Genomic DNA, 54544 nt, shown 5'->3' with positions numbered 1-54544 from the left:
TGACACGCTGAACTCGGCACCCTTGATGTAACCGCCGTTGGTGTTTTCCCAAACGGAGACCACACCCTTGTCCTGATAGACGGGATCGGTAGTCAGCGGCGGTACGCCGGAGAAGTCCGCAATGGTGGGCTCCTCGAATTGCCAGTTTTTCAGATCCTTGTAGAACAAGGCGGCGCTGAAGTAGCCCTGGGAGCTGAAGTAGTTCTCGTAGGTGAGATCATACTGGTTGGCGATAAAGGGCTTGAGCTCGGGGTTGCCGCCGTGGCCACTCCAGGGAGAAGCACCAACGGTAGCGCCGGGGACGTTCAGGGAAGAGTTGAAGCTGTAACCGTAGCTGGCGTTCATGCGATCCATGCGGGAACGGGTCAGGGTGCGGGCGGCACCGAGGCGCACGAACTGCTGGTCGGCCACTTCGAAGCTCAGGTTCAGGCTGGGCAGCCAGTTGTTGTAGCTGATGCCGCGGTCGGCTTTGACGATCTCGGTAGCGCCGTTCTGTACGGTGACCTGGTTACCCAGGGAGCCTTGCTTGGTGTGAACGTACTGGACGCCGACGTTGCCGCGAACACCCATGCCCCACAGCATGCTGTCGATATTGGCCATCACGAAGCCGGTGGTGACCTTCTCGCTCACTTCCCAGGAGTTGATGGCACGGTCCGGCTCGGTCGCCCCCTGATCGTGCTCGGAGTAGTAGCCGTCGTTGTACATGGCCAGGGAGTCATAGCTCAGCATATGACCCATGCCGATGAAACCCAGGTCGGTGGGTGACAGCAGATACTGCTGGGGCACCGGCAACAGGTTGGGATAGGCGTTGAGGGTCAGGTAGGTACCCTTGTCGTTGCGGGTCTTGGTGCGGTCGCTGTAGTTGACACCAAACTTGACGCTGGAGATGTAGTCGTTGTCGAAGAAACGCTGGGCATCCAGCTTCAGGGCCTTCAGCTCGTCGTCGATTTTCGGCCTGTTGATGAAACCGTCCTGGCCGTCGTTGGGTACGGCGATACCATTACCCCAGCTCAGGGGGCCACCCATCATGATGAGGTTAGGATCGCTATAGTCCAGGTTGTGGGTGAACATGGCGCCTTCGGAGCCACCGTTGAGGCTGTAGCTGATGTCGTCGGAAGCGCCGACGCCGGTACCACGGCCGGTGCCTGAGTAGGACTCGAGGCTGAAGATGTCACGCTTGACCTTGGAGTAGCTGGCATCGCCACCGACCACCCAGTTGTCGCCGATGTTGTATTCCAGGTTCAGGCCGAAGGCATCCAGATCCGCCTTGCGGAATTCACGGTCGTTACGGACCACGACCTGCTGGCCGACAGTGGTACCTTCGGTGACCAGGCCGTTATCGACGGTGTCGGCGGTGACGGTGCCCTGGCCCCAGGCGAAGGGGATCTCGATACCGCGCAGGATCTTGTCATCCTTGAAGTGGATGTGCAGGGCATCCAGGGTGACATGCAGTTGGTCGTTGGGGGCCAACTCCAGCACCCCCATGACGGTGTCGCGCTTCAGCTGGCTGGAGCGGACGAAAGGTTTGGCACCGCCCAGGATATAGTCGCCGTTGGCATCGGTGGGGAAGCCCCAGGTCTGCCAGCGTTTTTCGTTGTTGGGGGAGTCCATGTGGGACACGGCCAGGGCCAGGCCCACTTTGTCGTCGGCGAACTGGTCGATATAGGAGACGGTGGAGCGCCAGCCCTTGTCTTTACCGTCCGGGTTGAGCTGGCCGATCTGGTTCTTCTCACCGGTCAGGCTGGCGGTGAAGCTGCGCTTGCCTTGCTTGAGGGGGCGCACAGTCTGCAGGTCGATGGTGCCGGCGATACCTTGACTGGTGAGGCTGGCGTCGGGGGTTTTGTAGACCACGACGGCGTTCATGATCTCGGACGGATAAAGGTCCATCTCGACACCGCGGCCATCACCGATGGAGACCTGCTCGCGGCCGTTGAAGGTGGTGGTGGAGAAGTCTTCACCCAGGCCACGGATGGATATGGAGCTGGCGCGGCCGTCGAGGCGCTGGGCCGCGACGCCAGGCAGGCGGGCGATGGATTCGGCGATACTGGAATCGGGCAGCTTGCCGATGTCTTCGGCAGAGATGGCCTCAACGATGGAGGTGTTGGTCTGCTTGATGGCCTGGGAGCGCTGCAGACTGGCCTTGAAGCCGGTGACTTCGATTACTTCGACATCTTTGTCTTTCTTCTTGTCCTTGGCCTTGGTGTCGGCTTTCGCTACAGCTTGTTGATCCGCATCAGCAGCCCAAGACTTCACAGGCAGGGCGGTTACGGTCATACCCGCTGTCGCCAGAGCCAGTGCCAGTAAATTCGGCTTGAATGTCGCCATCGTTTCCCCCTGCCCTATCGGGCTTATTGTCTGTGTCGTTGAGCGGCCGTTCTTATCAACATTACCTTGACGTCAACGGGCGGCCGCTGCCCGAAATGAATGCTACGCAATAGGCAGATCGCAGGACAACGCATTGCATACGTATTCAAAGGGCTTTGGTAATAATCCTTTAACCGGATCGCCTTCGGACAGGCTGCCGAATAGAGGGCTTGGCAGCGAAGTGACCACCCGACAAACGGATGATAGTTAAGGAAATGTAACTTTTGCGGATAGTAAAAAGGGCACTGCGGAGGGAATAAGTTGCCGCCAACGTCAACTTGGCGGCAACCAGGGTCTGACTTACTTCAGGCCAAGGACATCCTGCATGTCGTAGAGGCCAGGGGCGCGGCCTTGCAGCCAGTGGGCGGCGCGCAGGGCACCGATGGCGAAGGTGTCGCGGTTGTGGGCCTTGTGGGTCAGCTCGATGCGCTCGCCCTCGCCGGCGAAGAGCACCGTATGCTCGCCGATGATGTCGCCGGCTCGCACAGTCGCGAAACCTATGGTCTGGCGGTCGCGCTCGCCGGTGATGCCCTCGCGGCCGTAGACGGCGCATTCCTTGAGGTTACGGCCAAGGGCCTTGGCCGCCGCTTCCCCCAGGGCCAGGGCGGTGCCCGAAGGGGCATCCTTCTTGTGGCGGTGGTGGGCTTCCAGCACCTCGATGTCGACGCTGTCCCCCAGCACCTGGCTGGCAAGATGCACCAGACCCAGCAGCAGGTTGACCCCCACGCTCATGTTGGGGGCGAACACCACCGGCACCTGCCTGGCGGCTTCAACCAGGGCCGCCTTGTGGCGCTCTTCCAGGCCTGTGGTGCCCACCACCAGGGCCAGGCCCTTGGCGGCACAATCGGCGGCCACCAAGGCGGTATTGTCCGGCGAGGTGAAGTCGACCACCACCTGGGTGCCGGGGTTGAGCTGGTCGCTCAGGGCCACTCCCAGCGGCTCGACGCCGGCCTGGATACCGGCGTCCTGGCCCAGCAGGGCATGGCCGGGGCGGACCTGGGCCGACACCAGTTTGGCGGCGTCGTCTTCGGCGATGGCGCGGATCAGCGCCTTACCCATGCGGCCGTTGGCCCCCAATATGGCGATAGCTGTCATGATTTGTCCTCAAGCGGCTCGGAGGCCAACACTTTAACGGCTTTTCCTTCCCGGTCCAGTGCCGCTTGCAGTTCGCGGCTCACATGCTCGGGGGACAACGTGCGCCTGGCCAGCCAGGCGTACATCACGGGGGTGACCAGCAAGGTAAAGCCGGTGGCAACGACGATGCCGCAAAGCACCACTATGCCGATGACGTAGCGGGTCTCGGCGCCGGCGCCGGAGGCCAGCACCAGGGGTACTGAGCCGGCGGCCGTGGTGATCCCCGTCATCAGTATGGGCCTCAGGCGCTGAACGGAGGCGTTGACCAGGGCCTGGGTGAATTCCTGGCCCTCGTCCCGGAGCTGGTTGGCGAACTCGACGATGAGGATGCCGTTCTTGGCCGCCAGGCCAATGAGCATGATGATGCCGATTTGGCTGTAGATGTTGATGGTCTGGCCGGTGAAGTAGAGCCCCAGCAAGGCGCCGAGCATGGCCAGCGGCACCGCCAGCATGATCACCAGGGGGTGCACCCAGCTCTCGAACTGGGCCGCCAGCACCAGGAACACCACCCCCAATGCCAGGGCGAAGATGAAGTAGACGGAGCTGCCGGAGTTCTTGTAGTCCAGGGACGGGCCCTTGTAACTGATGGAGGCCTCGGCCGGCAGCAGCCGGGCGGCGAGGTCGTCCATGTATTTGAGGGCATCCCCCAGGCTGTAGCCGTCCGCCAGGTTGGCCTCTATGGTGATGGCCCTCATCCGGTTGTAGCGGTTGAGGCTGGCGGCGTCCGCCACCTCCTTGACGTTGACCACCGAACTCAGGGGCACCAGCTGGCCGTTCTTGTCGGAGCGCACATAGATGCCGCCTATGGCCTGGGGCGAGCGCTGCTCGTCCCGCTCCCCTTCGAGGATGACGTCATACTCCTCGCCGTTCTTCACATAGGTGGTGACCACCTTGGAGCCCAGCATGGTTTCCAACGTCTTGCCGATGGTGTTCATGCTGATGCCAAGGTCGGCGGCGCGCGCCTGGTCCACCGTCACCTTGAGCTGGGGTTTGGTTTCCTTGTAGTCGTCGTCGATGCCGCGCAGGCCCGGGTTCTTGGCCGCCTCCTTCTCTATGATGTCCCGCCATTCCCGCAGGCTGTCGTAGTCGGGGCCGCCGATGACGAACTGCACCGGCTTGGCGGTGCCGCGGCCGAAGGCGCTGCGCATCACGGTGAAGGCCCGCACCCCGGCCAGATCGCTAAGGCGCGCGCGCACATCGTCCATGACCTCGCTGATAGGCCGGCGCTGTGACCAGTCCTTCAGGGAGATGATCACCATGCCGCTGTTGTAGGCCCGCACCCCGCCCCAGCCGCGGGGGGCCAGGGTGATCATCTTGCCGAACTCGCCGTCCGGGCCCGTCATGGGCAGCAGCCGCTTCTCTATCTCGTTCATGTACTTTTCCATGTACGAGTAGGAGGCGCCCTCGGGGCCGCCCACCATCACATAGAAGGAGCCGCGGTCCTCGGGGGGCGTGAATTCGCCGGGCACCTTTTCCACCAGGTAGGAAATGGCAGCGACGCTGGCCAGCACCAGGGCCAGCACCCAGAGCGGGTGGCGGATAAGCCGGGTCAGCAGCACCTGGTAGCCGGCAGCGATGCGCCCCAGCAGCCGCTCCATGAAGCCCGCCAGGCCGGAATGGCCGTCATGGGCCCTCAGCAGCTTGGAGCACATCATGGGCGACAGGGTCAGGGCCACCACGGCCGAGAAGGCTACGGCCGCGGCCATGGCCACAGAGAACTCGGTAAAGAGCTTGCCCAAGTCCCCTTCCAGGAAGGTGATGGGCAGGAACACCGAGATCAGCACCATGGTGGTGGCGATAACGGCAAAGGCCACCTGGCGCGCCCCCAGGAAGGCCGCCACCAACGGCGACTCCCCTTCCTCTATACGCCTGTGGATGTTCTCCAGCATGACGATGGCGTCGTCCACCACCATGCCGATGGCGAGGATCATGGCCAGCAAGGTCAGCAGGTTGATGGTATAGCCGAGGGCGTAGAGGACGATGATGGCCCCCATCAGGGACACCGGCAGGGCCACCGCCGGTATCACCATGGCCCGCACCGACCCCAGGAAGAGGTAGATGACGATGACCACCAGCAACATGGCGATGAAGAGGGTGCTGTAGACCTCGTCCACCGATTTTTCGATGAATATGGAGGAGTCGTAGCCGGCCCCCAGGGTCATGCCGGCCGGCAGGCTGTGGTTGAGCTGCTTGACCAGTTCATGGGCGGCCCGCGCCACCTCCAGGGTGTTGGCCGTGGAGGTCTTGGCGATGCCGAGGCCCACCATGTTCTGGCCGTTGCCGCGGAACATCTTGCGGGTCTCGTCGGTGCTCTCCTCCACCCGCGCCACGTCCGACAGCTTGACCAGGTAGCCGTCCTTGCCGCGGCCCACCACCAGGTTGGCGAAGTCTTCCTGCTTCTCGTACTGGCGCTGCAGGCGCACCGTGAACTGGCGGTCAAGGGCCTCGAGGTCCCCGGCCGGCAGCTCCACGTTCTGGGAACGCAGGGCGTTTTCCACGTCGGTGACGGTGAGGTTGCGGGCCGCCAGGGCCTGGCGGTCCAGCCAGATGCGCATGGCCGTGCGCTGCTCGCCGCCGATGCGCACCCGGGCCACGCCGTTCAGCACCGAGAACTTGTCCACCAGGTAGCGGTCGGCGTAGTCGGAGAGCTCGCGCACCGTCATGCGGTCGGACTGGAGGATGAGCCACATCACCGTCTCGTCGTCGGAGCCGGCCTTGGACACCTCCGGTGGATCCGCCTCTTCCGGCAGGTTGTTGAGGGCCCCGGAGATCTTGTCGCGCACGTCGTTGGTGGCCGCGTCTATGTTGCGGGCTATGTCGAATTCGATGGTGATGGAAGAGCTGCCGTCCTGGCTGCTGGAGTTGATGTTGCGAATGCCTTCGATGCCGGACACCCTGTCTTCCAAAATCTGGGTGATACGGGACTCCACCACCGCCGCCGAGGCGCCCCGGTAGGTGGTGTGGATGTTGACCAGGGGCGGATCTATGCTGGGATATTCGCGCAGCGGCAGCTTGCCGAAGGCCACCAGGCCGAAGATGACGATCAGCAGCGACAACACCGACGCCACCACCGGGCGCCGGACCGAGAGATCGGTCAGGATCATGCCTTGGCCCCCGGGTAGTCTTCCTGCTTCTCCTCGACGGTGGCGCCGTCACGGACTTTCAACAGGCCGCGGATCACCACATGCTCACCTTCCTTGAGGCCGGCCACCACTTCCACCAGGCCGGGCAGGCGCAGCCCCGTCTGCACGGCGCGCTGGCTGACCTTGTGGTCCTTGTCCACCACGAACACGAAATGCTGATCTTTGAGCTGGAACAAGGCCGCCGCCGGCACCGCCAGGGCGCGGCGCGCCTCCTTGACCAGCCGCACCCGCAGCAGCATGCCGGGGCGCAGGGAGCCGTCCTGGTTGTCAAGCTCCGCCCGCACTGTGGCGCTGCGGGACACGGGGTCGATACGGGTGTCGATGCTGGCCACCTTGCCCTGGAAACGCCGGTCCGGCACCGCTTCGGAGCTGGCGTGGATGTCCTTGCCGGGGCTCAGGATCGGCAGGAAGCGCTCCGGCACCGTGAAGTCCAGCTTGATGGGGCTGACGTCGTCCAGGGTGGTGATGGCGGTGCCGGGGCTGACCAGGGCGCCGGTGCTGACCTGGCGAAAGCCGAGGCGGCCGTCGAAGGGGGCGCGGATGAAGCGGTCATTGAGCTGGGCCTGGCTCTTGGCCACGTTGGCCTTGGCCAAGTCCACGGCGCTCTGCAGCCGGTCCAGCTCGGAGGCGGCTATGGTCTTCTTCTTCACCAGGTCGGTGATGCGGCGGTATTCCCGCTGCTGCTCCTTGAGATCCACCTCGGCGGCGTCCAGGGCCGCCTGCTCTTCCTGGTGCTGCAAGGTCACCAGTAGATCGCCGGCCTTGACCTGCTGGTTGTCGTGGAAGAGCACCTCTTCAATCTTGTCGCTGACGCTGGCCGTGATGGTCACCGACTCGAAGGCCTGGGTGGTGCCCAGGGCCTCTATCTCGTCGGACAGCAGCTGCATGGCCACGGGGCGGGTCACCACCCTGACCAGGGCCGCTTTGCCGTGGGTCGGCGCCGCCTGCTGCTTGTGTTGCCACCAGAAGGCGGCGGCGATCAGCGCCAGCACCACCACTAAGGCCAGTTTCTTCATTTTCTTGCTTTCCTGAACTCGCTATTGGAGCAATAGTCGCATTATTCGCTGACAAGCTTGGCCGCGGATCGGATATGCCGATCCCCGGCCGCGATAAAGGGAGGTTTGGCGACTTCAACATCCAGACGTCCAGACGTTGACAGCTCCAGAGTGCTGGCGTAAATTTGCGCGCCTTTAACCGGCACCTGCCTCCGAGGAGAAGACTGTGTCCCACAAGCAAGGTTCCCCCCTGCCCCTGCTGCCGCTGCTGGCCTTCCTGGCGCTGTTCCTGGGCGTGGGCTCCTACCTGAGCCTGACCGGCGTCGACTACGCCTTTTACCAGCTGCCGGCCCCGGTGGCGGTGCTGCCGGCCCTGATCCTGGCCGTGCTGATCTCAAAGGACAGCCTCAACAGCACCATGGAGCAGTTCCTCAGGGGCTGCGGCCATTCCAACATCATGGCCATGTGCCTCATCTATCTGCTGGCCGGGGCCTTCGGGGCCGTGGCCAAGGCCACAGGCGGCGTCGACGCCACGGTGCAGCTGGGCCTGTCCCTGGTGCCGAGCGCCCTGCTGCTGCCCGGGCTCTTCGTCATCGCCGCCTTCATCGCCACCGCCATGGGCACCTCCATGGGCACCATAGCGGCCCTGGCCCCGGTGGCCCTGGGCCTGGCCCAGCAGGGGGACCTGCCCCTGGGGCTGACGGCAGGAGCGCTTCTTTCCGGCGCCATCTTCGGTGACAACCTCTCCATCATCTCCGACACCACCATCGCCGCCACCCGCACCCAGGGCTGCGACATGAAAGACAAGTTCCGCGCCAACTTCCGCCTGGCCCTGCCCGCCGCCCTGCTGACCTTGCTCTGGCTGGGCCTGGCCGGCACCAGCCAGGCCCCTGTCGAGGCCAAGGACTACCAGCTGCTGCCGATAATGCCCTACCTGGTGATACTGGTGCTGGCGGTGCTGGGCCTCAACGTCTTCGTGGTGCTGCTGCTGGGCATAGTGCTGGCCGGTCTGGTGGGCCTTTCCGGCGACTACGGCTGGAGCCAGTACGCCAAGGACATCTACGGCGGCTTCACCGGCATGCAGGAGATCTTCATGCTCTCCCTGTTGATGGGGGGCCTGGCCTACCTGATGGAAAAGCAGGGGGGCCTCGCCTGGCTGGCCGCCAAGCTGGACCGTAGCGGCAGCCGCCAGAGCGGCGAGCTGGCCATCGCCGGCCTGGTGTTTTCCACCAACTTCTGCACCGCCAACAACACCGTCTCCATCATCGTCAACGGCCAGCTGGCCAAGGATCTGGCTCAGAAGAGCCAGATCAGCCCGGTGCGCTCGGCGAGCCTCTTGGACATCTTCGCCTGCGTCAACCAGGGGCTCATTCCCTGGGGCGCCCAGGCGCTGCTGCTGGGTTCCTCCTTTGGCCTGTCCCCTGTGGAGGTGGTCAGCCACTCCGGCTATGTGCTGCTGCTGGCGGCCATCACCCTTTCCACCGTGCTGGTGCCGGTGTCGCGGCGGGTGCTGGTGAGGCATTGAGGTTGCCTCACCGCGCTTCTCTTTATTGCCTTGGCCAAGGCCCCTCTTGCAGGGGCCTTTTTTGTGGCTGGGCTTTGGCGCCACGGGACTGATTTTGAATCGGTTGTGTGCTTTACGAACAGCCAGACCCTGTCTAATGTTGAGCCTAAGCGCCAAGGAAGGTCCGCTTTGCGCATTACAGGGAGGCAGCAACCTTGGGGCGGTAGCGTGTCTTGAAGGTGCCTGACGGCACCGGCTGTTTGTTTGCGGGGGGCGCCCCGCTGGCGCGGTACTTTTGCGGCAAAAGTACCCAAAACCCGGCCCCACGCTTCGCTTCTCCTTCGCCTCTGGTCGCTTACCGCTGACCGCTGCATACGCGGGTCCAACCACGTATTCCGCTCGCTCGGCGTCCTGCCTCGCGCCAGCTCAGGCTCCCGGCGGCTCAGCGCTGCGCTTAACGGGGCGAAAGCGCCATCACCATTGGCTTAAGCTTCTAGCCTAAGGTCCCGCAGATCCGCTCGTGCTTCTGCGCAACGCCAGGAAGAAGCAAAAGCCCAGTACAGCTAACCGAGCTGGCAGGTGGGACCCCGGAGCCCCTTTTAAGTGAAGCGCCTTGCCGCCGGGAGTGAAAGGCCAGCCGAGACAGGACGGCAGGGGGCCGCCCAGGTGCAGGCGAATACGTGCCGGGAGCGCGTATGAGCCGGTGGCCTCCGAGCGACCAGAGGTAAGGACATCGCGTAACGCCAGGGGCGGTGCCTTTGGATACTTTGTGCGAAAACAAAGTATCCCGCCCGCCGGGGCGGGACCCGGCAAGCAATAAGCCATGCCGCAGGCATATGATCCGCCCTTTTGGCTAAGCCAAAACTGCTTGCCACGGCTGGCCGTTGGACAGCGGCCAGCTCCCTTCAATTTTTTGGATGGGCGTACAGCATATCTCGCGGAGCCAAACATCCAGGAGCTTTTGTGACAACCGGCAGCTCTCGCTTTGTCCGGTGTGACCCGTTATAAGAGACTGATGTAGTGAGTATTATCACTCGTCCGAGGTGATGATAACGAGCCAGTGTCTTGCGTGATAAAGAGACGGCTCGCTTTCACGCAGCGACATAAGATGTCAGGATGACATTATCAAGGGGATCAGAGGGTTATCGGCATAGAATCAACTGATCTGATGAGTAAAAGCGAGCCGGGTCGCTAATAAAACTGTTAAGCGTCAAGAGAAAATTATGGATAATCTGGAAGTTCTACGAAGCCTGTGTCGTAAAGACAGCCTCTCTGTCGAAAGTGTCAAAGCAATCGTGAAAAAGAATACGAATATCGATATTGAGGTGATTGGTAAAACTATCGGTAGCAAGCAGGGCTTTGATTTTACTTTGCGTAATGAACGGTTTTTTGTAACTGAACGTAAAATAGCTTATTACAACAAGAAGTATGGAACAACATTAAAACTTCAGGAAAGAATGCTCAATGTATCAATACCGATATTTTTTTATATTGGTGAGGGAACTTTGGATAAAGAAATCCATACAATTAATAATTCAGAAAATCCGCTTGAAAGTTCAAACGAATGGCTATCTAAAAACTTTTCACCTGAAATCGCAGCAACATACTTAAACAAATACTTTTCTAAGAGTAGCTGTTTGGCCGAGTATAAAGACATAATATTTGAGGCTGTCGAGGCTTATTACCTTTCTATGCCGCATATTGCAATCATGTCACTACTTCCAGTTTTTGAGGCAGGCCTAAGAAATTTGCAGCACAAAATAAATGGTTCCGGCTTATCTAATGTTAGTTCGGAGAATTTTGAGAAAGGAATAAATAGCATATTGTTTAACTGGGGAGAGAAAGTCCTTTCAGAATATAATCATTATCCCGGAAAAGGCTATGATGGGCAGGTATTGTCGGATTTTTTAATACATGTGAATCCACAGTGTGACGTCATATCATCTTTTAAGTTGTTTTTTAGTAAGGTTTTATACAAGCCAAGTGACGAAGAAGGCAATGGCTTTAATAGGCACATGATAATTCATCTTTTAAGAAACGACTTCAATTCACCACCTAACTTCGTCAGGTTATTTCTAGCCATAACGCATATTACATTTATCGATGGATTGTATAGTGACGGGTTGTCTATATTCTGGCCAGGCCCGGATTCTGATGATCATGCACTAGGCAGGTACTTTCGTACTCTTGAATTAAAAGTTGGTATCCCACGCAAAAACCTTTTGGCTAATTTAGGATATGGGAGTGCTCATGTTGTCGCTTAACAAACGCGTCAAATGCGACGCTCGTACCTCGCGCGCTTTACGCGGGCGTTATACGTGAGACGAGATGAAAGATTATTTGCCATATCTGACTGTAGTTGGAAGCGTCATTGCGTTTCTGTTTGCGATATTCAAATACCTGCGCGACCAAAGACTTTCAGAACAAAACAAACGTTTCGAGCAATTCCATAAAGTATTTGAATGGGTGGCAGGCCGCACCGCAGATGGGAAACCTCTCGTTGATACTCAGCAAGCGATGGCTGTGTACCAACTATCAGAATTCCCGGAGTATGCTTATATGTCACTACCAATCATTCAATATTATTTAGACAAGACCAATGGTGAGCCTGATGATACCTTGTTCCGGGCCTCTCTATTAACAGCCAAGAAAAGACTGAAAGGCACCGTATAACAATGCAATTTCACTCGGACCTGGACCTCACCCGCTTTAACGGACTCGCTACGCTCGCCGTTGCGGGCAGCATCATGTGTCTAATTTGACTCAAGGGATGCCAATTTGAGAGAAGAACTTAGAAACAAGATCATTGAAGTTTGTGATCAGAAAATCGATAAAAAGGGATTGGATGTGGGGCTATCCTTTTATGCCTTCTTTAAGAACAAGAACGATCAACCTGAAGTGCTTATGGAAGCCGCCCGCTGGTGGATTGAAACTCATGAACTAGACCACTTTGAAAAAGCCAGCAAAATTAAAGATATGCTTCAATCCGGTGTTTAGCTTTCCCAACCATGCACCTAACAAGTGACTGTGGCATTTCGTCAATAGCTCAGGCTTTTTTCGACCACTTCTCGCCGTTCTTGACCATGGTGTTGAAGATGACGATAAGTTTGCGCATGCAAGCAGTGAGGTTCAAGGAGGGTTCAATTAAAAAAGTGACCCGCCTGCCGGGGCGGGACCCGGCGAAAAATAGAAATTTTATCAGCGCATTCATGGGAGAGATCCCATTGAAAGTAAGGCGTTATCGGGAAAATAGGGCGAAAAACAAGGATAGGAGCAAGCAGATGAAGATCGGGATCATAGGCGCAGGGAATATCGGTTCTACTTTGGCACGGAAACTCGTCAAGGCGGGACATATGGTGCGGATTGCCAACTCCAGGGGGCCTGAGACTTTGGTGGAGCTGGCCCAGGAGACGGGGGCCAGGGCGGTGTCGGCGCGGGAGGCGGTGCAGGGGGTGGATGTGGTCATCCTCTCCATCCCCTTTGCCAAGTTGCCGGAGCTGAAAGAGCTTATCGCCGGCTTGCCGGATGAGGTGGTGGTGGCCGATACCTCGAACTACTTTCCGATCCGCGACGGGCAGATCCCCGCCATCGACGGCGGCCAGGTCGAGAGCCTCTGGGTGGCCGAGCAACTCGGGCATACCGTGATCAAGGCCTGGAACAACGTCCTCGCCTCAGTCCTGGCCGGCAAGGGGCAAGCCGAAGGGGCCGAGGGGCGGCTCGCGCTCTCGGTGGCGGGGGACGACCAAGCGGCCAAGCACATTGTCATGTCCCTGGTCGAGGACACCGGTTTCGACGCCATCGACGGCGGCCCTCTCGCCGAGTCCTGGCGCCAGCAACCCATCACCAGGGCCTACTGCTCAGAACTCCAAGCCGACCAGCTGCACACAGCACTGGCGGTAGCCAACCGCGCCCGCGCCCCCCAGCTGCGCGAGGAGATGGTCAAGGAATTCGTGGCGCTGGGCGACAAGATCACGACCGAAGATATAGTCCGCCTCCACCTGGCCGCCAGCGCCAAGGGATAAGGCAGGCAATGATTTTGGAGCAGCCCCATCTCTTATACCGTCATAAGGTGAAACCAGAAGCCTTGCTGGAACGAAGCGGCTTTCGTGCCCGTTAAGTGCAGCGCTGAGCCGCCGGGGTGAGCGCGTTAAGAAATCAGTCCAATGGACTGATTTTAGCTGGCGAACGAGAGCAGCTTGCCCGCGAACTGACGCGGAGGTGCAGCTGAGAAAGGGATGGCAGGGGGCCGCCTAGGCGCAGGCGAGTACGTGCCGGGAGCGCGTATGAGCCGGTGGCCTCCGAGCGACCAGAGGTAAGGACATCGCGTAACGTCAGGGGCGGTGCCTTTGGATACTTTGTGCGAAAACAAAGTATCCCGCCCGCCGGGGCGGGACCCGGCAAGCGGGAATTCAGATAATAAGTGACCCGCGTGCCGGGGCAACAAATCGGTCCGGAGCCGATGGCCCGTTAAGGAGAGGACCTGGACGGTCCGAGTATTCCCGGCACACAAAGCCACTTGGAAGTGTTAAGGCGCGCTGCTATAAGGCTGTTTGACATGGCCCTGCCAAGCAGGCCGCTTCTCAGGATGGCTTGACGGGCAAGGCTACTTTGGCTCCGCCACCAGGCAACGAAAAACAACGAAACATAGGATGTGATGGATGCCCAAGCGCAGACCCTTTCTGGCCATGGCGATGGCCCTGGTCGCCCTTCTTTCTGGATGTGCGGGGACACAGAGCAGAACCCAGAGCAGTGTCGTGGATTACCTCTACCCCAAGGGAAACATGACTGTCGAGCAAACCACCTCGATACCGACACTGACCATCCCCCTCAAGGTCGGCATCGCCTTTGTGCCCGATCAAACCCTGGGAGGCCGCCTATGGAGCGGAGCACTGACCGAAGCCGAGAAATCCAACCTGCTTGAGAAGGTGGCCGCCAACTTCCGAAAGTATGACTTTGTCAGCGACATCCAGGTGATCCCTTCCGCCTACCTGACCGAAGGCGGCAGCTTTGCCAACCTCGATCAGATAAGGACCATGTACGGGATAGACGTTATCGCCCTGGTGTCCCATGACCAGGTCCAGTTCACGGATGAGGGCCTCTTGTCCTTGACCTATTGGACACTGGTCGGGGCCTACGTGGTTTCCGGCGAGAAGAATGACACCAGCACCATGCTGGATACGGCGGTCTACGACATTCCGAGCCGCAAGATGCTGTTCCGCGCTCCCGGCACCAGCAACATCAAGGGCAGCTCCACGCCGGTCAACCTGAGCGAAGAACTGCGTAACGACAGGGTCAAAGGCTTCAATGACGCCGCCGTCATGATGACGGCCAACCTCGACCAGCAGCTGGCGCAGTTCAAGGCGCGGATCAAGGCCGATCCCGGCAAGGTCAAGGTCGTCAAACGCGCAGGCTATGCCGGCGGCGCCTTTGGCGGCATGGGGGTTCTATTGATGTTGCTCTTCCTGGCGGCATCGCGCTCCCGCACCCGCTACGGGGCCTAAGCGGCGCCAGGCCTCTCAAACGACATCGGATAACCAAGCGAGATCCCAACATGCCAAACCCAAGCATCACTCAGATAAAAGACCTCTTTATCAGCCGCCTGGACGTGCTGGAGCACATACTGGCGGTGGCCGAGGCACACTTCCCCAATGCCGACGCCCTGCTCAGCGAGCGGCTGGCGCCGGACATGTTCCCCCTGGCGGGGCAGATCGCCATCGCCTGCAACCAGCCGCGGGGCTTTTCCCAATGGTGTGCGGGCCAGCCCATCGACAACCTGTCGATAGAGATAGGGTCGCTCGCCGAGGCACTGGGCCATATCCGGGACACCAAGGCGCGGGTGGCGGCCATAGACGTAGCAGACGCCAAGCTCGACGAGATCAAGCGCATCGGCCTGGGCCCAGGCCGCCACTGCGAGCTGCCGGGCCGGCAATACCTCAACGACTATCTGGTGCCCAACCTCTATTTCCACATCAGCATGGCCTACGCCATCCTCCGCCACCTGGGGGCGCCTTTGGGCAAGACGGATTTCATGGGCTACCTTGCTCCCTATATCAGGGAAGAAAACTAAAGGCAGGGACGGCGCCGCCGGCAGCTCCCCCTTCAAGACCAAGAACCACCACCACAAGGAACCCAAGCAATGGAATCGGAAAAAGTACATGGTCATGGCACCTTCGTACCGGGCTCGGTGCGCATAGTGGATTTCAGCAGGGCCAACGGCAACCTGCTGGTCAGGGGCAGCTCGGCCTTCGGCGCCAAGGGCTTCACCCTTGACCAGCTGATCAGCGCCATCAAGGCCGACAAGAACTACGCCGCCACCGGCATCGAACTCGGCGAGGATCCCATGGTCGTCGATTTCTGCCTGATAGGCTTCGGCCCCGACAACCACAAGGACAAGCACATAGTGGAAGCCGAGGTCGCCTGGTTTGCCGCCACCACGCCGCCGCCGGCGGTCAATGGCGACACAGGCCCCTATCCCAGTTGCATTGCCTCGGCCTCCGCCGCCCAGCTGATGTTCTACTGGCCCATCCTCTCCATCGGCGGCACCCCGCCGACCCAGGCCGGCGGCAGCTGGAGCGGCGCCGCGGCCGTGGCCCAGTCGGTGACCAACGCGGCGGACTTCCACTACGCCGGCCTGGTGCCCGCCATCAGGGCCGCCTTGTGCAACCAGCCGGCGGCCGTGCCAAAGCTCCCCAGCAGCGTCACCGCCATCCAAAACGCCATCATCTATGTGCACTGCGATTCGGGGGTGAACAGGACGGGGGCGGCCGTGATCGGCTACCTGATGTGCTACGGCTCCAACATCGAGGCTTTGCAAATCAAGGCCCCGGCGCCAGGCAGCTGCAACAGCCTGCAGGCCGCCCAGACAGCTGCCAGGGTCAACCCGCCTGCCAACGACAACCCGCCAGGCGGCGTCGACCAGGCCGTGCCCGAGGCCTACTGCAACCTGCTTTGCACCGGCAGCGCCACCGCCGATCTGGCCAGCCATTGCGTGCCCCTGGCCGGCACGGTGGGCTAAGCACGACCAGGCCGGCCCAGCGCCGGCCTGGTTGTGCCGGGGCCCGGCGTTTCGTTGGCTGGTGAGAGCGGCCGGGCGCAAGGCCACCTGAACCGCCACACCGCCTGCCATCGCAGGTTCCCGCTGCCATCACAATGAAGGAGGTACCATGGCCAACCCACTGCTCTATTGGACGGTCAGCACCCTGCTGCTGCTCTGGGGCCTGGCCTATGCCGGCCTGGTGTTTTTCAGCTTCGTCCTGGCCAAGCCCGCACATTGGGCGGCCCTGGTGGCCAAGGGGCGGATCCAGGCCGAATACGCCGACTACATCGCCGCCATCCCCGGCTGGGTAGTGCTGCTGACGGCAGCGGCCGCCGCCTCCCGGCTCCTGGGGGCCTTGGCCCTTTTCTGGCAAAGCGCCTGGGCCTTCACGCTGTACGGCCTCTCCTTGTTCCTGGTGGTCATCATCATGTTCAGGGCCTTCGCCTTGGCCAAGGTGGCCAGGGTGATCCGCCCCTCCCAGGTGGCTTTGGAGCTAGCCTTCCTCCTCATCAGCGTCTTTGCCGCCTGGTTCAGCGCCATGCAGATACTCAACGGAGTGCTGAGGTGATACAGCCGCCAGGGAACGGGAAAAGCGCCTTGGGCCGCCCTTGGCATAAGCAAGGCAACGTCATGAAAACCTTGCCAAAATGTGAAAACTGCCTTTAGCTTTACAGCCATTGAAAACGCCAACAAGGAAGACCCGATGAAATTCCCAATCCTGCTGCTGGCCCTGCTTGCCGGCCCTGCCCTTGCCGACGACCAAAGCCAATGCACCGAAAACGCCGGCAGCTACCTGACCGGCACCGTCATCAAGGCCCCCTACTTCACCAAGGGCCATCGCCTGCACGGGGTGGAGCTGTCCCACACCCATCTCAAGATCAAGGCAGACCAGGACGGCCAGCCCTATGACGTGGCCATCGACAACGTCTTCGCCGACGGTTACGTGAAGAACGAACAGCAGGTACCGGCGCCCTTGAACGGTATCCAGGCCGGCGACCGCCTTGAGCTCTGCGGCCAGCTCTACTCCGAAGGGGGCGGCATCCACTGGGTGCACACCAACTGCGGCGCCACCCCGACCCCGGCCAAGCCCAACGGCTGGGTCAAGAAGTTCATGGCCGGCGGAACCACCAGCGACAACTTCGAGGATCTCACGACCTATTGCCATTTGTGGCCAAACTGAGCTGGAGCCGGGCCAGGCCCGGCTAGACTGATGACCTGAACCCACATTCAAGGACAACGACATGAAATGGTTTTCCCGTCTCGCCGCCCTGGCGATGGTGATCCTGGCCCTGCCCTCCTGGGCCAAGGTCGTGGAGCAGCAGCTGACCTTGCCGGACGGCCTCGGCAGCGCCGTCCTCTACAGCAACGACCAGCTGAAAAAGCCCGGTCCAGGGGTGGTGGTGATCCACGAATGGTGGGGGCTCAACGCCTACGCCAAGGGCCGCGCCAAGGCGCTTGCCAAGCTCGGCTACACCAGCATAGCGGTGGACATGTACGGCACCGGCAAGGTAGCCGACCACCCCAAGGACGCCCAGGCCTTCATGGAAGCGGCCATGCGTGAGCCGGACAAGATGAACGCCCGCTTCGACGCGGCCATGGCCATCCTCAAGGCCCAGCCCAATGTGGACGGCGCCCGGATCTACGCCATCGGCTACTGCTTCGGCGGCGGCGTGGTGCTGAACCAGGCCAGGATGGGCAAGGCGCTGGCCGGTGTAGCCAGCTTCCACGGCAGCCTGGGCTCCAGCATCCAGGCCGAGAAAGGCAAGCTCAAGGCCAAGCTGCTGGTGGCCACCGGCGGCGCCGATCCCTTCAACCCGCCGCAGGTGGTGAGCGCCTTCGTCAAGGAGATGATGGACGCCGGCGCCGACCTCGATCTGCGCGTCTACCCCGGCGCCATGCACAGCTTCACCAACCCCGGCTCCACGGCCCTCGGCAAGCAGTTCGACATGCCGCTTGCCTATGACGAGGCGGCGGACAAGGACAGCTGGGCGGCGCTGCTGAGGATGCTCAAGGGCCGGTGATGGCCACCGATAAGAAAGGCGCCTTCCGGCGCCTTTTTCATAGCTTGCAGCTGGGGTGGCTGGGGGCGGCGCGGTAGAGGGGCAGCACGCTGGGCAACGCTTTTTCCAGGCGCTGGATACGGGTGCCGGCGCTGGGGTGGGTAGAGAGCAGCTCCGGCGGGGCGCCCGAGTTGCTCTTTTCCATGTTGTGCCAGAGGGTGACCGCCTGGCTGGGGTCGAAACCGGCCTGGGCCATCAGCTTGAGGCCTATGGCGTCCGCCTCCGACTCCTGCTTGCGCGAATAGGGCAGCAGCACCCCGACCGTGGCCCCCAGGCCGATGGCGGCCATGTAGAGGTCGCGGTTCTTGGTGTCGCTGACCCCCAGAGCCACCTCGGCCAGCACCAGGGCGCCCGTGGTGAGCTGGTTCTGGGTCAGGCGCTCGTTGGAATGGTGGGCCAGCACGTGGCCCACTTCGTGGCCCAACACGGCCGCCAGCTGGTCCGGGCTGTCGGCCACCTTCAGAAGGCCGGTGTAGACGCCGATCTTCTTGCCCGGCAGGGCGAAGGCGTTCACTTCCTTGGAGTCGAACACCACCACTTCCCAGTTCCCCTGCTGCTCGCCTGGCAGCACATGGGTGATGGCCCCGGCCACGCACTGCACGTAGCGGTTGGTCTTGGGATCGGTATCGATCTTTTCCTTCTTTTTGAGTTCGTCGAAGGACTGTATCCCCATCTGGTCCACCTGGCCTTCGTTGTTGAGCAGCAGTTGGCTGCGGCCGGTGGGGCTCTGAGTGCAGGCGGCCAACAAGGCGGCGGCCACCAGGGTAAGGGTCTTCTTCATCCTTTGCTCCTTCAAGGCTTTGCCTTATTGTTTCCCGAGCGGCAGGCCGGTGCAACAAGCCGCTTTGCCTTTCGAAGGAGACAGCATGACCTTTCAGTTAAGAGCCCTGCGGGCCGAAGACAACGCCGCCCTGGCATCCGTGATCCGCGCCGTCTCGGCCGAATACGGCCTCACCGCCGACAAGGGCTACGGGGTGTCCGATCCGCACCTGGACGACCTCTTCAGCTATTACCATGATCTCGGCGGCCACTACTGGGTGCTGGAAGTGGACGGCGAACTGGTGGGCGGCGGCGGCCTGGCCCCCCTGAATGGGGCCGAGGCAGGGCCGGGGCGCATCTGCGAGCTGCAGAAGATGTATTTCCTGCCCCAGGCCCGGGGCCTGGGGGCCGGCAGGGCCTTGGCGGAAAAAGCCTTGGCGAGGGCCCGCCAGGACGGCTACAAGCTCTGCTACCTGGAAACAACGGACAACCTCAAAGAAGCCCTGGTCCTCTATGAAAGGCTGGGCTTCAAACGGCTGACCGCCCCCCTGGGGGACACGGGCCACGGCGACTGCGAGATCTGCATGGCCCTGACCCTGTAAAACCCCATAAAAAAAGCGCTCCCGGGAGCGCTTTTTTCATCAAGATGCCGGTTAGCGGTTGAGCTTGGCGTCCAGGCTGAAGCGGCCGCCGCCCAGCAGCATCATGGCCAGGAAACCACCGGCGATGGCGACGTTCTTGTAGAACATCAGGAACTGGGTCTGATCGCTAAGGTTGCTGTGGAAGATGAAGGCGGAGACCAGGGTGAAGAGGGCCAGCAGCAGGGCCAGCAGGCGGGTCTGGTAGCCCAGCACCAGGGCGATGGAACCACCCACTTCCAGCAGTATCACCAGCGGCAGCAGGGCGCCGGGCACGCCCATGGACGCCATCCAACCGGCGGTGGCGGCGTAGGCGCCGATCTTGCCGATGCCGGCCAGCACGAAGAGCAGGCTCAGCAGTACCCGGCCGGCCAGGTTGAGGGTGGCGCCGGTGGCGGAATCGGCTTGGATTTTCAGGATCTCGGTTTTCATGGTATTGGCTCCAACTGTGATGTCGATGGCCCATTATGATTTCTCTAAATGGAAAGAAAATCGCAATAAATCCGTGAAAACATCCTAACAAATAGAAAGGTCAACAGCGGGAGTTGCCAACGCCCGCCCATAAAAAAAGCGCCCTGAAGGCGCTTTTTGGAAAGCCCAGGCTCAGCTGGACAGGTCGTCGAAGAAGCGCTTGACCCCGTCGAAGAAACCTTCGGCCTTGGGCTTGTGGCGCTTGGCGGAATCGCCGGTCAGGCTCTTCTCGAACTGCTCCAAGAGCTCGCGCTGCTCGGCCGTCAGGTTGACCGGGGTTTCCACCACCGTCTTGACCATCAGGTCGCCCTGCATGCCGGAGCGCACCGATTTGACGCCCTTGCCCTTCAAACGGAACATGCGCCCCGTCTGGGTACCTTCGGCCACCTTGAGCTTGACCCGGCCGTCCAGGGTCGGCACTTCTATCTCGCCGCCGAGGGCGGCGACGGTGAAGCTGATCGGCACCTCGCAGTAGAGGTTGTTGCCGTCGCGCACGAAGATGGGGTGTTCCTTGACGTGCACCTGCACGTAGAGGTCCCCCGCCGGGGCACCGAACTGCCCCGCTTCCCCTTCGCCACTCAAACGAATGCGATCGCCGGTGTCGACCCCGGCCGGGATCTTCACGGAGAGGGTCTTGGTCTTCTGTACCCGGCCCTGGCCGTGGCAGGCGTCGCAAGGATCGGCGATCACCTTGCCGGAGCCGCTACAGGTAGGACAGGTCTGCTGCACGGCGAAAAAGCCCTGGCGCATCTGCACCTGGCCCATGCCTTGGCAGGTATGGCAGGTCTTGGCACTGGTGCCGGGTTTGGCGCCGCTGCCGTCGCACTTTTCGCAACTGGCGAAGGTGGGCACCTTGATCTCCTTGGAGACCCCTTTGACCGCCTCTTCCAGGCTCAGCTCCATGTTGTAACGGAGATCGGCACCGCGCGCCTGGCGGGCACCGCCGCCACGGCGGCCGCCGCCGAAGATGTCACCGAAGACGTCACCGAAGATGTCGGCGAAGTCGGCACCGTTGCCGCCACCGAAGCCGCCGGCCCCCATGTTGGGGTCGACGCCGGCATGGCCGTAGCGGTCATAGGCTGCGCGCTTGTCGCCGTCGGTCAGGACCTCGTAGGCTTCCTTGACCTCCTTGAACTTGGCTTCCGACTCCTTGTCGCCGGGGTTGCGGTCCGGGTGATATTTCATGGCGAGCTTCTTGTAAGCCCGCTTGATCTCTTTCTCGTCGGCGCCGCGGTCTACCCCCAGCACCTCGTAGTAATCACGCTTCGACATAAAATCCTGGTCCGCGTTAAACGACTGACGGGCGCCGAGGCGCCCGTACCATAAAGGCCTGGGCCTTACTTGTCGTCTTTGACTTCCTCAAACTCGGCGTCGACCACGTCGTCACCGCCCTGGCTGCCGCCGGCCTGGCCGCCTTGCTGCTCCTGCTGCATCTTCTGCTGCAGTATCTCCATCAGCTTGCCGGAGGCTTCGATCAGGGCCTGTTGCTTGGCTTCGATCTCGGCTTTGTCGTTGCCTTTCATGGCCGTCTCGAGCTCGGACAGGGCGGACTCGATCTTGGCCTTGTCGTCGCCACCGATTTGGTCACCGGCTTCTTCCAGCTGCTTGCGGGTACCGTGGACCAGGGCGTCGGCCTGGTTGCGGGCCGCGACCAGTTCTTCGAACTTCTTGTCTTCCTCGGCGTGGGCCTCGGCTTCTTGGACCATGCGGCTGACTTCGTCCTCGGACAGGCCGGAAGACGCCTTGATGGTGATCTTCTGTTCCTTGCCGCTGTTCTTGTCCTTGGCGGACACGTGCAGTATGCCGTCGGCGTCGATGTCGAAGGTGACTTCGATCTGCGGCATGCCGCGCATGGCCGGGGCTATGCCGTCCAGGTTGAACTGGCCAAGGGACTTGTTGTCGTTGGCGCGCTTACGCTCACCCTGCAGCACATGGATGGTCACCGCGGACTGGTTGTCTTCGGCGGTTGAGAACACCTGGCTGTGCTTGGTGGGGATGGTGGTGTTCTTCTCGATGAGCTTGGTCATGACGCCGCCCATGGTCTCGATACCCAGAGACAGGGGGGTCACGTCCAGCAGCAGCACGTCTTTGACGTCACCGCTCAGTACGCCGCCCTGTACGGCGGCGCCCACGGCCACGGCTTCGTCAGGGTTGACGTCCTTGCGGGGCTCTTTGCCGAAGAACTCGGTCACGGCCTGCTGCACCTTGGGCATGCGGGTCTGGCCACCGACCAGGATCACCTCGTCGATGTCGCTGACGGAAAGGTCGGCGTCGGCCAGTGCCACCTTCAGGGGCTCCAGGGTACGGTTGATGAAGTCTTCCACCAGGGATTCCAGCTTGGTGCGGGTCACCTTGATGTTCATGTGCTTGGGACCACTGGCGTCGGCGGTGATGTAGGGCAGGTTGACGTCGGTCTGCTGGGCAGAGGACAGCTCGATCTTGGCCTTTTCAGCGGCTTCTTTGAGGCGCTGCAGGGCCAGTTGGTCCTTGGTCAGGTCGACGCCCTGCTCTTTCTTGAACTCTTCCACTAGGTAGTTGATCAGGCGGTTGTCGAAGTCTTCGCCGCCCAGGTGGGTGTCACCGTTGGTGGCCAGTACTTCGAAGGTGTGCTCGCCTTCCAGCTCGTCGATCTCGATGATGGAGATATCGAAGGTACCACCGCCCAGGTCGTACACGGCGATGCGCTGGTTGCCCTTTTTCTTGTCCAGGCCATAGGCCAGGGCAGCAGCGGTGGGCTCGTTGATGATGCGCTTGACTTCCAGACCGGCGATCTTACCGGCGTCCTTGGTGGCCTGACGCTGGGAGTCGTTGAAGTAGGCCGGAACTGTGATGACGGCCTCGGTGACCGGCTCGCCCAGGTAGTCCTCGGCGGCCTTCTTCATCTTTTTCAGCACTTCGGCGGAGATCTGCGGCGGCGCCATCTTCTTGTCTTTGACTTCCACCCAGGCGTCGCCGTTATCGGCCTTGACGATGCCGAAAGGCATGATCTTGACGTCACGCTGCACTTCGTCGTCGGTGAAACGGCGGCCGATCAAACGCTTGATGGCGAACAGGGTATTTTTGGGGTTGGTCACGGCCTGGCGCTTGGCGGACTGGCCTACCAGGGTCTCGCCATCGTCGGTGTAGGCGATGACGGAGGGGGTGGTACGGGCGCCCTCGGCGTTTTCAATGACGCGTGCCTTGTCGCCATCCATGATGGCCACACAGGAGTTGGTGGTGCCCAGGTCGATACCGATAATCTTGCCCATATCAGTCTCCACTTAACTGCTTGAAATGAGATGGTTGGTAACGTGGGGGCTTCGTCTGTTTTTTCAAGCCCGCTACCAACGAATTGCCTTTGATGCTTATGTGGGGAGGCCCCGAAACCTTTTCAAGGGTCAATAAGAAAAAAACCCGGCTTTTGCCGGGTTTTTCCGAAACAAGGCCTCAACCGGCGGTGCTGACGATCACCATGGCGGGGCGCAGCAGGCGGCCGTTGAGGCTGAAGCCCTTCTGCACCACTGTCAGCACCGTATTGGCCGGGTGTTCGGCGGAGGGCTGCATGGCCATGGCCTGGTGCAGCTCGGGGTTGAAGGGCTGGCCGGTCGGGTCCACCACTTCCAGGCCATGCCTGTTGGTGGCGGAGTGGAAAGACTTGAGGGTCAGCTCTATGCCTTCGAGCATGGGCTTGAGGGCTTCGTTGGCGGCGTCACCCAGTTCCAGGGCGCGCTCCAGGGAATCGGCCACCGGCAGCAGGTCGCCGGCAAACTTCTCCAGGGCGAACTTGTGGGCCTTTTCCACGTCCAGGGCGGCGCGGCGGCGGATGTTGTCCGCCTCGGCCTTGGCACGCAGCACCAGTTCGCGCTGTTCGGCCAGCTCGGCTTCCAGGCGCTCGACCTCGCTCTGCAGGTCCACCTCGGGCAGGTGCTCTTCCTGGGCAGTTTGGGCTTCTTGTTGCTGGTTCTGGTCCAGCGGCTTGTCCGTCTCTTGGGTCATTGCCTGTCTCCTCGATACAACGTGCGGCTTATTATGGGGGCAGATCAGCACGTTTCAAGAGAGCCGGCCTCGGTTATACTGGCGGCAAGGGCCATCTGGACAAACTGATGACGCAACCATTTAAAACCATTGCACTTATTGGCAAGCCCAACCACGACGGCGCCAACCAGACGATCATGGCGCTGCACGGCTGGCTGGCCGAGAAAGGCTACCGGCTGCTGGTGGAAGACCGCACCGCCGACGGCCTTGAGCTGCCCAAGGACAGCTTGCGGGATCTGGCCAGCCTCGGCGAGGAAGCGGAGCTGGCCATCGTCGTCGGCGGCGACGGCGCCATGCTGGGCGCGGCCCGGGTGCTGGCCCGTTTTGATGTGGCCGTCATCGGCGTCAACCGCGGCAACCTCGGCTTCTTGACCGATCTCTCCCCCGACGGCTTCGAAGAGCCGCTGGGCAAGGTGCTGGCCGGCCAGTTCCAGACCGAGTTCCGCTTCCTGCTGGAAGCCCAGATCTACCGCCACAAGCGGCTGGTAGCCTCCAACACCGCCGTCAACGAAATGGTGCTGCACCCGGACAAGATAGCCCACATGATCGACTTCTCGGTCAGCATCGACGAACAGTTCGTGCACAGCCAGCGCTCCGATGGCCTTATCGTCTCCACCCCCACAGGATCCACCGCCTATTCGTTGTCCGGCGGCGGCCCCATACTGCATCCGAAGATGGATGCCATAGTGCTGCTGCCCATGTTTCCCCATACCCTGTCCAGCAGGCCCATAGTGGTGGAAGGCAACAGCCTCATCACCCTCAAGGTCACTTCCAACACCGAGGATCTGCAGATCACCTGCGACAGCCAGGTGGCCCTGAGCCTCAAGCCCGGGGACGAGGTGCGCATCCAGAAGAGCGCCTACCCGCTGCGGCTGGTCCATCCCCCCTGCTACGACTACTACCAGGTGCTGCGCTCCAAGCTGGGTTGGAGCACAAAACTCTACTGAGCCTCTTTACTGTATAGAAATCCAGCTTATACTGGATGCAATTACAGTAAGGAGTTCAGCATGCTGGCCCAAGTCACCATCAGCAACTTTGCGATAGTCCGTTTCCTTGAGCTGGAATTTGCCGGCGGCCTGACCGCCATCACCGGCGAAACCGGGGCCGGCAAGTCCATCGCCATCGACGCCCTGGGCCTGTGCCTCGGTGACCGAGGTGACGCCGCCATGGTCCGCCCCGGCGCCGACAAGTGCGAAGTGGCCGCCCGCTTCGACATCAGCGCCCTGCCCCGGGCCCAGGCCTGGCTCAAGGACAACGAACTGGATGACGAAGGCCAGTGCATACTGCGTCGCACCATCAGCAGCGAAGGCCGCTCCCGCGGCTACGTCAACGGCCAGCCGGTGCCCCTGTCCCAGCTCAAGGCCCTGGGGGAGCTGCTGGTCAATGTCCACGGCCAGCACGCCCACCATGCCCTGCTCAAAGCCGACAACCAGCTCGGCCTGCTGGACCAGTACGCCGGCCACAAGGCGCTGTTGGACGAGCTGCGCCAACAATGGCGGCAGCAGAAGACGCTGCGCCAGGAACTGGAAGAACTCAGTGCCAGCGAAGCCCAGCGCGAGGCCAGGCGCCAGCTCCTGGAATACCAGGTGCAGGAGCTGGACCAGTTCGCCCTGGAAGAGGGGGAATACCAGCGCATCGAGGCCGAACACCACCGCCAGGCCAACGCCGCCAACCTCATCAGCGAATCCGGCCACTGCCTGGCCATGCTAAGCGAGAATGACGAGCTGAACCTGAGTGACATGCTGCGCCAGGTACTGGACCGCCTGGGTCGCCTGCAAGGGGACGATCCGGCCCTGGAGCCCATCCTCTCTACCTTGCATGACGCCAGCGCCCTGGTCGGCGACGCCAGCGTTGAGCTGGCCCGTTACCAGCAACGCCTGGAAGTGGATCCGGAAAGCTTCGCCGCCCTGGAAGAGCGCCTCAGCCAGGCCATCAACCTGGCCCGCAAGCACAAGGTGGCCCCCCTGGAACTGCCGGCCCTGCACCAGGGCCTGGCCGAGGAATTAAAAGCCCTGACCGATTCTGACGATCGCCTGCTAGCCCTGGAAGCGGAATTGGCCAAGGCCAAGGAGGCTTACCTGGCCTCGGCCAGGCGCCTCAGCCAGAGCCGCGAACGCCACGGCAAGGCCCTGGCCAGGGAAGTGCAGAAGGTCATTCGCGAACTGGCCCTGCCCCACGCCCAGTTCAGCCTGGACGTAGCCTTCGATGAAAGCGCCCAGGCCGCCCCCGGCGGCCTCGACAAGGTGCAGATGCTGGTGTCCACCAACCCCGGCCAGCCCCAGGCCCCCATCCACAAGGTGGCCTCGGGTGGCGAGCTGTCGCGCATCGGCCTGGCGCTGCAGGTACTGACCTCGGACAGGAGCCACACCCCCACCCTCATCTTCGACGAGGTGGACGTGGGCATCTCAGGCCCCACCGCCGCCGTGGTGGGCAAGCTGCTGCGCAGCCTCGGCGAGGGCAGCCAGGTGTTCTGCGTGACCCACCTGCCCCAGGTAGCGGGCCAGGGTCACCAGCAGCTGCGGGTCAGCAAGAAAACCAGCAAAGACAACACCGAGACCTTGATGGAGCCGCTGAGCCTGGAACAAAGGGTGGACGAGCTGGCCAGGCTCTTGGGCGGGGACGTGGTAACGGAAGCGAGCCGCGCCAACGCCAGGGAACTTTTGGCCGGTTGAAGGCTCTGTTGCTGCATGTTGCCGGGCAAGGCTATCATGCGCCTGAGATTACAGAGATGGATAACGGAATGAAGAATGTGTTGCTGGCCCTGACCCTGGGCCTGGGTTTGAGCGGTTGCGGCCTGGTCTACAAGATTGACGTGCCCCAGGGTAACTACCTGGAGCAGGATCAGATTAACAAGCTGCAGCCCGGCATGAGCCACGAACAGGTCAGCTATGTGCTGGGCACTCCCCTGCTCAAGGACAGCTTCAAGGACGGCACCTGGTACTACAAGTATTCCTACCGGCCCGGCAGGGGCAAAGTGGTGGAAAAGCAGGTAGTGGTGCACTTCGACAAGGCCGGCAAGCTGGCCGGCATAGAGGCGCCGGACTTCAAGGTACCGGACACCCTCAAGGCAAAGGCCAACTGAGTCAGTCTTTGGCCCGCAGGGGGTTGGGCCTGCCCCCTGTGGTCTGATCGGCCCTGCCCTCCTCCTTGGCCTTCTCGGCCCGGCGCCGGCGGATATCCTTGGGATCGGCGGTCAGGGCCCTGTAGATCTCCACCCTGTCCCCTTCCCTGACCTTGTCGGCCAGCTTGCAGCTGCGCGACCAGATCCCGACGTCGTTGCTGTCCAGGCTGATGTCCTTGAAACGTTCCAGCATGCCGCTGCGCTCTATGGCGTCGCGGACGGTGGCGCCTTCCACCACTTTCAAGGCGATGAGGGCCTGGCGATCCGGCAGGGCGTAGGCCACTTCCACGCTGAGCAGTCGTTCAGTCACGATAGACCTCCAGGGCACGCTGGCTGAAGGCGTTGACCAAGGCATAGGTCAACTGCCGCACGCTGAGCAGGCGTTCAGTCACGATAGACCTCCAGGGCACGCTGGCTGAAGGCGTTGACCAAGGCATAGGTCAACTGCCGCACGCTGAGCAAACGTTCAGTCACGGTAAACCTCCCGGGCACGCTGGCAAAAGGCGTTGACCATGGCGTGGGTCAATTGCTGGAAGATACCGCCGAAGGCGATGGCCACCAGGGTGGAGGAAAATTCAAAGTCCAGGTGCAGCTGGACCTGGCAGCCGCCGCTCTCCGTCTCCAGGAAATGCCAGTGGCCGTGCAGGTAACGGAAGGGGCCGTTGACCAGCTCCATGCGGATCTTGTCCGGGGCGAAGAGGGTGTTGCGGGTGGTGAAGGACTTGCGGACAGGCCCTTTGGCCACGTCCAGGGTCGCCGTCATGCTGCCCTCGCCCTTGCTCAGGACCCGGGCCGCCACACAGCCAGGCAGGAAGGCCGGGTAGCTGGGCACGTCATTGACCAGATCAAACATGGCTTGGGGTGCAAAAGGCACTTCTGCTTGTCGCTCGATACGCGGCATGGCGTTTTCCACTGTCACTTTGGCGCGCATCATAGCACTTGTTAAGGGCCTGGGCATCCAGGCAAAATGCCATGCAATATCCCCTTCTATCCGTATAATGCGCCCATGACCAAGAAAAAAGCGCTCAAGGGCGGTGACACCGATATCGCCCAGAACAAAAAAGCCCGCCACGACTATTTCATCGAAGAAACCTTCGAAGCCGGCCTGGCTCTGCAAGGCTGGGAAGTCAAAAGCCTGAGGGCGGGCAAGGCCAACATCAGCGAAGCCTATATCGTCCTCAAGGACAGCGAGGCCTACCTGTTCGGCGCCACCATACAGCCCCTGAACACCGCCTCCACCCACGTGGTGGCCGACCCGACCCGTACCCGCAAGCTGCTCCTCAACCAGCGGGAGCTGGACGTGCTCTACGGCCAGGTGCACCAGAAGGGCAAGACGGTGGTGCCGCTCAAGATGTATTGGAGCCGCGCCTGGGCCAAGTTGGCCATCGGCATAGCCCGAGGCAAGAAGGAACACGACAAGCGGGACGACCTCAAGGACCGCGACTGGCAACGGGAAAAGGCCAGGGTCATGAAAAGGGGCTAAGCTCCAGGACGGCGCCAGGGGCGCCGTTTTTTATGGCGCTGCGCCCTTTAATGTGGACAAGAAAACAACCAAGGGAAATAAAAAGCTATGAACCTCAAGAAAGCCCTGCTGGGCCTGGCCCTGTTCTCCTGCTCGAGCCTGGCCCTGGCCAAGACCTTCGTCTTCACCGCCATTCCCGACCAGGACGAGCGCGCCCTCAACGAGCGTTTCGGCAAGGTCGCCCACTACCTGCAGGAGCAGCTGGGCGTGGACGTGCGCTACATCCCCGTCAAGAGCTACCCCGCCGCCGTCAGCGCCTTCCGTAACAACCAGGTGCAGCTGGCCTGGTTCGGCGGCCTGACCGGCGTCCAGGCCCGCCAACTGGTACCGGGCAGCCAGGCCCTGGCCCAGGGCAAGGAAGACACCGCCTTCACCAGCTACATCATCGCCAACACCAGCACCGGCCTGATGCCCAGCAAAGACTTCCCCGACGCCATCAAGGGCCTGTCCTTCACCTTCGGCTCCAAAGGCTCCACCTCGGGCCGCCTGATGCCGGAATACTATATCCGCGACCACTTCCACCAGGCTCCCGAGCAGGTGTTCAGCCGCGTCGGCTTCTCCGGTGACCACAGCCGCACCATCGCCCTGGTACAGTCCGGCGCCTACCAGGTGGGTGCCGTCAACTACAGCGTCTGGGAAGAAGAAAAGGCCAAGGGCCAGGTCGACACCAGCAAGGTGCGGGTCCTCTGGACCACCCCCAGCTACCCCGACTACCAGTGGACAGCCCGCGGCGATCTCGACAAGCAGTTCGGCGCCGGCTTTACCGCCAAGGTGAAAAAGGCCCTGCTGGGCATGACCGATCCCAAGCTGCTGGCCGCCTTCCCGCGATCCGGCTTCGTACCGGCCGCCAACAGCGACTATGCCCCCGTCGAAGCCGTGGCCAAGGCCATCGGCATCATGGACGACGGCAAGTGACAAAGCTGTTCTCCCTCGACGGCGGCCAACTGGGCTACGGCAACCAGGCCGTGTTCCAGAACCTCTCCCTGGCCATCCAGGCCGGGGAGAAGGTCGCCCTGTTGGGAGAATCGGGTACCGGCAAGAGCACCTTGCTGCGTACCCTGAGGGCCCAGCGCCCCTCAGAGGTGGCCTGGTGCCCACAGCAGCCCGGGCTGGTGCCCATGCTGTCGGCCTGGCACAACATCTACATGGGCCGCCTGGAGCGCCACTCCTTCTGGTACAACCTGGCCAACCTGGTGCGGCCCCAGGCAGCCCCCAGGGCCGAAATAACGGCCCTGGCCGAGGAGCTGGGCCTGGAGCCGGGGCTGCTGGAACGCTCCGCCGCCAGCCTCTCCGGCGGCCAGCAGGGCCGGGTCAGCCTGGGCCGGGCCCTCTACCAGCAAAAGCCCGTCTTCATGGGCGACGAGCCGGTGTCGGCCCTGGATGAAGTCCAGAGCGATGCCATGCTGGCGCTCATCTGCCGCCGCCACCAGACGGTGGTGCTGGCCCTGCACGACACCGACATGGCCCTGCGCCATTGCGACCGCATCATAGGGCTGCGCCAGGGCCAACTGGTTCTGGACGCTCCCAGCAAAGACCTGGATACACAGCGGCTCCAGGCCCTCTACCAGTCATGAACCCGGCATTGCGACTGCCGTCCGGCATGACGGGGACCAGCCTGTTGCTGCTGGCCCTGGCCTTGCTGTGCCTGCCTTTTGCCGACCTTCAGGTAAGCACCGTCGATCCCTGGCTGGAGCTGGGCCGCCTTGGCCTTGGCCTGGTCAGCCCCCAGCTGCCCCATCTCCAGACCCTGCTCGAGGCCCTGGCCAATACCCTGGCCTTTGCCTTCCAGGGGGTGGCCCTCGGCTCCCTTCTTGGCCTGGGGCTCGCCACCGGCTATGGCCGGGCCTGGGTACGGCGCCTGGCCGCCGTGCTGCGCGCCATCCACGAGTTGTTCTGGGCATTACTGTTCATCCAGGTGCTGGGCCTCTCCCCCCTGGCCGGGGTGCTGGCCATAGCCCTGCCCTACATGGGTACCTTCGCCAAGGTGTTCGGGGAGATGTTCGAAGAGCAGGATCCAGGCCCCCATCAGGCCCTGCCCCCCGGCACCCCGGCCCTGGGGCGCTTTTGCTTCGTGACCCTGCCCCAATGCTTCGGATCCATGGCCATCTATTGCCGCTACCGCCTGGAGTGCGCCATCCGCAGCGCCACAGTGCTGGGCTTCATCGGCCTGCCGACCCTCGGCTACCACCTGGAGAGCCTGCTGCGCCAAGGCTATTACGCCGAGGCGGCCCCCTACTGCTACGCCCTGCTGGCGCTCATCGTCAGCCTCAAGTGGTGGCTGCGCCGGCCCCTGGTGCCCCTTTACCTGCTGGCCGCCGTGCTCTGGCTGCCGCCGGTGGCCAGCGTCGACTGGGCCCTGGCCAAGCAGTTCCTGACTCATGACCTGGTGCCGGCGCCGCTGCGCGGTGACGGCGCCCTTTGGCCCTGGCTGGCGAGCCTGGGCCGAGAGGAATTGCTGCCCGGTTTGGTCAACACCCTGGTGCTGGCGCTGCTGGCCCTGGCGGTGACGGGCCTCCTGACCCTGGGCTGGTTCCCCGGCATCAGCCGCCTCTTCGGCAACCGCCTGACCCGGGGCCTGTCCCACCTGGCGCTGGTGCTGATGCGCTCCACGCCGGAGTACCTGCTGGCCTTTATCGGGGTACTGCTGTGGGGGCCCAGCATGCTGCCGGCCATCATGGCCCTGGCCCTGCACAACGGCGGCATCATCGCCCACCTGGTGGGCCACCATGCCGACCTGCTGGAGCTGCGCGAGGACGCCCCCAAGGGCCTCAACCGCTACTTCTTCGAGGTGCTGCCCAGGCTCTACCGCACCTTCCTGGCCTACAGCCTCTACCGCTTCGAGACCCTGGTGCGGGAGACCGCCATCCTCGGCATGCTGGGCATTCCCACCCTGGGGTTCTTCATCGACTCGGCCTTCTCAGAGTTCCGCTTCGACCGGGCCCTGGTGCTGTTGGCAGCCACGGCCCTGCTCAACATCGCCATAGACGCGGCCGCCAGGCGGCTGCGCCAACGGCTGCACCTAGGGGGCCGGGCCGCCCTGCTATGAGCCGTCTGCCCGGCGGCCGAGGATGGCGTTGCCGGTGGCGGTGCCTATGGCGACGTCCCGGTGCACGTTCTCGAGCGGCTGCACATGGGGGTCACGGCCCTTGCTGAAGCTCTGCTCCTCCACTAGGGCCCTGTAGGCCTTGTTGAGGCTGAGCGCCCGCTCCTTGCTGGGCACCAGGAACAGGGAGATGTCGCGGCTCATCTTGTCCAGCATCTCCTGATCCGGGCGGCCGGTGGCCGTCAGGAAGCGGCGGCGCAGCTCAAGGTTGCCGCGGAACTCGTCCCCCCAGCCGTCGTTGGCCGCCAGGTAGGTGCGGTACTCAAGGCGGCCGTCGGCCATCCTGGGCTCGGGCACATCCTTGAAGGCGTCCGCCACCTGGCTCCAGTGGTACCAACCGTCCTGGGGGCTGCCGGCCCCAAACTTGCGGGGAAAGGCGAAGGTGCCGTCGGTAGTGGCGCTGATGCCTGTGTGGCAGCCCATGCAGGCCAGGTTTTCCTCGAAACTCTGGGGCCTTAGCGCGCCCTTGGCGTCTTCGATAAAGCCCTGGTAGACCCAGCCCAGGGCGCCGTTGATGCCCTGTTCGGCATTGCCCCTGAAGGTGCGCAGCCGGTCCGGGAAGTCGTGGGTGGCCTTGACCTCGCTGATGGCGGCGTTGGAGAGCTGGGCGTAGTTGTTCCAGCTCAGCTTGCGGCTGTAGCGCAGTTCCTTAAGGCGGGCCGAGAGCCGCAGGCGGCCCTCTTGGTCAAAGTCCAGATAGCGCACCGTGTGCACAAACTCGGTGCCCACGGGGTAGAGGCCGGCCGCCATCTTGACCTTGCCCTGGTCCTGCAGCTTGCCGGCCAGGCCCAGGTAATGCATCTGCCGGCCCTGGTTGGGGGCCCAGTCATAGGTGACCCGGGTGGCGGTGCCCAGCTCACCGTCCTTGTCGAGATCCAGCCCCAGGACCTTCTCGTCCACCGGCGCTATGGGGATGTCCTGCTCCTTTATCATCGCCTCCAGCACCGCCAGGTTGAGGCGGTAGAGGGCCAGATCCTCGTTGCCGTTCACATCCTCCCGGAAGGCCTTGGGCAGGCGGATCAACACGTCGTCGGTGGCGCCGTTGGTGGGAGCGAAAGCGCCCAGGAAGGGGTAATAGCCGAAGGCCCGCCAGCCGGTGGCCTTACCGTCCGGGCGCCGGTCGAAGCCCTGGTCGTCGAAGTGGAAGGCCACGTCCGGCAGGTAGCCGTCCCAGCGGCCGTTGCCGTTGAAGTCCCACTCGGCCGGCAGCGCCTTGAGCTTGTCGGCCAGCAGGTTGCCGCCCTTGCCGTCGTGGTAGTTGTCGGTGCGGACATAGGCGAGGATGGCGGCGTCGCTCTGGGCCGCCACCGCCTTGGAAAAGTCGCGAAAGAGGTTGTCCCAGTGGTTGTGCTGGGTGTAGTCGCGCAGCGCATAGCTGGCCTGCAGGTCGCGGTCTTCGATGAAGTTGGGCCTTTTGGGGCCTATATGGCAGGCGAAGCAGGGGTTGGCGCTCTTGTGGGGGGCCAGATCTGTCTTGGTGTAGCACTGGGGCGGCAGGTAGGCCGCCTCGTTGTCCAGGCGCTTGTCGGTCACCAACACCTCGGCCCCGGCGCCGAAGGCCAGGGCCCCCAGCAGCCAAAATACGTGTTTGGTCATGGGCTTCCCATAATCAAAAAGGGAGGAAGGCTGGCGCCTTCCTCCCGGGGCTGTTCAGGCGGCGCTTACTGTGCGCTGCCCACCTTGAAGCGGAAGGGACCCAGGTAGCCCACCTCGGACTGCTTGGCGGCCTCGTCGGCCTGCTGGTCCACCAGCGGGTGCTGGGACACGGCCACCAGGTAGCCGAAGCCGCCCACGTCCTTGTGCCAGAAGGCGGAGGTGGTCTCGGCGTCCAGGGGCACCGTCAGCAGGCGGGTCAGGGACTTGGTCTTGAGATCATAGGACCAGATCATGTTGTTCTGGTGGTAGCCGGTGTCCTCGCCGATGACCAGGGAATTGGACTCGGGCAGGTAGGTGAGGTTGTCGGGGCTGGCCAGGCCGTCCAGGTCGCAGCTGTTGCCCTCGAAGGCGGTGCCGCTGTAGTCCATGGAGCGGCCCATCAGCATGCCGGACATGTCCTTGGCCACAAAGTCGGAGCCGATGTCGGCGTTCTTGCCGACATTGAGCTCGTAGACGCCGCCACAGCGCACGGCGTTGAGCTTCATGTCGTTGTAGCCGCCCTTGTCGTAGGCGCTGGAGGCCTTGCCGTTCTTGGCGAAGTCTTCCATGCCGCGGGTGATCTCGGACATGGCCACATACAGCTTGCCGTCGTGGGCGTTGAAGGTGATGCCCTCTTCCTTGCGGAACTCGGTGGTCGCCCCCTGGAGGGCGGCCCAGCGGCGGGTCTCGAGGCGCGAGGCGATGAGTTCGTCGGCCGCGTCCACCTTGCCGTCCTCGTTGATGTCCTTGAGCGCCAGGCATTCCTGGCCGGCGGAGGCGTTGATGGACTGGAAGCCGGGGCCGCAGTCGAAGCTGCCGTCGCCCAGATCGGTGCCGGCCTTGGTGTCGAAGATGTCGGAGAACTTGAGATCCTTGGCGACCCATTCGCGGACGCTGGCGTCGTCGCTGTGGCCAAGGCTTATCCATTCCAGATCGGCCACGCCGCCGTTCTCGGCAGAGCGCTGGTGCCACTTGGCACCGTAGAGGGTACCGGCGGAGAGATCGCCGGCCTTGTCGGCCACGAACATGAAGAAGCCGACGTTGGCGCCGTCGTCGGAGAGGTAGACGGTGCGCTCGTCTGGCATCACGTAGGACAGCTCGTGGGACATGCGGCCCATGGCGTAGTGCTTGGTGTAGTTGGCCTTGCCGTCGCTGCCGATGGTCACTTCCGGGGTCCAGCCGTAGTAGTAGGGGTTGGCCTTGGTGGCGTCGCCCCAGTACTTGGCCGTTTCGTCGAAGTAGCTGTCGCCGGTCAGGCCGGTGTTGGCGTCGCGGTGCTCTTCCACGTAGCGGGCGTCGGGCTCGTATTCCTCGGAGGAGAGGTGGGATTCCCAGGGAGTGGTCATGCCGGCGCAGTGGACCCAGCCGCCGAACTGGTCCTTCTGGCTGATGAACTGCAGGGTGCCTTCAACCGGGGTCAGGGCGCCGGTTTCGCTCTGCTTGAGCTCGGTGGCGTACATGGCGCCGACGGCGCACTCGAACTGGGACACCATGTAGATCTTGCCGTTCTTCTGCAGGATGGAGGTGTTGTCCAGGCCGCTGCCTTCGCCGGCGTTGGTGCCGTTACAGAGGTAGTTGGAACCGTCCTCGAAGTGGATGGGGGCGTCGTTCTTGTCCTTGACCAGGCCGAACACTTCCTTGGTCACCGGATCCTGGTGGCCTGTGGCCATCAGCGGCTGGTAGCCGACCTGCTGGTCGACGCCGTTGATGTTGGCCTGGGCTATGGCACGCACCACCAGCTTGTCGGCCTCGCTGGTGGGCACTTCCACACCGCTGAAGCTGACGTTGGTGTAGGCCGGCGGCGGCGCAGGAGCGGGATCGGTGTTGTCGGCGCTGCTGCTGTTGTTGGAGTCGTTGCAAGCGGTCATTCCCAAAAGCACCGCCAGGGCGACAGGTGCAAACTTCCAGTTGTTAGGGGTCATCTTGGTTCCTCTAGGACCTTGGTTGCTTAAGGCGCCCTTAAGCTAGAGGGAGTAGGTGACTGCAGCGTGACTGGCAGGTGACAGGGAAATAACAGCGGTTTAGAGGAAGAGGGCCCGCAGCATGGCAAAGGCCAGCACCAGTATGCTGATCACCACGGGATAGAGGATATAGGTATCGTCGGTGCGGCGGCTGCGGCGGATCACCAGCTGGCTGAGCAGCAGGTTGTAGCAGACCAGCAGCAGCGGTACCGCCAGCGCCGCCACGGTGCCGAGGCGGCTGGCCATCAGGGCATAGCCGGTGACCAGCAGCAGGTTGGCCAGGATCAGGTAAAGCACCAGCTTCTGCACGCCGTTGACCCGCCTTGGTGCCGTCTTTGCCATCTGTTCGCCCTTGTTTCGCTCTACCTCCTATAGGCGACCAGGGACGGCAGGAAGCTTTAATGGCAAACCAAAATTTTAACGAATGATCTATGCCTATCGGGTTACGGGGGCATTGGCCTCGGCGGCGTCGCTGGCCTGGGTCACGGCGTTGCCGGGCTGGCTGCGGTCGAAGATGGCCAGCAGGGCGGCCTGGGCCTGCTTGGTGAGCAGCAGTATCTCGATGCGGCGGTTGGCGCTGGCTTCGGGGTGGTCCTTGTCGGACAGGGTACGGTCCGACATGGCACTGACCTGCAGCACCCTGTCCTTGGGCATGCCGCCCGCCTCCAGCACCCGCCGGGCCAGCAGGGCCCGGCCACCGGACAGCTCCCAGTTGCTGTACTGCTGGCCCTGGTAGGGCACGGCGTCGGTGTGGCCGGACAGCACCAGGCCGTTCTTGACGTGTTGGAACACCGGCGCCAGGGCCATCAGCAGGTCCTCAAAAAAAGGATTCATCTTGACGCTGCCGCGGGCGAACATCTGGCGCTCGTTGTCGTCCTGGATGCTGATCCGTAGCCCCTGGGGCACCACTTCCACGTCCAGGTTGTCGCTGGCGGTGAGCTGCCTGGCCATGGCCTTGACCACCTTGGCCAGCAGCGCCAGGGACTGGGGGGACTCAAACTGGCCGTCCAGCACCGAATCCAGCTTGGGCCCCAGGCCCTTGCCGGGCTCGCGGTCGCCCTTGGGCACCTGGCTGTTCAGCGCGATGCCCGCCTTGCGATCGCCGCTGGTCAGCAGTTGGGCGGCGATGCGCTCCACCACCGCCGGCTCCCCTTCGAGATCGATGGGATAAGGGCTGTTGGCCAGATCGAAGGGGTTGTGGGACTTGTCGAACACCGAGTAATTGCGCAGGCTCTCCGCCACCACCTTGCGATCCTTCTCCTGGGTCACGGCCAGCAGCCAGAGCACCAGGAACAGCGACATCAGCGCCAAGGTGAAGTCGGCGAAGGCCACCTTCCAGGCGCCGCCACTAACCACGTCATGGCTGGCGCGCCGGCTCTGGCGCTTGATGATGACAGGATCGTTCGAGCGCATCAGGCCGCCTCTTTATCCAGCCACTTCTCGACTGTGGCAAAGCTCGGTTTGATGTCCATCTCCAGCACCCGCCGGCCGGCGTCTACGGCCAAGAGCGGCGACTTGCCGGCCACATGGGCGGTGAGTATGGCCTTGACGCATTCCATGCCGGAGATCTTGCGGCCCACCAGCTCCGCCATGGCCGAACCGGCCGGCTCGAACAGGCAGTAACAGCCGAAGATGCCGATAAAGGTGCCCACCAGGGCCGCCGCCACATGCACGCCTATGTCGGCCAGGGGGCCGTCCAGGTGCTGCATGGTGATGATGATGCCGCCCACCGCCGCCAGTATGCCGAAGCCGGGCATGGCCTCGCCGGCCCTGTGCAGGGCCTTGGAGGGTTTGAGCAGATCGTCTTCCACCGCCAAGATCTCCTGTTCCAGCAGGGCCTCGAATTCGTGGGCCGAGGCCTTGCCCATGGCCAGCATGCGCAGGTTGTCGGCGATAAAGTTGACCAGTATGGGTTCCTTCAGCACCAATGGATAGGCGGCGAACAGCGAGCTCTGGTAGGGGGCTTCCACGTGCTCGTCCAGGATCTTGAGGCCCTTCTGGCGCACCTCGTCCAGCAGGCGGTGCAGCAGCATCAGCAGTTCACGGGCCCGGTCGGCGTCTCCCCTGCGGCTGGCCAAGATGCCGCGTAGCTGGCGCCAGCACTGCTTGAGCACCACAGTGGAGTTGCCGATGACCATGGAGCCGATGGCGGCGCCGAGGATGACCACCATCTCCGCCGGCTGCCAGAGGGCGATGAGCTTGCCCTTGGCCAGGATGAAGCCGCCGAAGACGCAGAGTGAAACCAGGAAGATACCGAGCAGTTTTTGCATGGATTCAATGCCTCTCGATCAGCTTGTTGAGGTTGGCCAGGCACTCCTTGTGGAGCTGGCAGACCCGGGATTCGGTGAGTCCAAGCACCTGGGCGATTTCCTTCATGTTCATGTCGTGCTGGTAGTAGAGGACCAGCAGCAGTTGTTCGCGCTGCTTGAGGCTGCCCAGCATCTTGGCCAGGGTGCGTTTGAGTTCGAACTCACCCATGCCGCCGCCGCCCGGCTCCAGGCCCTTGGTCAGCCAGTCCTCCAGGCACTGCATCTCCTCGGCCTGGTTGGCATAGACCAGCTCCCGCACCTCGGGAAGGCTGATGCCCATCTCCTCGGCCAGTTCCTGGTCGCTGGGGGCCCGGCCCAGGCGGTTGTAGAGCTTGCGGTGGTGGTGATTGAGGTCGTGGGCGGCCTGGCGCACCTGGCGGGGGCGCCAGTCCTGGCGGCGCAGCTCGTCGAGGATGGCGCCGCGGATGCGTTTGAAGGCAAAGCTCTCAAAGGCCTGGTCCGGTTCGCCGTAGCGGCGGATGGCCTCCAGCAGCCCCATCAGCCCCACCTGTTCGAAGTCTTCCTGGTTGAAGGCGGCGCTGACCTGGCTGCGCAGGTGGGCACAGGCCCTTTTCACCAGGTGGGCGTAGCGGCGCAGCAGCTGCGCTTCGTCGTTGGCGTTGCACTGGTAGGCCCCGTCCAGGCTGTCGCTGCAATATGCTTCCATGGCCCCTCCTACTGGATCACCACTTTGGTGAGCAGCACTTCGTCCACCGCCAACTGGTAGCCGTAGCTGTCCACCGTCTGCTTGAGCCTGTCCTTGAGGGCCAGCTGCAGCTTGCTCAGATCCTTGATCTCCTCCCTGACCTCCTGGTACTTGCGGGTGGAGAAGTACTGCAGCAGGGCGTTGCGGATCACCGGCTGCAGCTCCTTGCTCTGCTCCGGCATGCGCGGGTCATGGCTGACCAGGGCCAGCTCCAGCATCATGTAGTGCTGCACCTCGTCACCGGCCAGGCTGATCACGAACTTGTCCAGGGGCTGGAACAGGGGCTTCTCGCTCATCACCAGCGGGGGTGGGGGCGGATCGGCGAACCAGGCCTTGGGGTTGATGAGGCCGCTGACCCAGCCGTAGCCGAAGGCACTGCCGGCCACCAGCAGCACCGCCAGGACCAGCAGCCAGGACCAGCGCTTGCGGCGCGGGCTCTTTTCCTTGGTTTTCTCAGACAAGGGGCTCTCCTCTTATGCCAGGGCGCTGACCCAGCCCTCGGCCGGGCGCGACAGCGCTGCTTGTTGTTCCGCCTCTGGGGCGGGGGCCGCGGCCGCTATGGCCTCGACTTGGATAGGGGTTTGCGGGCGACTGTCGCCACTGCCCTGCTGGCCCACCGACACCTCCACCTGGGAACCAAAGCCCTGCACCAGGTCCAGGCGCAGCCGGTCCAGCTGCTGGGTCAGGGCATCGCGGACCTGGGGGTGGCTGGCCTGGAGCTGGACGCTGAGGCGGTCGCCGTCCAGGCGCACCGTCATCTCCACCCGGCCAAGATCAGGGGGATCCAGGCGGACCCGGGCTTCCTTGATCTGCTGGTGCAGCTGCAATTGCAGGCGGTCGCCAAGGGCCGCCATCAGGTCTTGCTGCCATTGGCCCTGGGCCGTCGCCACCTTGACCGGCGCCCATTCGGGCAACGGCTGGAGGCTGGCCTGGGCCGGGGCATTGGCAAGGGCCGTGGCGGCTGGCTCGACCTTGGCCGCCGCGCTCGGCAGCACCGTTTTCAGCGCCAGCGGCAGATCCAGCTCCTTGAGCTGGACTTGGGCCTGGCCCTTGAGTGGGGCCGCATCGCCTTGCCCCGCCGTGGCCTTGGCCAGGGCGCTAAGGGCCTGGGATGGCTCCTGGGGGTCGGACGTCCTGACCTTGGCTTCAGGCTGGGGGGCCTGGGGCGCCAGGACCGGCAGGGGCTGAACCTCGGTTTTGGCGTCTGCCTGGTCATGCCCTTGCTGCTCTGGCGCCTTGGCTTTGCTGTCCTGGCCGGCCAGGGCCTTGGCATGACGCAACCGCCAGCCCTGGTCCAGGGAAGGGACTGCCGCCTGGGCCGCCAGAGGCTCGGCGGGATCCTTGGCGCGGCTCGCCAAAGACGGCCTGGGCTGCGGCGCCTGGGACTGAACCTGGGCTTGCACCTGGGCCTGCGGTTCAGTCGCCTTCGCGGCCTGGGAGGCATCTGCGGCCGGCGGCTGAGCCGAGCCTGGCTGGGCCTGCACCTCGGCTTGGGGCTGGGGCTGCTGGCCGAAATGGGGATGCTCCTTGCCGAGCTGGGCCAGGCGCTGGGCAAAGCCCTGTACCGGCTGGGACTGCTGGGCGCCCTGCCCCTTGGCGGGCTGGGCTTCGGCCTTGGCGGCCTGGGGCTGCCTGGGCGCCAAGGCGGCGCCGCTCAGCCGGGTGACGGGCGGCTGCGCCTTCATCCCATCTCCTCCATCTGGTGGTAGGCCCGCATTCCTTCTTGGTTGTCCCTGTGCTTGGCCAGCTGCTGCTCCAGGCGCGCCTGGTGCTGGAGGGCCTGGGCCAGCACCTGGCCATGGACCAGTTGCAGGGCCACCAGGGCCTGGGCCAACTCTGCCGGTGCCGGCTTAAGAGCGGCCAACAGCGCCGCCACCTGGCGGTCCTGCTCGGCCACCTGGGCCCAGCGGCCGGCTGCGGCGCTGGCCTTGAGCTCACGAGCCAGGTTGTCTAACTGCACTTTCAGCTGTGTGGTCACTGTGTCAGGGCCCGGTTTGGCGTTTCGTCTGAAAGCCTTTTTGCAAATGACAAGCCAGCTTTAAATCCGTTTAAAATCAACAAATTGAAGCAAAGCCATCGCCTAAGCGGAAGCCCCTTTTCCGCCCTGCGGAAGCCCGAGGGAAGCCAGGGGGAAGCGGAAAAAACAAGGCCGCCCTAAGGCGGCCTGAGAGTATGAGCGCCAAAAGCCTTGGGCCCTTGGCGGTGCAGCCGGTCAGGCGGCCGCCAGGGCCTGCCAGCCGTCCTTGAGGTCGGTCATCACCTGGCGGACTATGGCCAGGCCGCTGGTGTCGTTGTTCAGGCTCACCTCGAACAGCTGGCGGCCGCAGTAGTCGTAGAGGCGATGCAGATCATCGGCGACGGCGCCGCCCTTCTCCCTGTCCAGGGCGGTGTCCAGGCCAGAGAGGATGTCCAGGCACTTGGTGACGGCGCGGCCCTTGCGCTCGAACTGCTTGGCCTGGATATGGCCTTCCACCCGGGAAAGCTCGTCGAGGAAGCCCTCGATGAGCATCAGCACCAGGTGGTGCGGATCGGCGGCGGCGGCGCGGGCTTCCAGCTGGGTGTGCTGGTAGGCGTCGAGACCGGATTCCTCAAACATGGCAACTCCTTAGATTTTTCAGAACAGGCTGGAGGTCTGCTGCATCTGCGAGACCAGGGTCTGCATCTGGGTGAACTGGCTGACGTAACGGTTGTAGAGGCCTTCCATGCGCTGGTCGAACTGGTCCATGCGGTCGCTCAGGCGGTCCAGGTTGGCCTGGGCGCTCTTGGCGCTGGCCTTGAGCACAGAAGTGTCGTCCTTGACGTAACGGTCCAGCACAGTGTTGAGCTGGGCCATCATGCCATTGGTGCCGCCCAGCACCTGGTTGAGGCCGTCGGGGTTGGCCGCCAGGTAGTCGTCGAGCTTGCTGTCGTCCAGGCTGAACTTGCCGTACTGGTCGGTCTTCAGGCCCATCTGGCCCAGGTTGAGGCCGTTGAAGAGACCGCGCATCTGGCTCTGGAGCATGCGGGCCGTGCCGTCACCGGCCAGCACCGGGATCTGGTCGCCGTCGGCGGTGCTGTATTTCTTGAGCTGGTCGATGAGGGCGTTGTAGCCGTCGACAAAGTCCTGCAGCTGCTTCTTGGTGGCGTCGGTGTCGCGGCCGACGGTGATGGTGGTGGTGTCGGTGGCGTTGGCGTGGACCTGGGTCAGGTTGATGGTCAGGCCGTCGATGACGTTGTTCAGGGTGTTGGAAGCCGAGTTGATGGTCAGGGACTGGTTGGCCCCCATCTGCACTATGGCGTCCTGGGCTGTGCTCAACTGGGTCTTGGCGGCGATGGCGCTGTCGAGGCTGGCCATGGCCGGGTCGCCGTTGGTGCTGATCGACAAGGTATTGGCGGCCCCTGTCTGCTCGGCAGTGAGCAGGAACTTGACGGCGCCGCCGGTGCGCACCAGGGTCGCCTTGACGCCGCTGTTGTCGGCGGCGTTGTTGATGGCGTCACGCAGGTCGCTGATGGTGGCGCCGGCCGGCAGCGTGCTCATGTCGATGCTGAAGCTGTTGCTGCCGACGCCCAGGGTCAGGATGCCGCTGGTGGGAGCCGGATCGGTGTCGGAGGCGAAATCCAGGGCGTACTGGTCGGCGGCCGCCAGCTGCTGCACATGGAACTGGTACTGGCCGGGGGTGGCGCTGGTGCTGGCGGTGACGCTGACATGGCTGTCGTCGGACGCCGTGACCCCGAAGGCCTCGAAGCTGTCGCTGGTCTTGAGCTTGGCCAGGACGTCCTGGAAGCTGCTGATCTGGCTGGAAATGGCGTTGAAGGCCTTGAGCCGGCTCTGGTAATAGGTCTGCTGCGTGGAAAAGTACTGATCCATGGGCGCCCTGTCCGCAGCTACGTACTGGGAGGCCAGGCTTCTTACGTCAAAGCTGTTGTCGATGGTTGCCATCTTCGCATCCTATTCCAGAACCAAAAAAGCCCCCGCCAGGCGGGGGCCCAAAACTGCTTAGCGCAGCAGGGAGGTGACCAGGCCAGACATCTGGTTGGCGTTGCTGAGCACGGACATGCCGGTCTGCATCAGCAGCTGTTGCTTGGTCATGTTGGAGGTTTCTTTGGCGAAGTCGGCATCCATGATGCGGCCCTTGGCGGCTTCGGTGTTCTGGCTGATGGTGGCCAGGTTGTTGATGGTGTGGTCCAGGCGGTTGATGTTGGCACCGAACTTGGCACGGGCGGCACCGACGCTGCTGATCAGGGTGTCCAGGTTGCCCATGGCGGTGGTGGCGTTGGCCTGGGTGTCGATGGTGCCGGCGGCGCCGTAAGCGGTGGTGACGGCGCCGATCTCGGCGGAGGCGTCAAAGGCCAGGGTGTCGGAAGTGCTGGCACCGATCTGGAAGGTTACGGCGCTGGCCAGCTTGCCGCCTTCGAGCAGCTTGGAGCCGCCGTAGGTGGTGTTCTGCATGATACGGGTCACTTCGGCCTTGAGCTCGCCGTACTCGGAGTTCAGGGCAGTGTTGTCGGCAGTGGTGTTGGTGCCGTTGGCAGCCTGGGTGGCCAGGTCCTTCATGCGGAAGGCGATGCTGGACAGTTCGTCCAGGGAGCCGTCAGCGGTCTGCAGCATGGAGATGGCGTCTTGGGAGTTGCGCTGGGCAACGGCCATGCCACGGGTCTGGGCGGTCAGACGGTTGGCGATCTGCAGGCCGGCGGCGTCGTCGGCTGAGCTGTTGATGCGCAGGCCGGTGCCCAGGCGCTGCATGGCGGTGGAGAGCATGTTGTTGTTCTTGCTCAGGGTGTTCTGGGTGACCAGGGACGCAAAGTTAGTATGGATGGAAAGGGACATGGTCTTTCTCCTGAAATTTAACGCCGCCTTTGCGGCCATTGTTGTTCACCAACAAATAGGCGGCGGGGTTCTTGGGAAAATGAAGGGAGAAAAACAAAAAAGTTTTAAAAGCGGCGAAAATGCAAGGAACAGGCGGCCTTCAGCGGGAAAGCAGCGACACTACCGTCTGGCGGGAGACATTGGCCTGGGTCAGCAGGGCCCCCAGTTGCAGGCTGAAATCGCTGTCGCGCAGGCTGGCCTTGAGGGACTGGCCCAGCTCCTCGGGGGACTGGCCAAAGGCCTGGACCTCGGCCCGCAATGCCGCCAGCCGACCCATCAGCTGCTGGCGCTCGGCCTGCAAGGCCCGCCTGTGCTGCTCCAAGGCCGCCAGCAGGGCCCGCAGGCGGCTGCGCTCTGCGTCCAGGCCGCCGGCATCCAGGCCCTGGGCCAGCTGCTCCAGGCTGTCGGGCTGGGGATCGAGGCGGATGGGCACAGGGTTGCCGGCCGGCACCCTGACCCCCTGGCCCTGGAAAGACCAGGGGTTTTGCAGCAGGGCCGGCCGGCCCGTGAGCTGCAAGCGGCCCTGGCTGTCGAGGCTGGCCGTGATGCCCTGGCGGGCCAACTGCGGCGCCAGTTCGGCCAGGGCCCGGCCCTGGCTGGCCTGGGCGGCCAGTCGCAACGACAGGGAGGCGCCGTTGGGTAGCTGGATCTGGATGTTCTCGGCCTGGGGCCTGGGGCCCAGCAGATCGACCCTGGTCAGCAGCGCCGTTGTATCACCAGCCCTGGCCCTGGGGGCCAGGGTGCTGTCCAGGCGCCCTTCCCTGGCGATGTCGTCCCGCAGGGAGCGCACCTGGGCGGCCAGCTGCTGCCCCTTGGCCTGGGCACTGCCCTGGCCGGCCGCCGGCTGCTCCAGCTGGCGGGCCAGGGCCAGCAGTTGGCGGTAGTTCTGCACCAGGCTCTGCTCTGTGGCCTGGAGCCGGGACAGCTTGCCCTGGGCCTCGCTCATCAGCGCCCATTGACCGTGGCGCTGCACCTTGAGGCCTATGGCCTGGCTGGGGGCAGCGCCCTGGCTCTGGGCCGCGCCCTGAGCCTTGGACAAGGCCACCTGGGCCTGGCCGCGGCTGATGGGCGGGCTCGGCTGGCGCTGGGTTTCGCTGGTGCCCAGTGGGCTCAGGGGGTTCATCAGAGGTAATCGAACAGGCTCAGCTGGCTGAGCTGGCTATAGGTCTTCTGGGTGGCGGTCAGGGTCAACTGGATCTGGTTGACCTTGTCGGCCGCCGCGGCGTAATCGAGATCCTGGATCTGCCCTATCACCTTGTCGTTGGCGAGACCCAGGTCCTGCTGGGCCGTATCCAGGCTGTGCAGGCTGGACAGGCGGCCGCCGATGTCGGTCAGGCTGCGGTTGATGCCAGTGATGGCACCGTCGATGCGGCCCAACATGGCGGCCCCGCTGGCAGAGACAGATGCCCCCGGGGTCTGGAGCTGCTGGATGAAGCCGTCCAGGTCGGCGAAGAAGTTGTTGCCGCCGGCGAAGTAGATGTTTTGCACCGTCTCGTTGGCGTCCATGCTGACGCCCTTGGCCACCTGTACCTGGCGGCCCAGGCTGTCGCCCTGGTAGACCAGGGTGCCGCTGCCGTTGTCCACCAGGGGCGGCTTGTCCACCTGGCTGCCGCCGAAGAGGTAGTGGCCCTCTTCGTCCTGGGCGTTGGCGAAATCCAGCAAGGTGTCCCTCAGGCTTTGCAGCTCACCGGCATAGGCCAGGCGGTCGGCGTCGGTGGCGGCGCCGTTGGTGCCGGACAGGGTCAGGTCCTGGACCCTCAGCATCACCTGGTAGCTCGAATCCAGGTAGCTCTCCGCCTTTTCCAGGCGGCTGCTGACGTTGCCGATATTGGTGCGGTACTGGTCCAGGCTGCCCTGCTCGCTCTTGAGCCCCAGCAGGGTGACTGTGCCCAGCGGATCGTCCGACGGCTTGGTGATCCGGTAACCGGAGCTCATCTGCTCCATGACCTTGGCGTACTCGGTGCCCTGGCGATCCAGGCCCTTGAGCACGTATTGGCCGAGTTGTGCGCTGCTGACCCGCATCAGAACATCCCCATCAAGGTGTGGAAGAGATCATCGGCGGCGGTGATGACCTTGGCGTTGGCCTGGTAGGCCTGCATGTACTGCATCAGGCTGGCCGCTTCTTCGTCGCGGTTGACGCCGCTGACGTTGTCGCGCTGGGCCTGGGCGTCCTGCTGCAGGCTGGCGCTGGCGCTGGCGGTGGCTTGGGCCTGGCCGCTCTTGACCGCCAGGTCCCCCACCAGTTGGCTGTAGCCGTCGTAGAAGCCGGGCTTCATGTCCACCAGGGCCAGCAGGTTGCTGTTGTCACCGCTGCCGCCGACAGGATTGCCGCTGCCGTCGTTGCCGACGAAGGCGAGCTGTTCCGGGGTTATGCCGCTCAGGGCCAGGGTGCCGGCGGGGTTGGCCGGATCATAGGTGAACAGGGCCTGGCCGGGGTTGCCGCTGAGGTCGAAACCCTGTTGCAACTGGCCGTTCATCTGGTCGGCGATGGCCTGGGCCTGGCTGTTGAGGCTGGTGCGCAGCCCGGCCAGTTGGCCCGTCTTGTAATCGCGGTTGGCCCCCAGGGAGCCGCCCACCTTCAGCAGTTGGAAGCTCTGCTTGCCCAGCTCCAGGCTGATGTCGTCGCCGCTGCGGCTCAGGGTAGCGGCATGGGCCCCCAATACCAGGGGCTGGCCGCTGGCCAGACTCAGGCTCAAGGTGCCGTCTGCCTGGCGCTGGGTCTTGAGGCTGACCTGCTTGGCCAGCCCCGAGACCAGCTGGTCCCGCTGGTCTTCCAAGGCCGCCGTGTTACCGCCCTTGGCCTGGACATCCACTATGGCCTGGTTGAGCTTGGCGACGCCGGCCGCCTGGGTGTTGATGTTGGCCAGCATGGCGTCGGCCTGCTCGTCCAGCTGCTTTTCCTGGAGATCCAGGTTGCTGGAGAGCTGGTTGAAACGCCCGGCCAGGGCCTGGGCCGTGGCAATGACTTGCTGGCGCGGCGCTATGGACTGGGGGCTGGCAGTGGCCGCCGACAAGGCCGAAAAGAGGCCGTCCAGGCCGCCGTTGATGCTGAGTTCGTCGCTGCCGAACAGGGCCTCGGCCTGGCCGATAAGGGTCTGGAACTGGTCGTCGTAGCCGTTCTGGGTGTTGGCCCGCCACAGGGCGGCGGTGAGGTAACCGTCGCTGACTCGCCTCAGGCTCTGCACCTCGACGCCGTTGCCGGCCTCCAGGGTGCCGAAGCCGCCGCCGCTGCGGGCCACCAGCAAGGCCTGCTGGCGGCTGTAGCCGGGGGTGTTGAGGTTGGCGATGTTCTGGCTGGCCGCGTTCATGGCGTACTGGGACGCCTGCAGGCCGGACAGGGCGTTGTTCAACAGACTCATGCTTTACCCGTTCTGTTAAGGGGCTGGCGAAGCGCCGCCGTTCCTACAGGGTGAGAAGCGACAGCTTCGGGCTTTTCCTTTAGCTCCTCTGCCGCCAGGCCACCCCATTGGCGGCTGATGGCATCGGCCAGCCCCAGGTTGGCGCGGCTGGAGACATCCTTGCTCAACTGGCCGTCGGCCATGGCCTGGTAGAACTGCTGCTGGCGGCTGTTGAAGAGGTTGTCCTCGTCGGCCAGGGCCTGGGAGGCCTGGCGCATGTTCTTGAGCACCATCTGCAGGAACATGGCTTCGAACTCGCCGGCGGCGGCCTTGAGCCCCTCTGGGCCCTTGAGGCTCCTGAGCCGGCTGCTGTCCTGGTAGAAACCGCCCTGGGCGGCCTGGATAGCGTCCATTTCCGTTCTCCTTAAATGACCACCAGGTCCCCTTCCAAGGCGCCTGCTTCGTCGAGGGCCTGGAGGATCGACATGATGTCCCCGGGGGAGGCCCCCAGGCTGTTCACCGCCTGCACTATGGTCTCCAGGGAGGTGCCGTCGGGCCAGACGAACATGTTGGGCCTCTCCTGGTTGACGTTGATCTTGGAATTGGGGGTCACCACGGTGCGCCCGTTGTTGCTGGACTTGTAGCCGCCGCCGTTGGGCTGGGAGACGTTGTAGTCCTCGGTGATGGTCACCGTCAGGCTGCCGTGGGTGACGGCGGCCTTGTGGACCTTGACGTCCTGGCCCATGACGACGGTGCCGGTACGGCTGTTGAACACCACCCTTGGACGCTGGCGGCCCATCTGAACCTGGATGTCCTGGAGCATGGACATGAACACCACCCGTTGCTCCTTGTCCATGGGGGCCCGCACCAGGATGCGGCCGGCGTTCTGGGCGGCGGCCACCTGGGGGCCGAATACCTTGTTGATGGCGAGCTCGACGTTACGGGCCGTCTTGTAATTGGGCACCTTGAGGTTGAGCACCACCTGGGGCTTGGGCTGGGCAGCGGGCACTTCTTTTTCGATGGTGGCGCCGCCCGGGATGAGGCCGACGGTGGGCACGTTGACGGTGACGGAAGAGCCGTCGTTGCCGTCGGCCTTGAGGCCGCCCACCACCAGGTTGCCCTGGGCCACGGCGTAGACTTCGCCGTCCACGCCGCGCAGGGGCGTCATCAGCAGGCTGCCGCCCATCAGGCTCTTGGCGTCACCGATGGAAGAGACGGTCACGTCCAGGGTCTGGCCGCGGCCGGCGACGCTGGACAGGGTGGCGTGCACCGACACGGCCGCCACGTTCTTGAGCTTGGGGTCGATGTTGGCCGGCAACTGCACCCCGAACTGCTTGAGCATGTTGGTCATGGACTGGCTGGTGAACTTCACCTGGTTGCGGTCGCCTGTGCCGGACAGGCCCACCACCAGGCCGTAGCCCACCAGTTGGTTTTCACGCAGGCCCTGGACGTCGGCGATGTCCAGCAGCGGCCGGCTCTGGGCCACCGCCAGGGAGGAAAAGAGGGCCAACAGCAAAGCGAAACAGCGCATGGCAGGCTCCAAATCAGAAGGGGAAAAGCGGGCTTTGGAAGAAGCGGGTCAACCAGCCGGGCTGGTTGGCCTCGGCCAGGGAGCCGCGCCCGGCGTAGGTGATCTGGGCGTTGGCCACCCGCTGGGAAGAGATCCGGTTCTGGCCGTCGATGTCGTCCACCCGCACCAGGCCGCGCAGGCGCAGGAACTCGTCCCCCTGGTTGAGGCGGATCCACTTCTCCCCCCTCACCGCCAACACGCCGTTGGCCAGCACCTTGGCCACGGTGACGGTGATGTAGCCGGACAGGGAGTTCTGCTGGCTGGCGCTGGCGCCGCCGGCAAAGGCGCGCTTGCCGTCCAGGGTGGCACTGAGGTCACCCAGTTCCTTATTGCCCAACTGAGGGGCGGCCAGGCCGACGCTGGAACTCTTGTCCAGGCTGGTGTCGGCCTTCTTGGACGACTGGGTCTGTTCGTTGAGCACTATGGTGAGGATGTCCCCGACCCGGTAGGCCCGGCGGTCCTGGAAGAGGGTCAGCATGCTCGGCTTGGCGTAGAGGCTGCCGTCCTCGCCCTGCGCCTTGTCGCCCTGCACCAGGGTCGGCGCCCAGTCCTGCTCGCCAGGCTCGGGGGTGGCGATGTCGTAACGGGCGCTCTGGCAGCCGGCCAGGGCCAGCAACAGCAGCAGGGTCAGGGCTCGCATGGGCACTCCTTAGACGGACTGGTTGATGAACTTGAGCATCTGGTCGGTGGAGGACACCACCTTGGCGTTCATCTCGTAGGCGCGCTGGGTGGCGATCATGTTGACCATCTCCTCCACCACCGAGACGTTGGAGCCTTCCAGGGTCTGCTGCTTGAGGCTGCCCAGGGCCTCGGTGCCGGGTACCCCTTCCTGGGGCTGGCCGGAGGCGGCGGTCTGCTTGAAGAGGTTGCCGCCCATGGCCTCGAGGCCGGCGGGGTTGGTGAAGTTGACGGTGGTGATCTGGCCCAGCTCCTGGGGCTGGGCGTCACCGGCGATCTGGGCGGTGACGGTGCCGTCGGTGCCGATGCTGACCGCCAGGGCGTTCTCGGGGATCTGGATCTGCGGCACCAGGGGCAGGCCGTCGGAGTTGACCATCAGGCCTTCGCTGTTGCGGTTGAACTGGCCGTTACGGGTGTAGGCGGTTTCGCCGCTGGGCAGCTCTATCTGGAAAAAGCCGCGGCCGACGATGGCCAAGTCCAAGTCCTGCCCCGTGTTTTCGAAGCCGCCCTCGGTGAACACCTTCTGGGTGCCGACGATGCGCACCCCGTTGCCGACCTGGACGCCGCTCGGCAGCTGGTTCTGCTGGTCCTGCTGGGCGCCGGGCTGGCGTTCCACCTGGTAGAAGAGATCCTCGAAGGCGACCCTGTCGCGCTTGAAGCCGGTGGTGTTGACGTTGGCCAGGTTGTTGGAAATGGTCGCCATCTTGGCGTCCTGGGCGGCGAGGCCGGTCTTGGCGACCCAAAGTGCTGCTTGCATTGGTTAACTCCTTTGGCTTCAGGCGCCGCGCACCAGGCGGCTACCGGCGGCCGACAGCTCGTCGGCGGTTTTCATCATGCGGATCTGCACCTCGAAGGTGCGGGACAGGGACAGGGTGTTGACCATCTCGTCCACGGCGTTGACGTTGGACGCCTCCAGGTGGCCAGGTTCCAGCACCACGTTGGGGTCCTGGGGCGCCTGGCCGCCGGCCTTGAGGTGGAAGAGGCCATCCTCGCCCTTGGCCAGGCCCTGGATGGCCGGGTTGACCAGCTTGAGCTGGCCCAGCTGCAAGGTGGCGTTGCCCCCGACCGGCACCACGGAAACGGTGCCATCCTGGCCCAGGGTGATGGACTGGTAGTCCGGCACCTGTATGGGCCCGCCGACCCCCAGCACGGGCCGGCCATCGGCCAGCAGCTGGCCGTCGGCGTCCACCTGGAGATTGCCGGCGCGGGTGTAGGCTTCCTTGCCGTTGGCGGCCTGCACGCTGAGGAAGCCGGCGCCGCGGATGGCCACGTCCAGATCCCGGCCCGTGGTCTCCAGATGGCCAGGGGTGAAGTCGGTTGTGGGATCCTGTTCCTGGGCCAGCACGTTGGAGGCAAAGCCGGGCCCCTGCACCTGGTAGGCGGCCACCTGTTCCAGGTCGGCGCGAAAACCGGTGGTGCCGGCGTTGGCCAGGTTGTTGGCGTGGATGCGCTGGGCCGTCAAGGTGTGCAGCGCCCCGCCCATGGCGGTGTAGAGGAAGCGTTCCATCGGTTATGCCTTACATGGAGCTGAACAGGACCTGGGTCATCTTGTCGGCGGTGCTGATGCTCTTGGCGTTGGCCTGGTAGTTACGCTGGGCCGTCATCAGGTTCACCAGCTCGCCGGTCAGGTCGACGTTGGAGCCCTCATAGGCGCCGGCGGTGAGGTTGCCGAGGCTGCCGGTGCCGGGTTCGCCGAGCATGGCGTTGCCGGAGGCGAAGGTCTGGGTCCAACTGGTGTTGTCGCCCTTGGCCAGGCCCTCTGGGTTGTCGAAGTTGGCCAGCACCACCTTGCCTTGCAGCAGATCCTTGCCGTTGGTGAAGACGGCATAGAGGCCACCGTCGTTGTCCACCCGCACCCCGGCCAGCTCGCCGGAGCTGTAGCCGTCGGCGTCGTAGGAGGCGTTGAAGTCGGCGGCGTACTGGGTGCTGGTGCTCATGTCCAGGCTCACCGTCATGGGGTCGGCGCCGGCCGGGGCCAGGTTCAGGCTGACGGGGGCGGCCGGGCTGCTCAGGGTGCCGTCGGTGTTGAAGGTGACGGCCTGGCTGGCCGGCGAACCCAGGGCGGCGCCGTCCACGTAGTAGTTGACGGTCCAGGCGTTGGGGCCCGTCTTGACGAAGTACTGGGTGAGGTTGTGCTCGCTGCCCAGGGAGTCGTAGAGGCTGGAGGTGTAGGAGAAGTTGTAGCTGCTGGCGTCGGCGGGGTCGAAGGCGTTGGCCGGCACGGCGGCGTCGGCGCGCAGGTTGGCGGCGAAATCCAGTTGGGTGCTGGCCTTGGCCGGCAGGTTGGAGGCCGAGACCTTGAGGTCGCTCATGACGCCGGTCAGCAGGTTGCCGTTGGCGTCCACGCCGTAGCCCTGCAGGCGCTCGCCGCTGGCGGCGGTGATGTAGTTCTGGGCGTCTTTGCCGAAGGTGCCGGCGCGGGTGTAGACGGCCTGGCCCAGGCTGTTCTTGGTGACGAAGAAGCCCTGGCCGGTGATGGCCAGATCCAGGTTACGGCCGGTGAATTCCTTGGTGCCGTCCTTGCCGAAATCCTGGGTGACCCCGGCCAGCTCCACCCCACCCGGCTGGCCGCCGGAATAGAGGGCGGCAAACTCGGCACGGCCGGCCTTGAAGCCGGCGGTGGAGACGTTGGCGATGTTCTGGGAAATCACGTCCAGGGCCTGGTTGGTGGTGCGCAGGCCGCTGAGGCCAATGTTGTAGCTCATGCTGCTTCTCCAAGGAATTCACTGACGCTGAACAGGGACAGGTTGCCGAGGCCGGCCACCTGCAATTGGATGTCGCCGCCGTTGGCGGGGATGCTGACCTTTTCCACGGTGCGGTTGAGGAAGGGGCTCAGGCTCTGGCTGGCGTCGCCGTTCTTGGCCACCACCTCGAACTGGTAGAGGCCGGCGGGCAGCTCGTCGAGGCTGAAGGGGATGTCCCCGGCCTGCTGGGGGCCAAGGGCCTTTTCCTGGACCAGGTTGCCGGCGGCATCCGTGACCCGCACCCGCAGGTCCTCGGCGCTCTGGTCCAGGCGCACCTTGCCGGTCAGGCTCTCGGCCTGGTCCAGGCTCAGGCTCTGCACCGGTACGCTGACCTGCTTGCCCACCAGTTGGGTGCTCTGCAGCACCTGCAGGGTGTCCATCAGGGTGTTGCCCTGGGTCTGCAGGCTGCCGAGGTTCTGGATCCCTTCGACGGTGGACAGCTGGGCCAGTTGGGAGAGGTACTGGGTGCCGTCCAGGGGGTTGAGGGGATCCTGGTTGTTGATCTGGGCCACCATCAGCTGCAGGAACTCGTCCTTCATGGCGCCGGCGTCATTGGCGGCGATGCCGCCGCTGGCACCGCCGGTGGCGGCGTTGTTGGAAACCTGGGAGACGCTCATGGAAGCTCCTTAGACCTGGCCGAGGCGCAGCAGGGCCTGCTGCATGCTGTTGGTGCGGCTGATGACGTCGGCGGCGCTCTGGAAGGTGCGGGACGCCGACATCATGTCGGCCATCTCTTCCACCACGTTGACGTTGCCGTAGTAGACGAAGCCTTTCTTGTCGGCCAGGGGGTTGCCGGGCTCATAGCGCTTCTCGACGCTGCGGTCGGACTGCACCAGCCCCGCCACCTGCACAGAGGCGCCGTTGATGCCTTCCTGGCCAGCGATATCGCCGCCCTGGTAGAGGGTGGCGAAGACCGGTTTCAGGGCCCGGTAGGCGCCGGCTTCGGTGCCGGAGACGCTGTCGGCGTTGGCCAGGTTGGAGGCCACCGTATTGAGGCGGACCGTCTGGGCGCGCATGGCGCTGCCGGCGATGTCGTAGATACTGTTGAAGGCCATCTTATTGTCCCTCTATGGCTTTTCTGATCCCGGCCAGCTTGAGATTGAGGAAGGTCAGGCTGCTCTGGAAATCCATGGCGTTGGCGGCAAACTGGCCCTGCTCCACCCCCAGTTCCGAGGTGTTGCCGTCTTCGGCGGCCTGCTGGGGCACCCGGTAGCGCAGATCGCCGGAGAAATCCGGGCTCGGCAGGGCGTCGCCGCTGCGCATACCCTGGATATCGCCTGCCACGTCACGCAGCGCCGCCTTGAAGTCGTAATCCCGGGCCAGGTAGCCTGGGGTATCCACGTTGGCCAGGTTGCCGGCGATCACCTTGGACCGCTCCAGGCGCATGGCCAGGGCGTATTGATCCAGCCCCAGGGCTTTGTCCACACTGATGCCCATATCGCACCTCCGTTGGGATGTGGCTAAGGCGTAAACAAGCCCCATGCCAACTTTAAAAAGGTTTTAATTCATTGAGTTACAAACAAGAGCGAACAAAAGGGAAGCAGGGGCGGAAGGCTTTGCTTCCGCTCTGGAAAGCGCTTTTTCCCCTGCTGTTGGCAAGTAGCGCCCAGGGCCAGGGCCTGGAAGCTGACCTGGCCCTGGACGCCAGGGCCAGGCTGGCCCGCTACGCCGAGGAAGCCCATTGGCCCCATTACCAGGCCAAGGTCCAGGCCTGGCTGGGGGCCGCCGGCACGGCCCTGCCGACCTGTGAGCAGGGCCTGGCGATCACCCCCAGCAACCCCCAGGGCAACCCCTGGGGCCGGGTGCCCTATGAGGTCAGCTGCCAGCAGCCGGCCTGGACGCTGCGGGGCCGCGCCGAGGTCAGGGTGACCTTGCCGGTGTGGACGGCGGCCCATGCCCTGCGCCGCGGCGCCGTGCTGGGGATGGGGGATCTGCGAAGGCGCCCCCTGCCCATAGAGACGTTGCACGGGGGCTTCGTCACCGACCAGAGCCAACTGCTGGAGCACAGGGCAAGGCGCAACCTCAAGGCCGGCCAGGTGCTGAGCCCGCTGCTGCTGGCCGAGCCGCTCTGGGTGAAAAAAGGCGAAGGGGTGCTGATCCGGGTCCAGGCCCAAGGGGTGGCGGCCAGCATGGCCGGCACCGCACTCGAGGACGGCGGCAAAGGGGAGCTGGTCAAGGTGCGCAACAACAGCTCCGGCAAGGTGCTGAGCGCCCTGGTGGTGGAAAAAGGCGTGGTGGAAACCCGTTTCTAAAGTTTTTCCGCCGCCCTGTCGCTTTGGTTGTTCAGAAGCATCACAGCGGCGAATTCCATGAAGATCACCCCCAGCAACAAGGGCCTCAACGGCCTTAGCCAGACCCAGGCGCAGGCCCCCAAGACTCAGGCCGCCAAGACCGCCAAGCCCCAGGGTCCCGCCATCCACAACGCCGACCTGGCCAACGTGCTCAGCGGCGCCAGCGACGTGGACATGGCCAAGGTCAACGAGGTGCGCCAGGCCATCAGCCAGGGCCAGTTGGCCCTGGATCCCGACAAGCTGGCCGACGCCATACTGGCCCTGCATCGCTGATGAGCGTCAAAGCCGCCCTGGCCGCCCTGGTGGAAGGGGTCCGTCTCGATATCCGCCGCTGCGACGAGTTGCAGAAACTGCTGCGCCACCAGCAGCACCTGCTGGCCCGCACCGACAGCGACGGCCTGGAACACCTCAACCAGGCCCTGCAACCGGCCCTGGACCAACTGGGCCAGAGCGCCCGCCAGCGCAGCCAGCTGCTTGAGCGGCTGGGCCTGGACGGGAACGAGCACGGCATGACCAAGTTGCTGGAGAAGTTACCGGAAAAGCTGGCCCGGGAGCTCAGCCCCCTGTGGCAGGCGCTGGTGCAGCGCCTGGGTCAGTGCAAG

58 protein-coding genes (2 of these 58 cut by a window edge) are annotated in these 54544 nt (G+C 63.6%); 22 read left to right on the top strand and 36 right to left on the bottom strand.

What is annotated here, in order from left to right; translation table 11 throughout:
* The 4 genes from PVT67_RS04840 to PVT67_RS04825 form a co-directional block, all read right to left on the bottom strand.
* Nucleotides 1-2274: the 5' portion of a TonB-dependent receptor gene (locus PVT67_RS04840; RefSeq protein ID WP_336407806.1), read on the bottom strand. The gene continues 495 nt to the left of window position 1, outside the view; the window shows 2274 of its 2769 coding nt (coding positions 1-2274); its start codon is at nt 2272-2274; its stop codon lies beyond the left edge, outside the window.
* A gap of 390 nt (nt 2275-2664) precedes the next feature.
* Nucleotides 2665-3459, bottom strand: a complete 795-nt coding sequence (dapB, locus tag PVT67_RS04835; RefSeq protein ID WP_301498402.1) for a 4-hydroxy-tetrahydrodipicolinate reductase — start codon at nt 3457-3459, stop codon at nt 2665-2667.
* Entirely contained in the window at nt 3456-6602 is a 3147-nt protein-coding gene (locus PVT67_RS04830) for an efflux RND transporter permease subunit (RefSeq protein WP_301498400.1), read from the bottom strand. Before PVT67_RS04830 ends, dapB begins: the two co-directional genes overlap by 4 nt.
* Nucleotides 6599-7657 (bottom strand): efflux RND transporter periplasmic adaptor subunit, encoded by a 1059-nt coding sequence (locus PVT67_RS04825; RefSeq protein WP_301498398.1) that lies wholly within the window; start codon nt 7655-7657, stop codon nt 6599-6601. The genes PVT67_RS04830 and PVT67_RS04825 overlap by 4 nt, the downstream gene beginning before the upstream one ends.
* A 205-nt stretch (nt 7658-7862) precedes the next feature.
* On the opposite strand from PVT67_RS04825, the gene PVT67_RS04820 reads away from it, so the two are divergent.
* From PVT67_RS04820 to PVT67_RS04805, 4 genes are all read left to right on the top strand, one after another.
* The gene (locus PVT67_RS04820; RefSeq protein WP_301498396.1) at nt 7863-9161 is read left to right on the top strand and encodes a Na+/H+ antiporter NhaC family protein; all 1299 of its coding nucleotides are present in this window, start codon (nt 7863-7865) and stop codon (nt 9159-9161) included.
* 1202 nt (nt 9162-10363) lie between these two features.
* A complete protein-coding gene (locus PVT67_RS04815; protein WP_301498394.1) occupies nt 10364-11404 on the top strand; it encodes a hypothetical protein in 1041 nt (346 codons plus the stop codon).
* 64 nt (nt 11405-11468) lie between these two features.
* Nucleotides 11469-11813 carry a hypothetical protein gene (locus tag PVT67_RS04810; protein ID WP_301498392.1) on the top strand — a complete coding sequence of 115 codons (345 nt, stop codon included), beginning with the start codon at nt 11469-11471 and terminating at the stop codon, nt 11811-11813.
* Between the two features lie 105 nt (nt 11814-11918).
* Nucleotides 11919-12137 (top strand): DUF6500 family protein, encoded by a 219-nt coding sequence (locus tag PVT67_RS04805; protein WP_301498389.1) that lies wholly within the window; start codon nt 11919-11921, stop codon nt 12135-12137.
* Between the two features lie 49 nt (nt 12138-12186).
* On the opposite strand, the gene PVT67_RS04800 is transcribed toward PVT67_RS04805, so the two are convergent.
* Nucleotides 12187-12351 carry a hypothetical protein gene (locus PVT67_RS04800; protein ID WP_301498387.1) on the bottom strand — a complete coding sequence of 55 codons (165 nt, stop codon included), beginning with the start codon at nt 12349-12351 and terminating at the stop codon, nt 12187-12189.
* 70 nt (nt 12352-12421) lie between these two features.
* On the opposite strand from PVT67_RS04800, the gene PVT67_RS04795 reads away from it, so the two are divergent.
* The 7 genes from PVT67_RS04795 (at nt 12422) to PVT67_RS04765 (ending at nt 18197) form a co-directional block, all read left to right on the top strand.
* A complete protein-coding gene (locus tag PVT67_RS04795) occupies nt 12422-13162 on the top strand; it encodes an NADPH-dependent F420 reductase (RefSeq protein ID WP_301498385.1) in 741 nt (246 codons plus the stop codon).
* A gap of 636 nt (nt 13163-13798) precedes the next feature.
* Nucleotides 13799-14641 carry a rhombotarget lipoprotein gene (rhlP, locus tag PVT67_RS04790; RefSeq protein WP_336407805.1) on the top strand — a complete coding sequence of 281 codons (843 nt, stop codon included), beginning with the start codon at nt 13799-13801 and terminating at the stop codon, nt 14639-14641.
* Nucleotides 14642-14691: 50 nt separating this feature from the next.
* Nucleotides 14692-15207: a DUF1993 domain-containing protein gene (locus tag PVT67_RS04785; protein ID WP_301498383.1), complete on the top strand. Its 516-nt coding sequence runs from the start codon at nt 14692-14694 to the stop codon at nt 15205-15207.
* Between the two features lie 69 nt (nt 15208-15276).
* Entirely contained in the window at nt 15277-16155 is an 879-nt protein-coding gene (locus PVT67_RS04780) for a protein-tyrosine phosphatase family protein (protein WP_301498381.1), read from the top strand.
* Between the two features lie 148 nt (nt 16156-16303).
* On the top strand, nt 16304-16744 hold the full coding sequence (locus PVT67_RS04775; protein ID WP_301498379.1) for a hypothetical protein: 441 nt from the start codon (nt 16304-16306) through the stop codon (nt 16742-16744).
* A gap of 135 nt (nt 16745-16879) precedes the next feature.
* Nucleotides 16880-17356: a hypothetical protein gene (locus PVT67_RS04770; protein ID WP_301498377.1), complete on the top strand. Its 477-nt coding sequence runs from the start codon at nt 16880-16882 to the stop codon at nt 17354-17356.
* 61 nt (nt 17357-17417) lie between these two features.
* Nucleotides 17418-18197 (top strand): dienelactone hydrolase family protein, encoded by a 780-nt coding sequence (locus PVT67_RS04765; RefSeq protein ID WP_301498375.1) that lies wholly within the window; start codon nt 17418-17420, stop codon nt 18195-18197.
* A gap of 37 nt (nt 18198-18234) precedes the next feature.
* Here the strand turns inward: PVT67_RS04765 and PVT67_RS04760 are convergent, their stop codons facing one another.
* Nucleotides 18235-19017, bottom strand: coding sequence for a M48 family metallopeptidase (locus PVT67_RS04760; protein ID WP_301498372.1), 783 nt, complete (start codon nt 19015-19017; stop codon nt 18235-18237).
* An 85-nt stretch (nt 19018-19102) separates the two neighbouring features.
* Here PVT67_RS04760 and PVT67_RS04755 point away from each other — a divergent pair, with 85 nt between their 5' ends.
* A complete protein-coding gene (locus PVT67_RS04755) occupies nt 19103-19597 on the top strand; it encodes a GNAT family N-acetyltransferase (protein ID WP_301498370.1) in 495 nt (164 codons plus the stop codon).
* 51 nt (nt 19598-19648) lie between these two features.
* On the opposite strand, the gene PVT67_RS04750 is transcribed toward PVT67_RS04755, so the two are convergent.
* From PVT67_RS04750 to grpE, 4 genes are all read right to left on the bottom strand, one after another.
* Nucleotides 19649-20065, bottom strand: coding sequence for a DoxX family protein (locus PVT67_RS04750; protein WP_301498368.1), 417 nt, complete (start codon nt 20063-20065; stop codon nt 19649-19651).
* A gap of 171 nt (nt 20066-20236) precedes the next feature.
* Entirely contained in the window at nt 20237-21376 is a 1140-nt protein-coding gene (gene dnaJ / locus PVT67_RS04745; RefSeq protein ID WP_301498366.1) for a molecular chaperone DnaJ, read from the bottom strand.
* Between the two features lie 65 nt (nt 21377-21441).
* Entirely contained in the window at nt 21442-23352 is a 1911-nt protein-coding gene (dnaK, locus tag PVT67_RS04740; protein WP_301498364.1) for a molecular chaperone DnaK, read from the bottom strand.
* Between the two features lie 178 nt (nt 23353-23530).
* Entirely contained in the window at nt 23531-24079 is a 549-nt protein-coding gene (gene grpE, locus PVT67_RS04735) for a nucleotide exchange factor GrpE (protein ID WP_301498362.1), read from the bottom strand.
* A gap of 107 nt (nt 24080-24186) precedes the next feature.
* On the opposite strand from grpE, the gene nadK reads away from it, so the two are divergent.
* From nadK to PVT67_RS04720, 3 genes are all read left to right on the top strand, one after another.
* A complete protein-coding gene (gene nadK / locus PVT67_RS04730) occupies nt 24187-25065 on the top strand; it encodes an NAD(+) kinase (protein WP_301498360.1) in 879 nt (292 codons plus the stop codon).
* Nucleotides 25066-25125: 60 nt separating this feature from the next.
* A complete protein-coding gene (recN, locus tag PVT67_RS04725; RefSeq protein WP_301498358.1) occupies nt 25126-26790 on the top strand; it encodes a DNA repair protein RecN in 1665 nt (554 codons plus the stop codon).
* A 68-nt stretch (nt 26791-26858) separates the two neighbouring features.
* Entirely contained in the window at nt 26859-27200 is a 342-nt protein-coding gene (locus PVT67_RS04720; protein ID WP_301498357.1) for an outer membrane protein assembly factor BamE, read from the top strand.
* A gap of 1 nt (nt 27201) precedes the next feature.
* Here PVT67_RS04720 and PVT67_RS04715 read toward each other — a convergent pair whose 3' ends face one another.
* Nucleotides 27202-27549, bottom strand: a complete 348-nt coding sequence (locus tag PVT67_RS04715) for an RnfH family protein (protein ID WP_301498355.1) — start codon at nt 27547-27549, stop codon at nt 27202-27204.
* Nucleotides 27550-27705: 156 nt separating this feature from the next.
* The gene (locus tag PVT67_RS04710; protein ID WP_301499644.1) at nt 27706-28140 is read right to left on the bottom strand and encodes a type II toxin-antitoxin system RatA family toxin; all 435 of its coding nucleotides are present in this window, start codon (nt 28138-28140) and stop codon (nt 27706-27708) included.
* A gap of 105 nt (nt 28141-28245) precedes the next feature.
* Here PVT67_RS04710 and smpB point away from each other — a divergent pair, with 105 nt between their 5' ends.
* The 4 genes from smpB to PVT67_RS04690 all read left to right on the top strand — a co-directional run bounded on the left by smpB (nt 28246) and on the right by PVT67_RS04690 (nt 31807).
* A complete protein-coding gene (gene smpB, locus PVT67_RS04705; RefSeq protein ID WP_301498353.1) occupies nt 28246-28722 on the top strand; it encodes an SsrA-binding protein SmpB in 477 nt (158 codons plus the stop codon).
* A gap of 87 nt (nt 28723-28809) precedes the next feature.
* Complete coding sequence (locus PVT67_RS04700; protein ID WP_301498351.1) at nt 28810-29676, top strand: putative selenate ABC transporter substrate-binding protein; 867 nt, start codon at nt 28810-28812, stop codon at nt 29674-29676.
* A complete protein-coding gene (locus PVT67_RS04695; RefSeq protein ID WP_301498349.1) occupies nt 29673-30335 on the top strand; it encodes an ATP-binding cassette domain-containing protein in 663 nt (220 codons plus the stop codon). The genes PVT67_RS04700 and PVT67_RS04695 overlap by 4 nt, the downstream gene beginning before the upstream one ends.
* Before the next feature lie 26 nt (nt 30336-30361).
* Nucleotides 30362-31807 (top strand): PhnE/PtxC family ABC transporter permease, encoded by a 1446-nt coding sequence (locus PVT67_RS04690; RefSeq protein ID WP_301498347.1) that lies wholly within the window; start codon nt 30362-30364, stop codon nt 31805-31807.
* Here the strand turns inward: PVT67_RS04690 and PVT67_RS04685 are convergent.
* The 24 genes from PVT67_RS04685 to flgB all read right to left on the bottom strand — a co-directional run bounded on the left by PVT67_RS04685 (nt 31802) and on the right by flgB (nt 53088).
* The gene (locus PVT67_RS04685; protein WP_301498345.1) at nt 31802-33460 is read right to left on the bottom strand and encodes a hypothetical protein; all 1659 of its coding nucleotides are present in this window, start codon (nt 33458-33460) and stop codon (nt 31802-31804) included. The two genes, PVT67_RS04690 and PVT67_RS04685, sit on opposite strands and share 6 nt — an antisense overlap.
* 65 nt (nt 33461-33525) lie before the next feature.
* On the bottom strand, nt 33526-35421 hold the full coding sequence (locus tag PVT67_RS04680; RefSeq protein ID WP_301498344.1) for an alkaline phosphatase PhoX: 1896 nt from the start codon (nt 35419-35421) through the stop codon (nt 33526-33528).
* Between the two features lie 99 nt (nt 35422-35520).
* The gene (locus tag PVT67_RS04675; protein WP_301498342.1) at nt 35521-35802 is read right to left on the bottom strand and encodes a hypothetical protein; all 282 of its coding nucleotides are present in this window, start codon (nt 35800-35802) and stop codon (nt 35521-35523) included.
* Between the two features lie 93 nt (nt 35803-35895).
* Nucleotides 35896-36873, bottom strand: coding sequence for a flagellar motor protein MotB (locus PVT67_RS04670; protein WP_301498340.1), 978 nt, complete (start codon nt 36871-36873; stop codon nt 35896-35898).
* Nucleotides 36873-37730 (bottom strand): flagellar motor stator protein MotA, encoded by an 858-nt coding sequence (gene motA, locus PVT67_RS04665; protein WP_301498338.1) that lies wholly within the window; start codon nt 37728-37730, stop codon nt 36873-36875. The genes PVT67_RS04670 and motA overlap by 1 nt, the downstream gene beginning before the upstream one ends.
* Nucleotides 37731-37734: 4 nt before the next feature.
* Nucleotides 37735-38436, bottom strand: coding sequence for a FliA/WhiG family RNA polymerase sigma factor (locus PVT67_RS04660; RefSeq protein WP_301498336.1), 702 nt, complete (start codon nt 38434-38436; stop codon nt 37735-37737).
* 8 nt (nt 38437-38444) lie between these two features.
* Nucleotides 38445-38936, bottom strand: coding sequence for a flagellar basal body-associated FliL family protein (locus tag PVT67_RS04655; RefSeq protein ID WP_301498334.1), 492 nt, complete (start codon nt 38934-38936; stop codon nt 38445-38447).
* 12 nt (nt 38937-38948) lie between these two features.
* Nucleotides 38949-40160, bottom strand: coding sequence for a flagellar hook-length control protein FliK (locus PVT67_RS04650; protein WP_301498332.1), 1212 nt, complete (start codon nt 40158-40160; stop codon nt 38949-38951).
* Complete coding sequence (locus PVT67_RS04645) at nt 40157-40435, bottom strand: hypothetical protein (RefSeq protein ID WP_301498330.1); 279 nt, start codon at nt 40433-40435, stop codon at nt 40157-40159. Before PVT67_RS04645 ends, PVT67_RS04650 begins: the two co-directional genes overlap by 4 nt.
* Before the next feature lie 252 nt (nt 40436-40687).
* Nucleotides 40688-41071: a flagellar export chaperone FliS gene (gene fliS / locus PVT67_RS04640; protein WP_301498328.1), complete on the bottom strand. Its 384-nt coding sequence runs from the start codon at nt 41069-41071 to the stop codon at nt 40688-40690.
* Between the two features lie 18 nt (nt 41072-41089).
* Nucleotides 41090-42394, bottom strand: a complete 1305-nt coding sequence (fliD, locus tag PVT67_RS04635; RefSeq protein ID WP_301498324.1) for a flagellar filament capping protein FliD — start codon at nt 42392-42394, stop codon at nt 41090-41092.
* Nucleotides 42395-42451: 57 nt separating this feature from the next.
* Nucleotides 42452-43282: a lateral flagellin LafA gene (gene lafA, locus PVT67_RS04630; RefSeq protein ID WP_301498320.1), complete on the bottom strand. Its 831-nt coding sequence runs from the start codon at nt 43280-43282 to the stop codon at nt 42452-42454.
* 139 nt (nt 43283-43421) lie between these two features.
* The gene (locus PVT67_RS04625) at nt 43422-44444 is read right to left on the bottom strand and encodes a hypothetical protein (RefSeq protein WP_301498318.1); all 1023 of its coding nucleotides are present in this window, start codon (nt 44442-44444) and stop codon (nt 43422-43424) included.
* Entirely contained in the window at nt 44444-45343 is a 900-nt protein-coding gene (flgL, locus tag PVT67_RS04620) for a flagellar hook-associated protein FlgL (protein ID WP_301498316.1), read from the bottom strand. Before flgL ends, PVT67_RS04625 begins: the two co-directional genes overlap by 1 nt.
* Entirely contained in the window at nt 45343-46680 is a 1338-nt protein-coding gene (gene flgK / locus PVT67_RS04615; RefSeq protein WP_301498313.1) for a flagellar hook-associated protein FlgK, read from the bottom strand. Before flgK ends, flgL begins: the two co-directional genes overlap by 1 nt.
* The gene (locus PVT67_RS04610) at nt 46677-47072 is read right to left on the bottom strand and encodes a rod-binding protein (RefSeq protein WP_301498308.1); all 396 of its coding nucleotides are present in this window, start codon (nt 47070-47072) and stop codon (nt 46677-46679) included. The genes flgK and PVT67_RS04610 overlap by 4 nt, the downstream gene beginning before the upstream one ends.
* Before the next feature lie 11 nt (nt 47073-47083).
* Nucleotides 47084-48190 carry a lateral flagellar basal body P-ring FlgIL gene (gene fgIL, locus PVT67_RS04605; protein WP_301498301.1) on the bottom strand — a complete coding sequence of 369 codons (1107 nt, stop codon included), beginning with the start codon at nt 48188-48190 and terminating at the stop codon, nt 47084-47086.
* Between the two features lie 13 nt (nt 48191-48203).
* Nucleotides 48204-48869 (bottom strand): flagellar basal body L-ring protein FlgH, encoded by a 666-nt coding sequence (flgH, locus tag PVT67_RS04600; RefSeq protein WP_301498299.1) that lies wholly within the window; start codon nt 48867-48869, stop codon nt 48204-48206.
* 9 nt (nt 48870-48878) lie between these two features.
* Entirely contained in the window at nt 48879-49664 is a 786-nt protein-coding gene (gene flgG, locus PVT67_RS04595) for a flagellar basal-body rod protein FlgG (RefSeq protein WP_301498296.1), read from the bottom strand.
* Between the two features lie 18 nt (nt 49665-49682).
* Nucleotides 49683-50414 carry a flagellar basal-body rod protein FlgF gene (flgF, locus tag PVT67_RS04590; RefSeq protein ID WP_301498294.1) on the bottom strand — a complete coding sequence of 244 codons (732 nt, stop codon included), beginning with the start codon at nt 50412-50414 and terminating at the stop codon, nt 49683-49685.
* A gap of 10 nt (nt 50415-50424) precedes the next feature.
* Complete coding sequence (gene flgE / locus PVT67_RS04585) at nt 50425-51612, bottom strand: flagellar hook protein FlgE (protein WP_301498292.1); 1188 nt, start codon at nt 51610-51612, stop codon at nt 50425-50427.
* Nucleotides 51609-52268 (bottom strand): flagellar hook assembly protein FlgD, encoded by a 660-nt coding sequence (locus PVT67_RS04580; protein ID WP_301498290.1) that lies wholly within the window; start codon nt 52266-52268, stop codon nt 51609-51611. The genes flgE and PVT67_RS04580 overlap by 4 nt, the downstream gene beginning before the upstream one ends.
* 9 nt (nt 52269-52277) lie before the next feature.
* Nucleotides 52278-52706 (bottom strand): flagellar basal body rod protein FlgC, encoded by a 429-nt coding sequence (gene flgC / locus PVT67_RS04575; protein WP_301498288.1) that lies wholly within the window; start codon nt 52704-52706, stop codon nt 52278-52280.
* 1 nt (nt 52707) lies between these two features.
* Nucleotides 52708-53088 carry a flagellar basal body rod protein FlgB gene (flgB, locus tag PVT67_RS04570; protein ID WP_301498286.1) on the bottom strand — a complete coding sequence of 127 codons (381 nt, stop codon included), beginning with the start codon at nt 53086-53088 and terminating at the stop codon, nt 52708-52710.
* Between the two features lie 155 nt (nt 53089-53243).
* Between flgB and flgA the strand changes: the two genes are divergently transcribed.
* The 3 genes in view from flgA to PVT67_RS04555 are tightly spaced (at most 57 nt apart) and all read left to right on the top strand, a layout consistent with a single transcriptional unit that may run on beyond the window.
* The gene (gene flgA / locus PVT67_RS04565; protein WP_301498284.1) at nt 53244-53903 is read left to right on the top strand and encodes a flagellar basal body P-ring formation chaperone FlgA; all 660 of its coding nucleotides are present in this window, start codon (nt 53244-53246) and stop codon (nt 53901-53903) included.
* A 57-nt stretch (nt 53904-53960) separates the two neighbouring features.
* Complete coding sequence (flgM, locus tag PVT67_RS04560) at nt 53961-54215, top strand: flagellar biosynthesis anti-sigma factor FlgM (RefSeq protein ID WP_301498282.1); 255 nt, start codon at nt 53961-53963, stop codon at nt 54213-54215.
* On the top strand, nt 54215-54544 hold the 5' portion of the coding sequence (locus PVT67_RS04555) for a flagella synthesis protein FlgN (RefSeq protein ID WP_301498280.1). 99 nt of this gene lie beyond the right edge of the window; 330 of the gene's 429 nt are visible here — the first part of the coding sequence; its start codon is at nt 54215-54217; its stop codon lies off the right edge, out of view. The genes flgM and PVT67_RS04555 overlap by 1 nt, the downstream gene beginning before the upstream one ends.

Source organism: Gallaecimonas kandeliae (assembly GCF_030450055.1).
In the GTDB taxonomy this organism is placed as follows: Bacteria; Pseudomonadota; Gammaproteobacteria; order Enterobacterales; family Gallaecimonadaceae; genus Gallaecimonas; species Gallaecimonas kandeliae.
Note: the sequence above shows the minus strand (reverse complement) of the source record. Positions and strands in the feature narration are given on the sequence as shown.

What these genes read in the sequence shown, in the direction of transcription:
- PVT67_RS04785 (WP_301498383.1), top strand. Translation starts at nt 14,692, where the DNA reads ATGCCAAACCCAAGCATCACTCAGATAAAAGACCTCTTTATCAGCCGC.
- PVT67_RS04770 (WP_301498377.1), top strand. Translation starts at nt 16,880, where the DNA reads ATGAAATTCCCAATCCTGCTGCTGGCCCTGCTTGCCGGCCCTGCCCTT.
- PVT67_RS04710 (WP_301499644.1), bottom strand. Translation starts at nt 28,140, where the DNA reads ATGCCGCGTATCGAGCGACAAGCAGAAGTGCCTTTTGCACCCCAAGCC.
- flgB (WP_301498286.1), bottom strand. Translation starts at nt 53,088, where the DNA reads ATGGGCATCAGTGTGGACAAAGCCCTGGGGCTGGATCAATACGCCCTG.
- PVT67_RS04650 (WP_301498332.1), bottom strand. Translation starts at nt 40,160, where the DNA reads ATGAAGGCGCAGCCGCCCGTCACCCGGCTGAGCGGCGCCGCCTTGGCG.
- flgF (WP_301498294.1), bottom strand. Translation starts at nt 50,414, where the DNA reads ATGGAACGCTTCCTCTACACCGCCATGGGCGGGGCGCTGCACACCTTG.
- PVT67_RS04670 (WP_301498340.1), bottom strand. Translation starts at nt 36,873, where the DNA reads ATGCGCTCGAACGATCCTGTCATCATCAAGCGCCAGAGCCGGCGCGCC.
- flgE (WP_301498292.1), bottom strand. Translation starts at nt 51,612, where the DNA reads ATGAGCTACAACATTGGCCTCAGCGGCCTGCGCACCACCAACCAGGCC.
- PVT67_RS04795 (WP_301498385.1), top strand. Translation starts at nt 12,422, where the DNA reads ATGAAGATCGGGATCATAGGCGCAGGGAATATCGGTTCTACTTTGGCA.
- dnaK (WP_301498364.1), bottom strand. Translation starts at nt 23,352, where the DNA reads ATGGGCAAGATTATCGGTATCGACCTGGGCACCACCAACTCCTGTGTG.
- PVT67_RS04750 (WP_301498368.1), bottom strand. Translation starts at nt 20,065, where the DNA reads ATGAAAACCGAGATCCTGAAAATCCAAGCCGATTCCGCCACCGGCGCC.
- dnaJ (WP_301498366.1), bottom strand. Translation starts at nt 21,376, where the DNA reads ATGTCGAAGCGTGATTACTACGAGGTGCTGGGGGTAGACCGCGGCGCC.
- PVT67_RS04700 (WP_301498351.1), top strand. Translation starts at nt 28,810, where the DNA reads ATGAACCTCAAGAAAGCCCTGCTGGGCCTGGCCCTGTTCTCCTGCTCG.
- fliS (WP_301498328.1), bottom strand. Translation starts at nt 41,071, where the DNA reads ATGTTTGAGGAATCCGGTCTCGACGCCTACCAGCACACCCAGCTGGAA.
- rhlP (WP_336407805.1), top strand. Translation starts at nt 13,799, where the DNA reads ATGCCCAAGCGCAGACCCTTTCTGGCCATGGCGATGGCCCTGGTCGCC.
- flgK (WP_301498313.1), bottom strand. Translation starts at nt 46,680, where the DNA reads ATGAGTCTGTTGAACAACGCCCTGTCCGGCCTGCAGGCGTCCCAGTAC.
- PVT67_RS04815 (WP_301498394.1), top strand. Translation starts at nt 10,364, where the DNA reads ATGGATAATCTGGAAGTTCTACGAAGCCTGTGTCGTAAAGACAGCCTC.
- flgH (WP_301498299.1), bottom strand. Translation starts at nt 48,869, where the DNA reads ATGCGAGCCCTGACCCTGCTGCTGTTGCTGGCCCTGGCCGGCTGCCAG.
- recN (WP_301498358.1), top strand. Translation starts at nt 25,126, where the DNA reads ATGCTGGCCCAAGTCACCATCAGCAACTTTGCGATAGTCCGTTTCCTT.
- PVT67_RS04625 (WP_301498318.1), bottom strand. Translation starts at nt 44,444, where the DNA reads ATGAACCCCCTGAGCCCACTGGGCACCAGCGAAACCCAGCGCCAGCCG.
- PVT67_RS04720 (WP_301498357.1), top strand. Translation starts at nt 26,859, where the DNA reads ATGAAGAATGTGTTGCTGGCCCTGACCCTGGGCCTGGGTTTGAGCGGT.
- smpB (WP_301498353.1), top strand. Translation starts at nt 28,246, where the DNA reads ATGACCAAGAAAAAAGCGCTCAAGGGCGGTGACACCGATATCGCCCAG.
- PVT67_RS04755 (WP_301498370.1), top strand. Translation starts at nt 19,103, where the DNA reads ATGACCTTTCAGTTAAGAGCCCTGCGGGCCGAAGACAACGCCGCCCTG.
- PVT67_RS04690 (WP_301498347.1), top strand. Translation starts at nt 30,362, where the DNA reads ATGACGGGGACCAGCCTGTTGCTGCTGGCCCTGGCCTTGCTGTGCCTG.
- PVT67_RS04775 (WP_301498379.1), top strand. Translation starts at nt 16,304, where the DNA reads ATGGCCAACCCACTGCTCTATTGGACGGTCAGCACCCTGCTGCTGCTC.
- grpE (WP_301498362.1), bottom strand. Translation starts at nt 24,079, where the DNA reads ATGACCCAAGAGACGGACAAGCCGCTGGACCAGAACCAGCAACAAGAA.
- PVT67_RS04610 (WP_301498308.1), bottom strand. Translation starts at nt 47,072, where the DNA reads ATGGACGCTATCCAGGCCGCCCAGGGCGGTTTCTACCAGGACAGCAGC.
- PVT67_RS04760 (WP_301498372.1), bottom strand. Translation starts at nt 19,017, where the DNA reads ATGAAGAAGACCCTTACCCTGGTGGCCGCCGCCTTGTTGGCCGCCTGC.
- PVT67_RS04810 (WP_301498392.1), top strand. Translation starts at nt 11,469, where the DNA reads ATGAAAGATTATTTGCCATATCTGACTGTAGTTGGAAGCGTCATTGCG.
- lafA (WP_301498320.1), bottom strand. Translation starts at nt 43,282, where the DNA reads ATGTCCCTTTCCATCCATACTAACTTTGCGTCCCTGGTCACCCAGAAC.
- flgG (WP_301498296.1), bottom strand. Translation starts at nt 49,664, where the DNA reads ATGCAAGCAGCACTTTGGGTCGCCAAGACCGGCCTCGCCGCCCAGGAC.
- PVT67_RS04675 (WP_301498342.1), bottom strand. Translation starts at nt 35,802, where the DNA reads ATGGCAAAGACGGCACCAAGGCGGGTCAACGGCGTGCAGAAGCTGGTG.
- PVT67_RS04685 (WP_301498345.1), bottom strand. Translation starts at nt 33,460, where the DNA reads ATGACCAAACACGTATTTTGGCTGCTGGGGGCCCTGGCCTTCGGCGCC.
- PVT67_RS04765 (WP_301498375.1), top strand. Translation starts at nt 17,418, where the DNA reads ATGAAATGGTTTTCCCGTCTCGCCGCCCTGGCGATGGTGATCCTGGCC.
- PVT67_RS04660 (WP_301498336.1), bottom strand. Translation starts at nt 38,436, where the DNA reads ATGGAAGCATATTGCAGCGACAGCCTGGACGGGGCCTACCAGTGCAAC.
- PVT67_RS04830 (WP_301498400.1), bottom strand. Translation starts at nt 6,602, where the DNA reads ATGATCCTGACCGATCTCTCGGTCCGGCGCCCGGTGGTGGCGTCGGTG.
- dapB (WP_301498402.1), bottom strand. Translation starts at nt 3,459, where the DNA reads ATGACAGCTATCGCCATATTGGGGGCCAACGGCCGCATGGGTAAGGCG.
- fliD (WP_301498324.1), bottom strand. Translation starts at nt 42,394, where the DNA reads ATGGCAACCATCGACAACAGCTTTGACGTAAGAAGCCTGGCCTCCCAG.
- nadK (WP_301498360.1), top strand. Translation starts at nt 24,187, where the DNA reads ATGACGCAACCATTTAAAACCATTGCACTTATTGGCAAGCCCAACCAC.
- PVT67_RS04825 (WP_301498398.1), bottom strand. Translation starts at nt 7,657, where the DNA reads ATGAAGAAACTGGCCTTAGTGGTGGTGCTGGCGCTGATCGCCGCCGCC.
- flgM (WP_301498282.1), top strand. Translation starts at nt 53,961, where the DNA reads ATGAAGATCACCCCCAGCAACAAGGGCCTCAACGGCCTTAGCCAGACC.
- PVT67_RS04580 (WP_301498290.1), bottom strand. Translation starts at nt 52,268, where the DNA reads ATGAGCGTCTCCCAGGTTTCCAACAACGCCGCCACCGGCGGTGCCAGC.
- motA (WP_301498338.1), bottom strand. Translation starts at nt 37,730, where the DNA reads ATGCAAAAACTGCTCGGTATCTTCCTGGTTTCACTCTGCGTCTTCGGC.
- flgC (WP_301498288.1), bottom strand. Translation starts at nt 52,706, where the DNA reads ATGGCCTTCAACAGTATCTACGACATCGCCGGCAGCGCCATGCGCGCC.
- PVT67_RS04780 (WP_301498381.1), top strand. Translation starts at nt 15,277, where the DNA reads ATGGAATCGGAAAAAGTACATGGTCATGGCACCTTCGTACCGGGCTCG.
- flgL (WP_301498316.1), bottom strand. Translation starts at nt 45,343, where the DNA reads ATGCGGGTCAGCAGCGCACAACTCGGCCAATACGTGCTCAAGGGCCTG.
- fgIL (WP_301498301.1), bottom strand. Translation starts at nt 48,190, where the DNA reads ATGCGCTGTTTCGCTTTGCTGTTGGCCCTCTTTTCCTCCCTGGCGGTG.
- PVT67_RS04680 (WP_301498344.1), bottom strand. Translation starts at nt 35,421, where the DNA reads ATGACCCCTAACAACTGGAAGTTTGCACCTGTCGCCCTGGCGGTGCTT.
- PVT67_RS04800 (WP_301498387.1), bottom strand. Translation starts at nt 12,351, where the DNA reads ATGAATGCGCTGATAAAATTTCTATTTTTCGCCGGGTCCCGCCCCGGC.